Raw genomic sequence first — 57671 nt, 5'->3', positions numbered from 1 at the left:
GCGGAGACGACCGAGCCACCGTGGGGTGGTCACGAGCGGAGTCGTGCATGAGGCGCTCCAGCGCGTAGAGCCCGCCCAGGCGCACGTCCTCGGAGTCCGAGCCCAGGTTGCTGATGGCAGCGTTGAACCTGCTGGTGACCTGGCCCTGCTCGCCGAGCCGGAGTTCCTTGTTCGCCTGCCCGACCTGCATCCAGGTGAAGAGAAGCGCCGCCAGCGCCGCGAACCCCGGAAGGCTGAGCAGCAGCAGCGAGATCCAGGCGATCCGGTCACGGCCCGCGGGACCCTCCATACCGGCGAGGCGGCGGCGCCGCTTTCCGCGTCGCCCGGCGGCCCGCCGCCGGTGCGCGATCCGGGCGAGCCTTCCATGGGCCGGTCTTCTCTGCACCGGCCCATGCCACACCCCACCGCCTCCCGGACGCGACGCGCCACACCGTGCGGCCCCCCGGCCGTTCCCCCCTCAGGCCACCGGGGACTCACCCAGGGAGCCGAACGCGCCGTGCGCGAGGCGGCGCAGCAGGGACTCCATGGCCGTGCGGCCGAGGAGGCCGATGTGCGGGGTGGAGTTGAGCAGGCCGAACACGGCGTGGACGGTGGCCCGGGCCTCCGCCTCCGGCGGGGCCGGGTACAGCTCGCGGACCACCGTGACCCACAGCTCCAGGTACTGCCGCTGGAGCTGGCGGACCCTCTTGCGGTCGCTCTCCCGGAGGCGGTCCAGCTCGCGGTCGTGCAGGGTGATCAGGGGGCGGTCGTCGAGCGCGAAGTCGATGTGCCCGTCGATGAGCGAACCGAGCAGCGTCCCGGGATCGCCCGCCGCCTCCTGGACGCGTCGCCGGCCGCCGTCGAGGAGGCGCTCGCTGATGCCGACCAGCAGCTCGGCGAGCATGGCGTCCTTGCCGGGGAAGTGCCGGTAGAGGCCGGGGCCGCTGATGCCGACGGCGGCGCCTATCTCGTCGACGCCCACGCCGTGGAAGCCGCGCTCGGCGAAGAGGCGGGCGGCCTCCTTGAGGATCTGTTCGCGGCGCGTCGGGGCGTCGGTCCTGGTGCTCATGGATCGATTCTAGACAAGCCGGTTAGCGGTCGTTAACCTGATGGACACACGTTAACGGTCATTAACTGGGGGCATGATGCAGCAGGCGCCCGTGCTGAGCAGCACGGCAGATCCGGCCTCCGCCGCCTGGCAGGCCAACGAGGCGGCGCACCACGAGCTCGCCGACGGGCTGCGGGCCCGGCTGGCCGCCGCCCGGCTCGGCGGCGGTGAGAAGGCCCGCGCCCGGCACACCGCGCGCGGCAAGCTGCTGCCGCGCGACCGGGTGGACACCCTCCTGGACCCCGGCTCGCCGTTCCTGGAGCTGGCCCCACTGGCGGCCGAGGGGATGTACGACGGACAGGCGCCCGCCGCCGGGGTGATCGCCGGCATCGGCCGGGTCGCCGGGCGCGAGGTCGTCGTCGTGGCGAACGACGCGACGGTCAAGGGCGGCACGTACTACCCGATGACGGTCAAGAAGCACCTGCGCGCCCAGGAGGTGGCCCTGGAGAACCGCCTCCCGTGCGTCTACCTGGTCGACTCGGGCGGTGCGTTCCTGCCGAAGCAGGACGAGGTGTTCCCCGACCGGGAGCACTTCGGGCGGATCTTCTACAACCAGGCCCGCATGTCGGGCGCCGGCATCCCGCAGATCGCCGCGGTGCTGGGGTCCTGCACGGCGGGCGGCGCCTACGTGCCCGCGATGAGCGACGAGGCCGTGATCGTGCGCAACCAGGGCACGATCTTCCTCGGCGGCCCGCCGCTGGTGAAGGCCGCCACCGGCGAGGTCGTCACGGCCGAGGAGCTGGGCGGCGGCGAGGTCCACTCCCGTACGTCCGGGGTCACCGACCACCTCGCCGAGGACGACGCCCACGCGCTGCGCATCGTGCGGAACATCGTCTCCACGCTCCCCGCCCGGGGCCCGCTGCCCTGGGCGGTGGAGCCGGCCGAGGAGCCCAAGGTCGACCCGGCGGGGCTCTACGGCGCGGTGCCGGTCGACTCGCGCACGCCGTACGACGCGCGGGAGATCATCGCGCGGATCGTGGACGGGTCGCGGTTCCAGGAGTTCAAGTCCGAGTTCGGGCAGACGCTGGTCACCGGCTTCGCCCGGATCCACGGCCACCCGGTCGGGATCGTCGCCAACAACGGCATCCTGTTCGCCGAGTCCGCCCAGAAGGGCGCCCACTTCATCGAGCTGTGCGACCAGCGCGGCATCCCGCTGCTGTTCCTCCAGAACATCTCCGGCTTCATGGTGGGCCGGGACTACGAGGCGGGCGGCATCGCCAAGCACGGCGCCAAGATGGTCACCGCGGTCGCCTGCACGCGCGTGCCGAAGCTGACGGTCGTCGTCGGCGGTTCGTACGGCGCCGGCAACTACTCGATGTGCGGCCGGGCCTACAGCCCCCGCTTCCTGTGGATGTGGCCCAACGCCAAGATCTCCGTCATGGGCGGCGAGCAGGCCGCCTCCGTCCTCGCCACCGTCAAGCGCGACCAGATCGAGGCGCGCGGGGAGTCCTGGTCCGCCGGCGAGGAGGAGGCGTTCAAGGACCCGATCCGCGCTCAGTACGAACAGCAGGGGAACGCCTACTACGCCACGGCCCGCCTCTGGGACGACGGCGTGATCGACCCGCTGGAGACCCGCCAGGTGCTGGGTCTGGCCCTGACCGCGTGCGCCAACGCCCCGCTGGGAGACCCCCAGTTCGGCGTCTTCCGGATGTGAGGGACTGATGTTCACGACTGTTCTTGTCGCCAACCGGGGCGAGATCGCGGTCCGCGTCATCCGTACGCTGCGGGCCCTCGGCATCCGCTCCGTCGCCGTCTTCAGCGACGCGGACGCCGACGCCCGGCACGTACGGGAGGCGGACACGGCGGTACGGATCGGCCCGCCCGCCGCCGCGGAGAGCTATCTGCGGGTGGACCGGCTGCTGGAGGCGGCGGAGCGGACCGGCGCCCAGGCGGTCCACCCCGGGTACGGCTTCCTGGCGGAGAACGCCGTCTTCGCGCGGGCCTGCGAGGACGCCGGCCTGGTCTTCATCGGACCGCCGGCCTCCGCGATCGCCCTCATGGGCGACAAGATCCGCGCCAAGGAGACGGTGAAGGCCGCCGGTGTGCCGGTCGTGCCCGGCTCCTCGGGCAGCGGGCTGAGCGACGACGAACTGGCCGCGGCCGCGCGGGAGATCGGCATGCCGGTGCTGCTGAAGCCCTCGGCGGGCGGCGGCGGCAAGGGCATGCGGCTCACCCGCGTCGAGTCGGCCCTGATGGACGAGATCGCCGCCGCGCGGCGTGAGGCCCGGGCGTCGTTCGGCGACGACACGCTGCTGGTGGAGCGGTGGATCGACCGGCCCCGGCACATCGAGATCCAGGTCCTGGCGGACGGCCACGGCAACGTGGTGCACCTGGGCGAGCGCGAGTGCTCCCTCCAGCGCCGCCACCAGAAGATCATCGAGGAGGCCCCGTCCGTCCTGCTGGACGAGAAGATCCGTGCGGCGATGGGCGAGGCGGCCGTGCAGGCGGCCCGCTCGTGCGGCTACCGGGGCGCGGGCACGGTGGAGTTCATCGTCCCGGGCGGCGACCCCTCGGCCTACTACTTCATGGAGATGAACACCCGGCTCCAGGTCGAGCACCCGGTCACCGAACTGGTCACGGGCGTGGACCTGGTGGAGTGGCAGCTGCGGGTGGCGGCCGGTGAGCCCCTCGGGTTCACCCAGGACGACATCGCGCTCACCGGCCACTCCATCGAGGCCCGCATCTGCGCGGAGGACCCCTCCCGGGGCTTCCTGCCGTCCGGCGGCACGGTCCTCGCGCTGGAGGAGCCGGCGGGCGACGGGGTGCGCACCGACTCGGGCCTGAGCGAGGGCACCGAGGTCTCCAGCCTGTACGACCCGATGCTCGCCAAGGTCATCGTGCACGGCCCCGACCGCCCCACCGCGCTGCGCAGGCTGCGGGCGGCCCTCGCCGGCACCGTCACGCTCGGCGTCCCGACCAACGCGGGCTTCCTGCGCCGCCTGCTCGCCCACCCGGACGTCGTCTCGGGCGACCTGGACACGGGCCTGGTGGAGCGGGACGTGGACGGCCTGGTCCCCGAGGGCGTTCCGGAGGAGGTGTACGAGGCGGCCGCCGCGGTGCGCGAGGACGCCCTGCGGCCCCGGCCGGACGCCGGCGGCTGGACGGACCCGTTCTCGGTCCCCAGCGGATGGCGGCTCGGCGGCGAACCGGCTCCCCTGACGCACTGGTTGCGGGTACCGGGTCACGAGCCCGTCGCCCACCGGACCCGGGGCCGCGCGCGCGTGACCGGCGACCGGGTGACGGTCACCGTGGACGGCGTCACGCACACCTTCCACCGCGCCGGGACGTGGCTGGGCCGGGACGGGGACAGCTGGAACGTCCTGGACCACGACCCCGTGGAGGCGTCGCTCGGCGGCTCCGCGCACGGCGGGGCGGACTCGCTGACCGCCCCCATGCCGGGCACGGTCACGGTCGTGAAGGTGGCCGTCGGGGACGAGGTGACGGCCGGACAGGGCCTGGTCGTCGTGGAGGCCATGAAGATGGAGCACGTCATCTCCGCCCCGCACGACGGCACCGTGACCGAGCTGGACGTCACGCCGGGCACCACCGTCGCCATGGACCAGGTGCTGGCCGTCGTGGCCCCCAAGGAGGAGCGATGACCACCGCGCCCGGCGGACTGCCCATGACCGTGCCGGCCGACGGCCTGCCCGCCCGCGTGCGGATCCACGAGGTCGGCGCGCGCGACGGCCTCCAGAACGAGCAGGGCGTCGTCCCCACCGAGGTGAAGGCCGAGTTCGTCCGCCGCCTGGCGGACGCGGGCCTGACCACGATCGAGGCGACCAGCTTCGTCCACCCCAAGTGGGTGCCCCAGCTCGCCGACGCCGAGCGGCTGTTCCCGCTCGTCAGGGACCTGGAAGGGGTGCGCCTGCCGGTCCTCGTGCCGAACGAGCGGGGGCTGGACCGGGCGCTGGCGCTCGGGGCGCGCGAGGTGGCCGTGTTCGCCAGCGCCACCGAGTCGTTCGCCAGGGCCAACCTGAACCGCACGGTCGACGAGGCGCTCGCCATGTTCGCCCCGGTCGTCACCCGGGCCGTCGAGCACGGCCTGACCGTGCGCGGCTATCTGTCCATGTGCTTCGGCGACCCCTGGGAGGGCCCCGTCCCGGTCGACCGGGTCGTCGCCGTCTGCCGGCGCCTGAGGGACATGGGCTGCGACGAGCTGAGCCTCGGCGACACCATCGGCGTGGCCACCCCCGGCCACGTACGGCGCCTGCTCACCGAGTTGAACGAGGCGGGCGTCCCGACCGGCACGCTGGCCGTGCACTTCCACGACACCTACGGCCAGGCGCTCGCCAACACGCTCGCCGCGCTCCAGCACGGCGTCACCACCGTCGACGCCTCGGCCGGCGGGCTGGGCGGCTGCCCGTACGCCAAGTCCGCCACCGGGAACCTCGCCACCGAAGACCTCGTGTGGATGCTCCACGGCCTCGGCATCGAGACCGGGGTCGACCTCGGCCGGCTCACCGCCACGAGCGTGTGGCTGGCCGGAGAACTGGGCCGTCCCAGCCCGTCCCGCACCGTCCGCGCCCTCGGCGGCGCGGCCTCCCACAAGGAGTCCTGAGTCATGCCCCTGGACCACCGGCTCTCACCGGAGCACGAGGACCTGCGCCGCACCGTGGAGGAGTTCGCCCACGAGGTCGTCGCCCCGAAGATCGGCGACTTCTACGAGCGCCACGAGTTCCCGTACGAGATCGTCCGCGAGATGGGCCGGATGGGCCTGTTCGGCCTGCCCTTCCCGGAGGAGTACGGCGGCATGGGCGGCGACTACCTCGCCCTCGGCATCGCCCTGGAGGAACTGGCCCGGGTCGACTCGTCCGTGGCCATCACCCTGGAGGCGGGCGTCTCCCTCGGCGCGATGCCGCTCCACCGCTTCGGCACCGAGGAGCAGAAGCGCGAGTGGCTGCCGCGCATGTGCAGCGGCGAGATCCTGGGCGCGTTCGGGCTGACGGAGCCGGGCGCGGGCTCGGACGCGGGCGGCACCCGCACCACCGCCGTCCGCGACGGCGACGAGTGGGTCATCAACGGCTCCAAGTGCTTCATCACCAACTCCGGTACGGACATCACGGGTCTGGTGACGGTCACCGCCGTCACCGGCCGCACCCCCGAGGGCAAGCCGCTGATCTCGTCGATCATCGTGCCGTCCGGCACCCCCGGCTTCACGGTCGCGGCGCCCTACTCGAAGGTCGGCTGGAACGCCTCGGACACCCGCGAGCTGTCCTTCTCCGACGTCCGCGTCCCGGTGTCGAACCTGCTGGGCGAGGAGGGCCGCGGGTACGCCCAGTTCCTGCGCATCCTCGACGAGGGCCGGATCGCCATCTCGGCGCTCGCCACGGGCCTGGCGCAGGGGTGCGTGGACGAGTCGGTGAAGTACGCCAAGGAACGGCACGCCTTCGGGCGGCCGATCGGCGACAACCAGGCCATCCAGTTCAAGATCGCCGACATGGAGATGCGGGCGCACATGGCCCGGATCGGCTGGCGCGACGCGGCGTCCCGTCTGGTGAGCGGTGAGCCCTTCAAGAAGGAGGCGGCGCTGGCGAAGCTGTACTCGTCGACGGTCGCCGTCGACAACGCGCGTGAGGCGACGCAGATCCACGGCGGTTACGGCTTCATGAACGAGTACCCGGTGGCCCGGATGTGGCGCGACTCGAAGATCCTGGAGATCGGCGAGGGCACCAGCGAGGTCCAGCGCATGCTGATCGCACGGGAGTTGGGCCTCTCCGCCTGACCTGGGACGCACACCCGCCCCCGCCGCCGCGCACCGGTGGCGGCGGTGGCGTGCCCGCGTACCGTCCGGCCCCCCGGTGCACCGTGGCCCATCGCACACCGGGGCACCCTCTGGACAAGGCGTGAGGTTAGGCTAACCTACCCTCGAACTTGCCCAGTGGCCGAATACGGCCGTACGAAAGCGACTCCGCCATGCCCAGCAACGCCCGAGCCACCCATCTCACCCGTCGCGGCCTGCTCGCCACGGGCGGCGCCCTCGGGCTGGGCGCCGCGCTCGTCGCGTGCGGAGGCGGAAAAGACGACAAGGGCTCCGCTTCCGGCAAGGCCGCGGAGAAGGCCGGTCCCTGGAAGTTCACCGACGACCGCAACAAGGCCGTCGAACTGAAGGCCACCCCCAAGAACATCGTCGCCTTCATCGGCACCGCCGCCGCCCTTCACGACTACGGCATCGAGGTCAAGGGCGTTTTCGGTCCGACGACCGTCAAGGACCCGAAGACGGGCAAGGAGAAGGCCGACATCCAGGCCGGCGACCTCGACGTCACCAAGGTGAAGAACCTGGGCAACGTCTGGGGCACCTTCAACATCGAGGAGTACCTGAAGCTCGAGCCCGAGCTGCTGGTCTCGGCGATGTGGGACAAGGACGTGCTGTGGTACCTGCCGCCGCAGTCCCACGACAAGATCGTCAAGCTGGCCCCGACCGTCGCGCTGTGGGCCGCCAACACCACGATGCCGAAGGCCCTGGCGCGCCACGCCGAGCTGGCCGAGTCGCTGGGCGCGGACCTGAAGGACAAGAAGACGGTCGCCGCCAAGGCCCGCTTCGAGAAGGCGGCCGGGCAGCTGCGCGCCGCCGCCAAGTCGCGGCCGGAGATCCGCGTCATGATCGGCTCGGCCAGCGCGGAGCTGTTCTACGTGTCGCTCGCCAAGATGTCCGCGGACACCGCGTACTTCGAGGAGCTGGGCGTGAACTTCGTCAAGCCGAAGGTGAACGCCCAGGGCTACTTCGAGGAGCTCAGCTGGGAGAACCTCGACAAGTACCCGGCCGACATCATCATGATGGACAACCGCAGCCAGGCCATCCAGCCGGCGGACCTGAAGTCCAAGCCGACCTGGGCCCAGCTGCCCGCCGTCAAGGCCGGCCAGGTCGTACCGCGCTTCACCGAGCCGATCTACTCCTACGACAAGTGCGCCGTCCTCCTGGAGGACCTCGCCAAGGCGATCGAGAACGCCAAGAAGGTGGCCTGACCCGATGACGACCGCCGAGACCGCCACGCCCGCCGTCCCGTTCGCGTTCTTCGCCCTGAAGGTGGCGCGGACGCGCCGGCTCGGCCCGTCGCTGGTCCGCGTCACCTTCACCGGGGCCACCGATGAGGGGCTGGAGGGCTTCGCCTCCGGCGGGCGCGACCAGAGCCTGTCGCTGTTCCTGCCGCACCCCGGCCAGCCCGAGCCGGTCATGCCGCCCGTGGTGGACGGGGACCTGTACGGCGCGCTCGGCGCGTGGCGGGCCATGCCGGAGGACGTGCGGGCGGTGATGCGCTCGTACACCGTGCGGGAGCAGCGCCGCGCCGGCGACGGTACGGCCGAGGTCGACATCGACTTCGCCCTGCACGAGGACGGCGGCCCGGCCTGCCGCTGGGCGGCGCAGGCCGGACCGGGCGACCGCGTGGCCGTCCTCGGCCCGGTCGTCGCCGACAACACCGGAGTGCGCTTCCGGCTGCCGGAGGACGCGGACGAGGTGCTGATCTGGGGCGACGAGACGGCGCTGCCCGCCGCCTCGGCGATCCTGGAGTCGCTGCCGGCCGGGACGCGGGCCCGTGTGTGGCTCGAAGTCCCGTACGCCGCGGACCGGCTGGAGCTGGAGACCCGGGCGGACGCGACCGTCACCTGGCTGGTCCGGGAGGAGGGCGCGCCCGCCGCCGTCGACGCGGTGCGCGCCGCCGAGCTGTCCGGCACGGCTCCGTACGCCTGGATCGCCGGCGAGGCCGGTTCGGTCAAGGCACTGCGCCGGCACCTGGTGAACGAGCGCGGCATCGACCGCCGGCGAGTGACGTTCGTCGGCTACTGGCGCAAGGGCCTGAGCGAGGACGCGCTCCGGGAGGTCCCGGACACGACCGAGGACGAGTCCTAGGGAGCGTCCGCACCGTATCGGCGCCCGCCCGGGGGCGGGCCGGGCGAGACTTCGCGGACATGACCCGGGGAGCGTCCGCGAGGTCTCGTCCGGGCCCACCGGTCAGGACCGCGCGACCGCGGTCACCTGTCCGGACGGCCCCGTGGCAACACGCCACGGGGCCGTCCGGGCGTGCCCGGGCGCGCGGCCGCGGGCCGGGCGGCCGTCGCGTCCGCCTGCGCCCGCGGGCAGGACGGGGGGCCGGGCCCGCCGTCGGCCACCCGCCGCCGGGCGCGGCAGCGCCCAGGCGCGGACCCGCGCCGGCGGGGCGGCCAACGGCCGTGCCGGGCGGGGCCGGTGGGGCCCGGGGGGCCGTTGCGGTTTCAATTTAGGTTAGGCTAACCTTACTTACGCCACGGCACCTCACCCCTTCTGTCCGCCGAGGGCCGTTCAAGTCCCCGTCCGGGAGGACAATCGCATGCGCTCGCACCTGCTCAATGACGTGACCGCCGAGCAGTACCGGCGTTCCGTCACCGAAGGAGTGGAGCGGGTGGCGAGCCGGCTCGCCTCCACCCGACAGCCGTTCACCGGCGTCACCCCCGATGAACTGGCGCCGCTCGTCGCGGCCGTGGACCTCGACAAGCCGCTCGGCGACGCGTCCGCCGCCCTCGACGAGCTGGAGCAGGTCTACCTGCGCGACGCCGTCTACTTCCACCACCCGCGCTACCTGGGCCACCTCAACTGCCCGGTGGTCATCCCCGCGGTCCTGGGAGAGGCGGTGCTCTCGGCCGTCAACTCCTCGCTGGACACCTGGGACCAGAGCGCCGGCGGCACCCTCATCGAGCGCAAACTGATCGACTGGACCACCGGCCGCATCGGCCTCGGCCCGGCCGCGGACGGCGTCTTCACCAGCGGCGGCACGCAGTCCAACCTCCAGGCGCTGCTCCTGGCGCGCGAGGAGGCCAAGACGGACGACCTGGCGAAACTGCGCATCTTCTCCTCCGAGTGCAGCCACTTCAGCGTCCAGAAGTCGGCCAAACTCCTCGGCCTGCCGCCCCAGTCGGTCGTCTCCGTCCCCACCGACCGCGACAAGCGCATGCAGTCCGTCGCCCTCGCCGCCGAGCTGGAGCTGTGCGCCGCCCAGGGCCTCACGCCCATGGCGATCGTCGCGACCGCCGGCACCACGGACTTCGGCTCCATCGACCCGCTCCCGGAGATCGCCGAGCTGGCCGCCCAGTACGGCGCCTGGATGCACGTCGACGCCGCCTACGGCTGCGGCCTGCTCGCCTCCCCCACCCGCCGCCACCTCCTCGACGGCATCGAGCGCGCCGACTCGGTCACGGTCGACTACCACAAGTCGTTCTTCCAGCCGGTCAGTTCCTCCGCCGTGCTGGTCCGCGACGGCGCCACGCTGCGCCACGCCACGTACCACGCGGACTACCTGAACCCGCGGCGCACCGTGGAGGAGCGGATCCCCAACCAGGTCGACAAGTCGCTCCAGACGACCCGCCGCTTCGACGCGCTCAAGCTGTGGATGACGCTGCGCGTCATGGGCGCCGACGGCGTGGGGCAGCTCTTCGACGAGGTGTGCGACCTGGCCGCGGGCGGCTGGGACGTGCTCGCCGCCGACCCCCGCTACGACGTGGTCGTGCGGCCCTCCCTGTCCACGCTGGTCTTCCGCTACATCCCCACCGCCGTCACCTCGCCCGCCGAGATCGACCGCGCCAACCTCTACGCCCGCAAGGCGCTCTTCGCGTCGGGCGAGGCCGTCGTCGCCGGGACGAAGGTCGACGGCCGCCAGTACCTCAAGTTCACCCTGCTCAACCCCGAGACGACCGTGCACGACATCACCGCCGTCCTCGACCTGATCGCCGGCCACGCCGAGCAGTACCTTGGAGAGAACCTTGTCCACGCCTCTTGATTTCATCGGTATCGGACTGGGTCCGTTCAACCTCGGCCTCGCCTGCCTCACCGAGCCGATCGACGAGCTCGACGGCGTCTTCCTGGAGTCCAAGCCCGGCTTCGAGTGGCACTCCGGCATGTTCCTGGAGGGCGCCCACCTCCAGACGCCGTTCCTGTCGGACCTCGTCACCCTCGCCGACCCGACGTCGCCGTACTCCTTCCTCCAGTACCTCAAGGAGAACGGCCGGCTCTACTCGTTCTACATCCGCGAGAACTTCTACCCGCTGCGGACCGAGTACAACGACTACTGCCGCTGGGCCGCCGGGAAGCTGAGCAGCATCCGCTTCTCCACCACCGTCGAGACCGTCGAGTACGACGCCGAGGAGGAGCTGTACGCGGTCCGCACCACCGCGGGAGAAACGTTCCGCGCCCGTCACCTCGTCCTGGGCACCGGCACCCCGCCCCACGTCCCGGACGCCTGCCGGGACCTGGAGGGCGACTTCATCCACAACTCGCGCTACCTGCCCAACAAGGAAGCGCTGCAGAAGAAGAAGTCGATCACCCTCGTGGGCAGCGGCCAGAGCGCCGCGGAGATCTACTACGACCTGCTCAGCGAGATCGACGTCCACGGCTACCGGCTGAACTGGGTCACCCGCTCCCCCCGGTTCTTCCCGCTGGAGTACACCAAGCTCACGCTGGAGATGACCTCCCCCGAGTACGTGGACTACTTCCACGCGCTCCCCGAGGCCACCCGCTACCGTCTGGAGTCGCAGCAGAAGGGCCTGTTCAAGGGCATCGACGGCGAGCTGATCGACGCCATCTTCGACCTGCTGTACCAGAAGAACCTCGGCGGCCCCGTCCCCACGCGCCTGCTCACCAACTCGTCGCTGAACTCCGCGGCGTACCGGGACGGCACGTACACCCTGGGCCTGCGCCAGGAGGAGCAGGGCAAGGACTACGAGATCGAGACCGAGGGCCTGATCCTCGCCACCGGCTACAAGTACGTCACGCCCGAGTTCCTGAACCCGGTGAAGGACCGCATCCGCTGGGACGGCCAGGGCCGCTTCGACGTGGCGCGCAACTACTCCATCGACACGACCGGCCGCGGCATCTTCCTTCAGAACGCCGGCGTGCACACCCACTCGATCACCAGCCCCGACCTGGGCATGGGCGCCTACCGCAACGCGTACATCATCGGCGAGCTGCTGGGCTCCGAGTACTACCCCGTCGAGAAGTCCATCGCGTTCCAGGAGTTCGCCGTATGAGCACCACCCGCACCACCCCCACCCTGGGGACGTTCACCTTCCGGCCGCTCGACCCGCTCGACGACGGCGAGCTGATCCACTCCTGGGTGACCCACCCCAAGGCCGCGTTCTGGCTGATGCAGAACCACACCGTCGCGGACGTCCAGCGCGAGTACATGGCGATCGCCGCGAACGAGCACCACGACGCCTTCATCGGCCTGCACGACGGCGAGCCGGCGTTCCTCATGGAGCGCTACGACCCCTCGAAGGTCGAGCTGGTCGGGCTGTACGGGGCCCGGCCCGGTGACGTCGGCATGCACTTCCTGGTCGCCCCGACCGACACGCCCGTCCACGGCTTCACCCGCGCCGTGATCACCGCCGTGATGCGGGAGCTGTTCCGCGACCCGGCGACCGAGCGGGTCGTCGTCGAGCCCGACGTGCGCAACGAGGCGGTCCACGCGCTGAACGCGGCCGTCGGCTTCTCGATAGCCGAGAAGATAGCCAAGCCGGAGAAGGACGCGTACCTGAGCTTCTGCACCCGGGAGCAGTTCCACGCGGCGATCGGGGCCGCCCGGTGAACCCCGTCGCACACCTCACCCCGGAACGCTGGGCGCACGCCAACCGCCTCCTGATCCGCAAGGGCCTGGCCGAGTTCGCCCACGAGCGGCTGCTCAGCCCCGAGCCCCTGGGCGACGACCGCTACCGCGTGCTCAGCGACGACGGCGGCACCGAGTACCGCTTCACCGCCACCCGGTTCGCCCTCGACCACTGGCAGGTCGACGCCGGTTCCATCAGCCGCCACCAGGGCGGCGAGGAGCTGCCGCTCGACGCGCTGCGGTTCGTCGTCGAGCTGCGCGGCTCCCTCGGCCTGAGCGACGAGATCCTGCCGGTGTACCTGGAGGAGATCTCCTCCACCCTCTCCGGCACGGCCTACAAGTCCACCAAGCCGCAGGTGCCCGCCGCCGAGCTGGCGAAGGCCGGCTTCCAGGACGTCGAGACCGGCATGACCGAGGGCCACCCCTGCTTCGTCGCCAACAACGGGCGCCTGGGCTTCGGCATCGACGAGTACCACGCCTACGCGCCGGAGGCCGCGAACCCGGTCCGGCTGATCTGGCTGGCCGCCCACCGCGACCGCACCACCTTCACGGCGGGCGAGGGCATCGATTACGAGACCTTCGTGCGCGCCGAGCTCGGTGACGCGGCCGTCGACGGCTTCGCCCGGACGCTCGCCGACCTGGGCCTGGACTTCGCCGACTACCTGCTCGTGCCCGTCCACCCCTGGCAGTGGTGGAACAAGCTGTCGGTCACCTTCGCCGCCGAGATCGCCCGGCAGCGCCTGGTGTTCCTCGGCGAGGGCGACGACCCGTACCTGGCCCAGCAGTCGATCCGTACGTTCTTCAACACGAACGACCCGGCCAAGCACTACGTCAAGACGGCCATCTCGGTCCTCAACATGGGCTTCATGCGCGGCCTGTCCGCCGCCTACATGGAGGCGACCCCGGCCATCAACGACTGGCTGGCCCACCTCATCGAGAGCGACGACGTCCTGAAGGCGGCCCGCTTCTCGATCATCCGCGAGCGCGCGGCGGTCGGCTACCGGCACCTGGAGTACGAGGCCGCGACGGACCGCTACTCCCCGTACCGCAAGATGCTCGCCGCGCTGTGGCGCGAGAGCCCGGTGCCCACCGTCGAGGACGGGCAGCGCCTCGCCACCATGGCGTCGCTGCTGCACACCGACCACGAGGGCGCGTCGTTCGCGGGCGCGCTGATCGCCGAGTCGGGCCTGGCGCCGACGGAGTGGCTGCGCCGCTACCTGGACGCGTACCTGCTCCCGATCCTGCACACCTTCTACGCCTACGACCTGGTGTGGATGCCGCACGGCGAGAACGTGATCCTGGTGATCGAGGACGGCGTCGTCGAGCGTGCGATCTTCAAGGACATCGCCGAGGAGATCGCGGTGATGGACCCCGACGCGGTGCTGCCGCCGGCGGTGGAGCGGATCCGGGTCGACGTGCCCGAGGACACCAAACTGCTGTCCGTCTTCACCGACGTCTTCGACTGCTTCTTCCGCTTCCTGGGCGCGACGCTCGCCGCCGAGGGCGTGCTGGGCGAGGACGACTTCTGGCGGACGGTCGCCGAGTGCGTGAAGGCGTACCAGGACTCGAAGCCGGAGCTGGCCGACAAGTTCAAGCAGTACGACATGTTCGCGGACGAGTTCGCGCTGTCGTGCCTCAACCGCCTCCAGCTGCGCAACAACAAGCAGATGGTGGACCTGGCGGACCCCTCCGGCGCGCTGCAGTTCGTGGGCACGCTGGTCAACCCGATCGCGCGCTTCGCGTAGCCACGGGCCGGCCGGGGCGCTGGACGGAGTACGGTCCTCCGTTCAGCGCCCCGGCTTTTTCACCGGGTCCGCCACGGCACCTGCGGCGACCGGTGGTAGTCGACGCCCAGCGCCTCCAGGCGCGGCCCCTGGCCCGCGAGCCGCTGCCGGTAGTCCTCCCAGTCGTGCGAGGCGGCCGGGGACCAGCCCAGCTCCGCCGCGCTGAGCAGCCGGGGGAAGGCCATCGTGTCGATGTGGGCGCTCGTCGAGACGGTCTCGCTCCACAGCGGCGCCTCCACGCCCCTGACGGCGCCCGCGGGGACGCCCGGCAGGTAGGCGCCCGGGTCCCAGTCGTAGGACCGCCGCACCTCGACGTACCCGGCCCACGACAGGCCGAGCGGGGTGTCCTTGGTGTACTTCATGTCCAGGTAGAGCCGGTCGGCGGGCGACAGGACCAGCCCGGTGCCGTTGCGCGCGGCGTCCGCCACCCGCGCCTTCTCCGCGTCGCCGGTGCGGTCCAGGCCCCAGTACTGGGCGAGCGCGCCGGGCGCCGGGCGGGCACCGGTGAGCTGGTGCCACCCGACGACCGTCTTGCCGTACTTCGCCACGGTGGCCTGCGCCCGGTCCATGAAGGCCACGTAGTCTCGGTGGCTGGTGGAGTGGGCCTCGTCGCCGCCGATGTGCAGGTACCGGCCGGGGGTGAGCGCGGCGAGCTCGCGGACGACGTCGTCGACGAAGTCGTACGTGACGTCCTTCGCCACGCACAGGCTGCTGAAGCCGACCTCGGTGCCCGTGTAGAGGGGCGGCGCGACGCCGTCGCAGTTCAGCTCGGCGTACGAGGCGAGGGCGGCGTTGGTGTGGCCGGGCATGTCGATCTCGGGCACGACCTCCAGGTGGCGGGAGGCGGCGTACGCGACGATGTCCTTGTACTGGGCCTTGGTGTAGTACCCGCCGGGCCCGCCGCCGACCTGGGTGGAGCCGCCGTGGGTGGCCAGGCGGGGCCAGGAGTCGACGGCGATGCGCCAGCCCTGGTCGTCGCTGAGGTGCAGGTGCAGCTTGTTGATCTTGTAGAGGGCCAGCTGGTCGATGTAGCGCTTGACCTGCCCGACGGTGAAGAAGTGCCGCGACACGTCGAGCATCGCGCCCCGGTAGCCGTAGCGGGGGGTGTCGGTGATGGTGCCGCCCGCGACCGTCCAGGGGCCGGGCTGCCGGGTGTCCTCCTCCATGGAGGCCGGCAGCTGCTGGCGGAGGGTCTGGACGCCGTGGAACAGGCCGGCGGGTTCGCGGGCGGTGACGGTGACGCCCGCCGGCCCCGACTCCAGCCGGTAGCCCTCCTCCCCGAGCGCCGTCTCGCGGCCGCTGAGCCGCAGCCGGATGCCGCCGGGGCCGTCGCCGCCGGTGACCGGCAGGGCGTATCCGGTGGAGGGCCGCAGCACCTGTGCGAGGTAGGTCCCGATGCGGCGGGCCTCACGCGCGTCGGCGCCGGCGCCGGGGACACGGTCCACCTGGATGCGGGTGCGGGCGGTCAGCGTGTACGGGGCGCCGCCGGGGCGCACGGAGGCGGGCACGGGCACGACGTCGCCGAGCGGCCGCACGGCGGGCGCGGGGGTCGTGGGGGCGGCCTCCGGGCCGGCGGGCGCGGCTCCGGTGCCGGCGGCCCCGGCCGCCACGACGAGCAGCAGCACGCCGAGGAGGCGGGTTCCGGGGCGGGTGGTGCGGGTGCGGGTGCGGGGGGACGTTCCGTGCTGTCTCACAAGCGGTCCCTTCGACGGGGCGTCGCGACTGTGGCGGGGCAACCGAACGGTCCATGCGTACCGTGCGCCTCAGGACCGGTCAAGGTATAGACCACTTCCGGACCGCCTCGGCCGACGGCGCCCACTCCCCCAATGCCAGAATCCTCGGCATGACGGAAATCATCCAGAAGGACGGGACCTGGAGTTTCGACGGGGACGTCATACGCATCGTGCCGGGTGGCGACAAGGGCGTGGGGCTGCTGCGCCAGACCCTCGGCGAGGTCGCCGTACCCCTGCGGGCGCTGGCCGGGATCTCGTTCGAGGCGGGCAGGAAGGCGGGGCGGCTGCGGCTGCGCCTGCGTGACGGGGCCGATCCACTGCTGCGGGTCACCGGGGGCAGGCTGGCGGACGGCTCCGACCCCTACCGGCTGGCGGTGGCGAACGACCGCAGCGGGGTGGCGGAGTACTTCGTGGACGAGGTGCGCCACGCGATGCTGCTGGAGCAGGTGGAGACCGGTCCGGTGGACCGGTACCTGCTCCCCGGCCCCGCCGTGCCGATCACCGTGGGGGCGGGGGACGGCACGGTGACGTTCGACGGGGAGCGCGTGCGCCTGGAGTGGAACTGGAAGACCGAGGAGTCCAAGGCGTCCGGCGGGGTCCGCACCCTGGCCCTGGCCGACATCGAGGCGGTGGAGTGGCTGCCGGCCGCCGGACTGGAGAACGGCTACCTGCGCTTCCGGGTGGGGGTCGGGGCGGCCGCCTCTCCCCCGGCGCCCAAGTACGACCCGTACGCCGTGGAGCTGTACGGCTTCCGCAAGGACCCGCTGATGGCGCTCGTCGGCGCGGCCGTGGTGGCCCGGCTGCCGCACCCGGACGCCCCGGCGCGGGCCGGGGCGCCGGTGGCGGAGGTGATGGCGGGCGCCGACCACGACGTCCTGCTGCGGCGGCTTCGGGAGCTGGGCGAGCTGCACCGGGCGGGCGTCCTCACCGACGACGAGTTCTCGACGGCAAAACAGGCAGTACTCAAGCAACTCTGACCAAAACGGACCCGACCCTGCCCGAAATCGGGCAGGATTGTTGCCATCCCTATGCCTGTCCTCCAATATCTACGAGTGCTCGAACACCGCCCGTCGCACGACGACCTCATCGACCACCTGGTCCGCAGCACCGCGCTCCAGCGCGGTGAGGCCGCCCGGGTGGTGCTCGACGTGCTGGCGTACTTCGACGAGACGACGGAGGAGTTCGTCCGCCGGCGCCACCGCGAGCTGCAGTCCGGCGGCGAGGTGAACGCCACCATCTTCGAGCGGATCGCGGCCGAGCTGCCGCACCGCGCGGTGGCGCCACCGGAGCTCTCGCTCCGGCAGCTGCGCCGCATCGTCTACGGCTGAGCACACACCACGAACCTGGAGGGGCAACACTTTATGTGCGGAATCGTCGGTTACATCGGCAAGCGTGACGTGGCTCCGCTGCTGCTGGAGGGTCTGGCGCGGCTGGAGTACCGGGGGTACGACTCGGCGGGCATGGTGATCACCAGCCCCAAGTCGGCCGGTCTGAAGATGGTCAAGGCCAAGGGCCGTGTCCGCGACCTGGAGGCCCGCGTCCCCAAGCGCTTCACCGGCACCACCGGCATCGCCCACACCCGCTGGGCCACGCACGGCGCCCCGAGCGACGTCAACTCCCACCCGCACATGGACCCCGACAACAAGGTCGCGGTCGTCCACAACGGCATCGTCGACAACGCCGCCGAGCTGCGCGCGAAGCTCGAGGCGGAGGGCGTGGTGTTCGCCTCCGAGACCGACACCGAGGTCCTCACCCACCTGATCGCCCGCTCCCAGGCCGAGACGCTGGAGGAGAAGGTCCGCGAGGCGCTGAAGGTCGTCGAGGGCACGTACGGCATCGCCGTCATGCACGCCGACTTCAACGACCGCATCGTCGTGGCCCGCAACGGCTCGCCGGTCGTCCTCGGCATCGGCGAGAAGGAGATGCTCGTCGCCTCCGACATCGCCGCGCTGATCGCCCACACCCGCCAGATCGTCACCCTCGACGACGGCGAGATGGCCACCCTGAAGGCCGACGAGTTCCGCACGTACACCACCTCGGGCACGCTCACCACCGCCACGCCCGAGACCGTGGAGTGGGAGGCCGCCTCCTACGACATGGGCGGCCACGACACGTACATGCACAAGGAGATCTCGGAGCAGGCCGACGCCGTGGACCGCGTGCTGCGCGGCCGCATCGACGAGAAGTTCTCCACCGTGCACCTCGGCGGTCTGAACCTGGACGCCCGCGAGGCGCGGGGCATCCGCCGCGTGAAGATCCTCGGCTGCGGCACCTCGTACCACGCCGGTCTGATCGGCGCCTCGCTGATCGAGGGCCTGGCCCGCATCCCGGCCGACTCCGAGCCGGCCTCCGAGTTCCGCTACCGCAACCCGGTCGTGGACCCCGACACCCTCTACATCGCCGTCTCCCAGTCCGGCGAGACCTACGACGTGCTGGCCGCCGTCCAGGAGCTCAAGCGCAAGGGCGCCCGCGTCCTCGGCGTCGTGAACGTGGTCGGCTCCGCCATCGCCCGCGAGGCGGACGGCGGCGTGTACGTGCACGCCGGCCCCGAGGTCTGCGTCGTCTCCACCAAGTGCTTCACCAACACCGTGGTCGCCTTCGCGCTGCTCGCGCTGCACCTGGGCCGCATCCGCGACCTGTCGGTCGCCGACGGCAAGCGGATCATCGAGGGCCTGCGCAAGCTGCCCGCCCAGATCCAGGAGATCCTCGAGGGCGAGGAGGACATCAAGAAGCTCGCCGCCGAGTACGCGGACGCCAAGTCGATGATGTTCATCGGCCGCGTCCGGGGCTACCCGGTGGCCCTGGAGGCCTCCCTGAAGCTGAAGGAGATCTCCTACATCCACGCCGAGGCGTACCCGGCCTCCGAGCTGAAGCACGGTCCGCTGGCGCTGATCGAGCCCGCCATGCCGACCGTCGCGATCGTCCCGAGCGACTCCCTGCTGGAGAAGAACCGGGCCGCCATGGAGGAGATCAAGGCCCGCAGCGGCAGGATCCTCGCGGTCGCCCACCAGGAGCAGGAGAAGGCCGACCACACGATCATCGTCCCGAAGAACGAGGACGAGCTGGACCCGATCCTCATGGGCATCCCGCTCCAGCTCCTCGCCTACCACACGGCCCTGGCCCTGGGCCGGGACATCGACAAGCCGCGCAACCTGGCGAAGTCCGTCACCGTGGAGTAGGTCCCGCGGAGAGCGGCCGGGCCGGCCCCCGCGTGTCGGGGGCGGCACCGGCCCGCAGGGCGGCCCCCGGCGCGTGCCACCGACGCGCCGGGGGCCGCCCTTTTCCCGTACGGCCGGTGCCGCCCTCGCACCGGCCCCGTGGCCGCTCGGCCGGTGGCCGTCACACCCCGGCGCGCGGCGCGCGGTCGTGCTGCTTCCCAGCCACCGGTACATACCCTTCACCAGCGCCCGACCCACCTGCCGGACGGCCTGAATCCGCCTGGGGCGTACGGAGTTGACGCTGCGTCACCGTGCGGGCGGTGGACGCCGGCGGGTTACGGGATGACGACGACCGGCCGCTGGGCGCGGCGCGCCAGCCGTCCGGCGACCGAGCCGAAGATGCGGCCGACGATGCCGTGCGTGGAGCCGACGACGATGGCGTCGGCCGAGTACTCCCGGCCGACCTCCTCCAGTTCGTGGCAGATGTCGCCGCCGCGCTCGACCAGGATCCACGGCACCTCGGAGAGGTAGTCCGCGCAGGCCAGCTCCAGTCCCAGGACCTCGGTGCGGTGGTCGGGGACGTCGACGAAGACGGGTGGCTCGCAGCCGGCCCAGACGGTGGTGGGCAGCCGGTTGGCCACGTGCACGATGATCAGCCCGGAGCCGGAGCGGCGGGCCATGCCGATGGCGTACGCGAGCGCCCGCTCGCTGGAGGTCGAGCCGTCGAAGCCGACGACCACCCCGTGCTGGAAGGCGGGATCGCAGGAGTGGCGCGTCTGGGCCGCCGCGAGGGGGTCGACCGGGGAGTCGGCGACCTGCCTGCGGTCCGCGGGTTCAGGGATTTCGTGACCGGCCATCGGTGTCTCGGCGCAAGAGTCCTCTTGGGAAGGAGCAGGGGTACAACGGTTGGCGGTGGAGCTCTGTCCGGGATTGGTCTTCCCCGGCCCATACCCCCAAGGGTACGGCGGCACTCCTCCACTGCCCAGTGTCCGCCACCCTGCCGCGGCGGTCACACGGCGTTCCAGGGAGCATGCACGAGCCCGTCCCGTATGGCAATGCCGGATGCCCCTTACAGCCGTCCGCGGCGCCCTCGCCGGGGCACCCCCGCTGCTCCGGAAACCCGTCTCCACCAGCGCTTACGCCCCGGCCCCGCGCCGCGCCTTCCGGCCACCGGCCGGAAGGCGCGGGGCCCGAGCGGTCCCGGGCCCCGCCCGCCGGGAGCCCCCGTGAGCCCGCTCCCGGGGCGGGTCGCCCGCGCGTCGGACCACCCGCGCCCACCCGCACCGGCATCGGCACCGGCCCCCGGCATGGGGCCCCGGGGCGCCCGCGCCGAGCCTCCGCCCGCCCGCGGGCCGCACCGCACCGCGCCGCACACAGCGGCCCGCCCCGGGCCCGCGTGGAGCCCCCGCGCTCCCCCGCCTGCCGCCCGCCCGGTGGCGACGCCACGACGAGCGGCCATCCCGCCGCCGCGCCGCCTCCGTGCCCCCGGCGCCGTACGGCACCCGCGCCGGGCCTCCGCACCCCCGGCCCGTCCCCGGCCACCCGCGCGGGAGCGTCCCGCGCGGGTGGCCGGGGCACGCCGTGCCAGGGGTCCGTACCGGCCGGTCGGGGCGGCCGGAGCGGCGCCCGCCCGCGTTTTCGTCACGCTCCGTAGCAATGGCCGGAACCATGCCGACCGACCGGTACTCTCGTCGGCACTCCGACCCGACCCGTGGCCGCCACGCGCGCGGGGGCTCGGGGTCCCGGGACGCTCCGCACGTCCGGGGGCGGAGGGCAGTGACCGGGGCGGCCGGCCGTCGTTGGCCACACGGTCCGACCGGTCATACCGCAGCCCCTCGTCCGCGGTCCACAGTCCAGGGAGCGTCCCGTGCCCTCACGCCCGCCCACGCCCGTCCCGTCGTCCGCCTCCGAGTCGGCGAGCGACGTGGTGCGCTGGGCCGCCTTCAGCTGTGCCCTGGTTCCCGTGGTCCTGCTGGTGTACGGCACGTCCTTCGGCGGGGCGGCCGGCACGGCGGTGGGGCTGGCCGCGGTGACCACCGCCTGCCGGGTCCTGCTGCGCCGCTCGGAGCGGGCGGCCGAGGCGGACCGGCGGCGGACGGTCCCGTACCGCGCGGGCCGGCACTCGCGGCCGGGGGGCGGTGCGCGCCGCGGGGGGCGTCACGGCGGGGGCTCTACACCCCGGGGCTGACATGTTCGTACAAGCGCACCCGTATGTTTTCGGCCAACTTCGGCCAGGTGGCCGTTCCTTGCCGAAATGGCCTGCCAACCCCCTTGTCACCAGGCGAGAAAGGACCGCGAGGGGCGCTCGCACCCTACGCGGATGGGCCATGCATGCGAGACGGCCTTCCCTGCGGGGCCCCGGAGTGGAACGCTTCGTGATCGAATGCTTCGCGCCAAGTTGCCTTGTCGACTTAGTGCCGGATGCGGAACTTGTCACTCCGGCGCGACGGGACGCAGTAGATTCGATCATGACTATCGAAGACTGGGGACTCGTGCAAAACCGAGGGGAAACGTGCAGGAGCGACAGGACCTAGGAGACGCGAACACCGAGGGGGGATTAGCGTCATGAGCCAGGACTCCGCCGCACCGGAGACCGGACGCAAACTGTCCGGACGGCGCCGCCGAGAGGTCGTCGCAGTACTGCTGTTCAGCGGCGGCCCCATCTTCGAGAGTTCCATCCCACTCTCGGTGTTCGGGATTGACCGCCAGGACGCCGGAGTTCCGCGCTACAGGCTGCTCGTCTGCGCGGGCGAGGACGGACCGCTGCGTACCACCGGCGGGCTCGAACTGAGCGCGCCGTACGGCCTGGAGGCCATCAGCCGGGCAGGCACCGTCGTCGTACCGGCCTGGCGGTCGATCACCTCGCCGCCACCGGCCGAGGCGCTCGACGCGCTGCGCCGCGCACACGAGGAGGGCGCCCGCATCGTCGGCCTGTGCACCGGCGCGTTCGTGCTGGCCGCCGCCGGATTACTGGACGGGCGGCCCGCCACCACGCACTGGATGTACGCGCCGACGCTCGCCAAGCGCTACCCGTCGGTCCACGTGGACCCGCGGGAGCTGTTCGTCGACGACGGCGACGTGCTGACGTCCGCCGGGACGGCGGCCGGGATCGACCTCTGCCTGCACATCGTGCGCACGGACCACGGCACCGAGGCGGCCGGGGCACTCGCCCGCCGGCTCGTGGTGCCGCCCCGGCGCAGCGGTGGACAGGAGCGGTACCTCGACCGGTCGCTGCCCGAGGAGATCGGCGCCGACCCGCTCGCCGAGGTGGTCGCCTGGGCACTGGAGCACCTCCACGAGCAGTTCGACGTGGAGACGCTCGCGGCCAGGGCGTACATGAGCCGGCGGACCTTCGACCGCCGCTTCCGCTCGCTGACGGGGTCCGCCCCGCTCCAGTGGCTGATCACCCAGCGGGTGCTCCAGGCCCAGCGGCTGCTGGAGACGTCCGACTACTCGGTCGACGAGGTGGCCGGCCGCTGCGGCTTCCGCTCGCCGGTCGCGCTGCGCGGGCACTTCCGCCGCCAGCTGGGCTCCTCGCCCGCCGCGTACCGGGCCGCCTACCGGGCCCGGCGCCCGCAGGGCGAGCCGTCGGGGCCGTCCGGACCACCGGCCATGGTGGACTCCGTGCTGCCGTCGCAGCTGCCGCCGGCCGCGCGCCGGGCGGGCGCGTCGTCCACCGCCGGACCGGCGGGGGCGGCGGGCGCGCCGGACCACGGGAGGCCGCACGCGGACGCCTTCAGCGGCGGCCGGGCGGCCCTCCCGGGCCAGCGCAGCGCGCCGTAGGAGGACGGGCGGGACCAGAGCATCGCCGAGGAGGGGCGGTCGTCGAGGGGGCGCGGAGGCGCGCCCCGCCGGCGGCCGCCCCTCTAAGGTAGGACGCATGAACGATCGCATGGTGTGGATCGACTGCGAGATGACCGGGCTCTCGTTGACGGACGACGCACTTATCGAGGTGGCCGCGCTGGTCACCGACTCGGAACTGAACGTACTCGGTCAAGGGGTGGACATCGTGATCCGCCCGCCGGACGCGGCGCTGGAGACCATGCCGGACGTGGTGCGCCAGATGCACACCGCCTCGGGCCTGCTCGACGAGCTCGCGAACGGCACCACCCTCGCCGACGCCGAGGAGCAGGTCCTCGCCTACGTGCGGGAGCACGTCAAGGAGCCCGGCAAGGCCCCGCTGTGCGGGAACTCGGTCTCCACCGACCGCGGCTTCCTGCTGCGTGACATGCCGACCCTGGAGGACTACCTCCACTACCGGATCGTCGATGTCTCCTCGGTCAAGGAGCTGGCTCGCCGCTGGTACCCGAGGGCGTACTTCAACAGTCCGGAGAAGGCCGGCAACCACCGGGCCCTGGCCGACATCCGCGAGTCCATCGCCGAGCTGCGCTACTACCGCGAGGCGATCTTCGTCCCGCAGCCCGGGCCCGACTCGGACACCGCGAAGCGCATCGCCGCGCGCCACGTCCTGCCCGAGTAACCGGGCCGCCCGAAAGGCGGGAGCGAGCACCCTCTCGGACCCTGTACACTTTTTCTCGGCCGGTCGGGAAAAAGACCGGTCGTGGTGGGTATAGCTCAGCTGGTAGAGCACCTGGTTGTGGTCCAGGATGTCGCGGGTTCGAGTCCCGTTACTCACCCTGATCGACGAAGGGCCGGTCCGCGAAAGCGGACCGGCCCTTCGTCGTACCCGGGGCGGGCGGACGGCGCCGGGCCCGACGTCGCCGTGGCGTACGCCACTCGCGCCGGTCCGGCGGGGGTGCAGGGCCGACGGCGACGAGCGGACCACGTGGCTCGCGCACCCGGACGGCTCCTGGGCACGGGCCACCAGTTACGGCGGGCAGCGGCCGCTCGTCCACCAGGCCGGCCCCCGAGGACTGTGGGACGTCCTCGACCGGATCCGGTCGTACTGGCAGCACGGCGAGCTGGAGTCCCGTTACTCACCCTGACCGGTGAACGGCCGGTGTGTGGAGGCGGATCGGCGCTTCGTCCGGTCCGGCAACCTTCGCCCGTCCGGTGGCGACTGTGAGGCATCCGGCACGCTCCCCTCACTCCAGGAGGCCCCCGTGGCCCACCCGTACGTGCGCCCGCGTGGACGAGGCCGCGCACGTGGGCGGTTCCGGCGCCGCCGTGGGGTGCCGGGGGCGCGGGGCGCGGGGCGGTGGGCCGGGCCTGGGGGTGCGGGCGCGCCCGGCGCCGTGTCCGTGTCGGTGGAGCACCGTGGAACGCGCTGCCGTCGGGGTGGGTCCACGGGTGGGTGTTCGCCCGGGCCGGCCGGGTCGAAGGGCGGGTTCCCGCCTATGCCGGTGCGGCGGACGTCGGGCCCGGTGCGCGCCGGGCCCGGCCGGGGCGCCGCCGTGGCGGGCGGGGCCGGTGGGCGGTGGCTGGCCGGCCGGCGGTGCGTGCCGGGCCGGAGTGCAGGTCTCGCGTGGTGCGCACGGGTGTTTCCTCTCGGACGTGGGGTGTCCGTGGCGGGCCATGAGGATCCCGGCCCGCCCGGGTCTGACGCTTCGTGCACAAGCCCTGAACCAGTGGGAGCGCTCCCACTATGGGGAGAGGGAAGCGAGGGGTCAAGATGCTTGAAGAGTCGAAGAAAATCGACAAAGAAAATTGACGGCCCCTCTGTTCCTTGACGGAACATGCCGCTACGGTCTGCTGCACCAGTGGGAGCGGTTCCATTCCAGTCGGCGCATGGTCGGACGGCGCCCGAGCTGCAAGGAGTCGCTCATGCGACACCCCCGCACGTACGCCCCGGGGACAGGGCGCCTGCACGCGGCACGGGCCGCCCGGCGTTCACCCCTCCCACCGCTCGCCACTCCTCTCCACCGTGGCGAGTGACACCGGAGCAGCCGTACGCGTGATCCCCGCGCCCCACCCCTGATCCGGTACGCCCGGGCATCCCGCTCCGCGATCAGCGACGACGGTACGACCCGCACATGTCCGTACACATCCGTCACCGGGCCGCGCGGCCATCCGCGCACGCCCACGACCGAGAGGTAGCACCGGAGATGAGCCGCACCAGAACCGCCGCACCGCCCTCCCGACGCCGTACCGCCCTCCTGGCCGCCTGCACCCTGATGGCCGCGACCGGCGCCACCGCCACCGCGCTGACCACCCAGGCCGGCGCCGCGGCGCCCGGCTGCCGGGTCGACTACCAGGTCACCAACCAGTGGAGCACCGGCTTCGGCGCCAACGTCACCGTCACCAACACCGGTGACCCGGTGAGTTCCTGGACGCTGGAGTGGAGCTACGCGGGCGACCAGCGCATCGGCCAGTCGTGGAACGCCACCACCACGCAGTCCGGCGCGGCGGTCACCGCCCGGAACGCGTCGTACAACGGCAGCCTGGCCACCGGCGGATCGACGTCCTTCGGCTTCAACGCCTCGTACAGCGGCACCAACGCCGTGCCCACGACGTTCAAGCTCAACGGCGTGACCTGCAACGGCGTCACCGACCCGACCGACCCGACGGACCCGACCGACCCGCCGCCGACCGGCAGCCGCGTCGACAACCCGTACGCGGGCGCCAAGGTGTACGTGAACCCCGAGTGGTCCGCGAAGGCCGCCGCCGAACCGGGCGGCACCCGGATCTCCCAGCAGCCGACCGGCGTGTGGCTGGACCGGATCGCCGCCATCAACGGCGTGAACGGCGGCATGGGCCTACGGGCCCACCTCGACGAGGCGCTGCGCCAGAAGGGCACCGGCGAACTCGCCGTCCAGCTGGTGATCTACAACCTGCCGGGCCGCGACTGCGCCGCGCTCGCCTCCAACGGCGAGCTGGGCCCGACGGAGATCGACAAGTACCGGACCCAGTACATCGACCCGATCGCCGCGATCCTCGCCGACCCCAAGTACGCGGGCCTGCGGATCGTCACCACCGTGGAGATCGACTCCCTGCCGAACCTGGTCACCAACGTGACCCCGCGCCCGACCGCCACGCCCAACTGCGACGTGATGAAGGCGAACGGCAACTACATCAAGGGCGTCGGGTACGCGCTGAAGAAGCTCGGCGCGATCGGCAACGTCTACAACTACGTGGACGCCGGCCACCACGGCTGGCTCGGCTGGGACGACAACTTCGGCGCCTCCGCCGACCTGTTCAAGCAGGCGGCGACCGCCGAGGGCTCGACGGTCTCCAACGTGCACGGCTTCATCGTCAACACGGCCAACTACAGCGCGCTGAAGGAGGACCACTTCAAGATCGAGGACTCCGTCAACGGCGTGTCGGTGCGCCAGTCGAAGTGGGTGGACTGGAACCGGTACACCGACGAGCTGTCGTACGCCCAGGCCATGCGCGCCAGGCTGGTCTCGCTCGGGTTCGACCAGAACCTGGGCATGCTGATCGACACCTCCCGCAACGGCTGGGGCGGCGCGGCCCGGCCGGCCGGTCCCGGCGCGACGAACAACGTCGACACGTACGTCAACGGCGGCCGCTACGACCGGCGCATCCACCTCGGCAACTGGTGCAACCAGGCGGGTGCCGGTCTCGGCGAACGTCCGAAGGCCGCACCGGCGGCGGGCATCGACGCGTACGTGTGGATGAAGCCCCCGGGCGAGTCGGACGGGTCGAGCAGCCAGATCCCGAACGACGAGGGCAAGGGCTTCGACCGGATGTGCGACCCGACGTACACGGGCAACCCGCGCAACGGCAACAGCATGTCCGGCGCGCTGCCGAACGCGCCGGTGTCGGGCCACTGGTTCCCGGCCCAGTTCCAGGAGCTGATGAGGAACGCCCACCCGGCGCTCTAGTCGCTCCGTGAGCTCCGCCCCCGGTGCCGCCAGTGGGCCGCCGGGGGCGGAGACGTCCCGGGACGCGGGCCGGGGCCGCGCCCCCTCACGTGGAGTCGCGGACCACCAGCTCGGTCGGCAGGACGACCCGGCAGGGCTCGGGATCCGCGCCGGTGATCTCCTGGAGCAGGGCACGGGCCATGCGGCGGCCCATCTCCTCGATCGGCTGGCGCACGCTCGTCAGCGGCGGGTCCATGAGGCGGGCCCCCGCCGAGTCGTCGACACCGATGAGCGCCACGTCGTCGGGGACCCGCCGGCCCGCCTCGCGCAGCACGCTCCGGGCGCCCGCCGCCATGACGTCCGAGGCGGCGAAGACGCCGTCGACGTCGGGGCAGCGCTCCAGCAGCTCCCGCATGGCGCGCCGGCCGCCCTCCTCGGTGAAGTCGGCGGCGGCGACCAGGCGGTCGTCGGCGGGCAGACCGGCCGCCTCCACGCCCTGCCGGTAGCCGTCGAGGCGGCAGCGCGCCACGTACATGTCGAGCGGGCCGGTGATCGTCGCGACCCGGCGCCGGCCGCGGCCGGTGAGGTGGTCGACGGCCGAGCGGCCGGCGCCCACGTTGTCGGAGTCCACGTACGCCACGCGCTCGCCCGCGGAGCGGCGGCCGTTCAGCACGGCGGGCACGCCCAGCTCCCGCGCCAGGTCGGGCAGCGGGTCGTCGCCGTGGACGGAGACCAGCAGGACGCCGTCCACCCGCTGGGCGGACAGGTACTGCTCGAACCGCTGCCGTTCCTTGCTGGACCGGATCAGCGTCAGCAGCAGCTGCATGTCCGCGTCCGCGAGTTCGGCGCTGACGCCCCGGATGATGTCGAGGAAGTACGGCTCCGCGAACAGCCGGGACTCGGTCTCGGGGATCACCAGGGCGATGGCGTCCGTACGGGCGCCGGCCAGCGCGCGGGCGGCGCGGTTGGGGACGTACCCCAGCTCGGCGATGGCCCGGCCGACCGCCTCCTTCGCCCGGTCGCTGACCCGCGGCGAGCCGTTGATGACGCGGGACACGGTGCCGCGCCCGACTCCCGCCCGGGCCGCGACCTCTTCCAGCGTGGGCCTGCCGGTCTGCCGTCCGCTCACCGCCATAGGTCTCCCATCGAACGCAACGAGGTGTGACGTGCGTGAAGTGCACCGTCAACCTAGAGGGTGCCCCCCTGACCGGCCCAGGGGGAATACCGGCGCCACATGCGTGGGAGCGCTCCCACCGTAGAGGAATTCACCCCGTGCCGCCACCTGCACCCCAAGGCTTCCGGCCGCACCGCGCTTGCCGACGATTTCCCACCCATGTCTTGACACCCGCCCCGCCAGGCAGCAACCTTCCGGGCATGGCGGTGTGGGAGCGCTCCCACCGCCCGCACCGCCGTCCGACCCGGCCGCCGCCGAGCCGCTGAAAGCCGACCCGGACCTCCCTTCGCGCGCACACCAGCACCACCTGGACGAGGAGAGTGGAATGCGCACTTCCAGAATGACGGGCGGACGCCGCCGCCCCGGATCCGCGACCGCCGCGGCGCTCTCGGCGCTCACGGCCGGAGCGGTCCTGCTGACCGGTTGCAGCACCGACGGCTCAGGGGCCGACGGGACCGGCGGCGACGGCACGATCACCCTGCGCATCGGCACGTTCGGTTCGTTCGGCTACGACAACAAGAACGGCGCCAAGCTCTACGCCGAGTACGAGAAGCTCAACCCCAACATCAAGATCGTCGAGTCGAACGTGGCCGACGGCCAGAAGTACTGGGACACGCTGAAGCTGCGCCTCTCGCGCAACAGCGGGCTGGCCGACATCCAGGCCATCGAGGTCGGGTACATCGCCGAGGCCATCGGCCCGGCCATGGCGAACAAGTGGGTGGACCTGTCGCAGACGGGCGGCGCCGACACCGCCGCTTTCCTCGACTGGAAGGTCAAGCAGGCGACCACGGGCGACGGCAAGGTCATCGGCCTCGGCACCGACATCGGCCCCATGGCCATCTGCTACAACAAGGACCTCTTCGCCAAGGCCGAGCTGCCCACCGACCGCGCCCAGGTGGCCAAGCTGTGGGCGGGCGACTGGGCCAAGTTCGTCGCCGCCGGCAAGACGTACCAGAAGAAGGCCCCGGCCGGGACCGCCTTCCACGACTCCGCCAGCGGCCTGTTCAACGCCGTGCTCTCCAGCCAGCCCCAGCAGTACGCCGACGAGAAGGGCGAGCTGGCCTACGAGAGCAGCCCCGGCGTCCGCAAGGCCTGGGGTCTCGCCGTCGAGGCCGCGCAGAGCGGCATCACCGCGAAGCTCCGGCAGTTCGACGAGAAGGGCACCTGGAACGCCGGGTTCAAGAACTCGAAGTTCGCCACCGTCGCCTGCCCGAGCTGGATGACCGGCATCATCAAGGACCAGGCCGGTCCGGCCAACAAGGGCAAGTGGGACATCGCGAGCCCGCCGGTCGCCGGCAACTGGGGCGGATCCTTCCTCGCCGTGCCGAAGTCCGGCAAGCACGCGCAGGAGGCCGCCAAGCTGGCCGCCTGGCTCACGGCGCCCGAGCAGCACGCCAAGGTGTTCGGGGTGAACGGCAACATCCCCTCCACCAAGGAGACGCTGGCCTCGCCCACCGTGCAGAACGCGAAGATCGCGTACTTCGGTGACACGCCGGTCGGGAAGATCTACTCGGAGGCCGCGGCCGGGATCACGCCCGCGCCGGTCAGCCGCTACGACGGCCAGGTGAAGACGTTCATCACCGACAACGGCATCCTCGACATCGAGCAGCGCGGCACCGCTCCGGACGCCGCATGGGAGAACGTCAAGAAGCTCATCGCCGACAAGATCGACCAGTGAGCGCCCGCTGAGCAGCAGGTGAGCGGCCGCCGAAGCCCCGGTCCGGCCCGCCCGGCGCTCCCCCGCCGGGCGGCCGCCGGGCCCCGCGCGGCCGCCGAGGGCGCCGGCGGACCGGTGGCGCGTGACGGTCACCGGACCGGACGGGCGGCCCGCACGCCACGAGGTCGCCGAGCCCCGGGGTGCCCGCCGCGACCCGCGTGCCGCGCCCGCCCCGTGCGCCCGCCCGGCCTCTCCCGCCCCGCCGCTCCCGCGTGCACAGCGGCGTACGCCGGCGGCGGCACCGCGACCGCCCGCGCGTACCCGCCCACCGCCGCCCCCACCCCGCCGCCGCACCACAACCGCCCGCGCACCCGCGCACCCGCGCGCACCCACGCAACACCCGCGCCCCCGCATCCACCAGCCACCGCCCGCCCCGCCCCGCCCGCCCACGCACCCGCCTGGAAGGACGCCCTCGTGGCCACCTCCGTCCGTGCGGCGAACGACGGCACGTCGCCGCCCGACCCGCCCGCACCTCCCTCTCCGCCTCCCGCGGCCGCCCGCCGCACCGGCGGCTGGCGCAGCCGCCTCTACCGCTGGGACCTGAAGGCGACCCCGTACGCCTTCGTCGCCCCCTTCTTCCTCTGCTTCGCGGCCTTCGGGCTCTTCCCGCTCATCTACACCGGCTGGCTCTCGCTGCACCGGGTGGAGCTGGGCGGTGAGGCGCAGTGGCGCGGGTTCGACAACTACACGGGCCTGTGGGACAGCGACTTCTTCTGGAACGCGCTGGCGAACACCTTCACCATCGGTGTCATCTCGACGGTTCCGCAGCTGCTCATGGCGCTGGGCCTGGCCCACCTGCTCAACTACAGGCTGCGCGGCCGGGGTTTCCTGCGGGTCGCCGTGCTGGCGCCGTACGCCACCTCGATCGCCGCGGCGACGCTCGTCTTCGCCCAGCTGTTCAACAGCGACTACGGGCTGATCAACACCGTCCTCGGCCTGGTCGGGTTCGACCCGGTGGACTGGGAGTCGTCGAAGTGGCCCGCGCAGATCGCGATCTCGGTGATCGTCATCTGGCGGTGGACCGGCTACAACGCGCTGATCTACCTCGCCGCCATGCAGGCCGTGCCGCAGGAGCTGTACGAGGCGGCGTCGCTGGACGGCGCCTCGCGCTGGCGCCAGTTCGTCAGCGTCACCATCCCCTCCATCCGTCCGACGATCCTGTTCACCGTCGTCGTCTCGACGATCGGCGCCACCCAGCTCTTCGGTGAGCCGATGCTGTACGGCGGCAGCCTCGGGGTCAGCGGGGGCAGCGGCAACCAGTTCCAGACGCTGAGCCTGCTGATGTACGAGAAGGGCTGGGTGACCGGTGCGCTGGGGCAGGCGTCCGCCATCGCCTGGGTGATGCTGCTGATCCTGCTGCTGATAGGCGGCGTCCGGCTGCTCGTCGCCCGCCTGAACAGGGAGACCACGTGAAGATCAAGCAGACGGCGGGGCGCCAGCACCACGCGGGCCCGCTGACGTACGTCCTGCTGGGCCTGGCCGCCCTGGTCTCGCTCTTCCCGCTGTACTGGAACCTGGTCGCCGCCTCGCACACCGGCGAGCGCGTCGTCGAGGCCCCGGCGCCGCTGCTGCCGGGCCCGCACCTGCTCGACAACCTCACCTTCGCCTGGAACCAGGTGGACATGGGCGAGGCGCTGGTGAACACCACGGTCGTCGCCGGCCTGGTGGCGGCCTCCACGGTGCTGTTCTCCACGCTCGCCGGCTTCGCCTTCGCCAAGCTGCCGTTCCGGGGCCGCAACGTGCTGCTGGCCCTCGTCGTGGCGACGATGACGATCCCGCCGCAGCTCAGCGTCATCCCGCTGTACCGGATCATCACCGACCTCGGATGGGTGGACCAGCTCCAGTCGGTCGTCCTGCCCTCCCTGGTGGCCGCCTTCGGGGTCTTCTTCATGCGGCAGTACCTGCTGGAGGCGCTGCCCGTGGAGCTGGTGGAGGCCGCGCGGGTGGACGGGGCGCACAGCCTGCGGGTGATCTGGCACGTCGTCTTCCCGGTCGCCCGGCCCGCCATGGCCGTGCTGGGCATGCTGGTCTTCGTACAGGCCTGGAACGACTTCTTCTGGCCCTTCATCGCGCTGACGCCGGACGGCAACCCGACCCTCCAGGTGGCGCTCGCCGGCCTCGGCTCGGGGAACCACACCATCAACCAGGCGATCGTGCTCACCGGCGCGCTGATCTCCACCGTGCCGCTGCTGCTGGTGTTCGCGCTGCTCGGCAAGCACATCGTGGGGGGCATCACCTCGGGCGCGGTCAAGAGCTGACCGCGCCGGGCGGGGCCGGCCCGGACGGCACCGGCCGGCCACCGGCCCCTCCCCCCCCCGACCGCACACACCCACGGTCGGCCGCATCCCGGTCAAGTACCGGCGCCGCGCCGCCGATTCCGTGGAGACGGCCCGTTCCGCCCCCACGGACGGTCCCGTCACGCCCGCCCGGCCCGTCACGACGTCCCGGCGTCACGGCGGCCGGCGCGACGCCCGAACACGCACCGGTCCTCCGTCCCGCTGCACCCTTACTCGCGTTGGGAGCGCTCCCGTATGACTGCGTCCGATTCCCTGCCGCTCACCGCCACCCGCCGGTTCCCGCCCGGGTTCCTGTGGGGCGCGGCCACCGCCGCCTACCAGATCGAGGGGGCGGCGGCCGAGGACGGCCGAACCCCGTCCATCTGGGACACCTTCTCCCACACGCCGGGGAAGGTCTTCGAGGGCCACACCGGCGACGTGGCGGTCGACCACTACCACCGGTTCCAGGACGACGTCCGGCTCATGGCGGACATGGGCCTGACCGCGTACCGGTTCTCCGTGTCCTGGTCGCGCGTGCAGCCGACCGGGCGCGGCCCGGCCGTCCAGAAGGGCCTGGACTTCTACCGCCGGCTGGTCGACGACCTGCTGGCGCACGGCATCGAGCCGGTGCTGACGCTGTACCACTGGGACCTGCCGCAGGACCTGGAGGACGCGGGCGGCTGGCCGCACCGGGCCACGGCCGAGCGGTTCGCCGAGTACGCCGGGATCGTCGCCGGTGCGCTGGGGGACCGCGTCGGGCGCTGGACCACGCTCAACGAGCCCTGGTGCAGCGCCTTCCTCGGGTACGGCTCCGGCGTCCACGCCCCGGGGCGCACCGACCCGGTCGCCGCCCTGCGCGCCGCCCACCACCTGAACCTGGGTCACGGGCTGGCCGTCCAGGCGCTGCGCGCCGCGCTCCCGCCCCGCGCGGAGACGTCCGTCTCGCTCAACCTGCACGAGCTGCGGCCGCTCACCTCGGCGCCCGGGGACCTGGACGCGGTGCGCCGGATCGACGCGGTGGGCAACCGGGTCTGGCTCGGTCCGATGCTGAAGGGCGCCTACCCGGACGACCTGCTGCGGGACACCGCCCACCTCACCGACTGGGGGTTCGTCCGGCCCGGCGACCTCGCCGACATCCACCAGCGGCTGGACACCCTGGGCATCAACTACTACACGCCCACGCTGGTGGCGGCGGCCCGCGAGGGCGACGACGCCCCGCGCAACGACGGGCACGGCGCCAGCGCCCACTCGCCCTGGCCCGGGTCCGAGGACGTCGCCTTCCACCAGCCGCCCGGCGAGCGCACGGCGATGGGCTGGGCGATCGACCCGACGGGCCTGTACGACCTGCTGCTGCGGGTGGCGGGCGAGCACCCGGGCCTGCCGCTGCTGATCACCGAGAACGGCGCGGCGTTCGAGGACGAGGTCGCCGCCGACGGCACCGTGCACGACCCGCGGCGCCTCGCGTACGTGCACGGCCACCTGGAGGCGGTGCACCGGGCGATCGCCGACGGGGCGGACGTGCGCGGGTACTTCCTGTGGTCGCTGCTGGACAACTTCGAGTGGGCCTACGGCTACGCGAAGCGGTTCGGCGCGGTGCACGTCGACTACGAGACCCAGGCGCGGACGCCGAAGTCGACCGCCCACTGGTACGCGCGCGTGGCCCGGTCGGGTGAACTGCCGGCCCTCGACGGGGCCTGACCGGCGGGGCCGGACAGGGCCGGGGCCCCGGGCGGCCGCCCGGGGCCCCGGCGCGTCGCGCGCCCGGGTGCGTACACAATCGCCTCATGCGCACACTCATCCGCAGGTTCCGGAGACGGGCCCTGGCCCTGGCGGCCGTCGTGGCGCTCGGCGCCGTACCGGCCGCCGGCTGCGGCCCGGGGGGTGAGGACCCGGCCGGCCGGACCGTCCTCACCGTGGGCCTGTTCGGGTCGTTCGGCTACCAGGAGGCCGGGCTCTACGACGCGTACATGAGGCTCCACAAGGACGTCGTGATCCGGCAGACGTCCATCCAGCGCAACGAGAACTACTACCCGCAGCTGCTCACCCACCTCGTCAGCGACAGCGGCCTCGCCGACGTCCAGGCCGTCGAGGCGATCAACATCGCGGAGGTCACCGCCACCCAGGCCGACCGGCTGGAGGACCTGGGCAGGGTCCCGGGGGTGCGCCGGGAGGACTTCCTGCCGTGGAAGTGGCGGCAGGCCACCACCCGGGACGGCCGCACCGTGGGCCTCGGGACCGACATCGGACCGCAGGCCGTCTGCTACCGCAAGGACCTCTTCGCCCGGGCCGGGCTCCCCACCGACCGGGACGCGGTCGGCCGGCTGTGGGCGGGCGACTGGCGCAAGTACCTGGAGACGGGCAAGCGGTACCGGGACCGCGCCCCGGCGGGCACCTCGTTCGTGGACTCGGCGTCCGGCGTCCTGTCGGCCATCACGGGCGGCAGCGCCCGCCGGTACTACGACGAGGACGGCACCGTCGTCTACCAGTCCAACCCGGCCGTGCGGGAGGCGTGGGACATCGCCGCCGCGTTCGCCACCGAGGGGCTGACGGCCCGGCTCCAGCAGTTCACCCCCTCCTGGGACCAGGCCTACGCCAACGGGACCTTCGCCACCGTCTCCTGCCCCGCCTGGATGCTCGGCTACATCGAGGACAAGGCGGGCCCGGCCGGTGCGGACCGGTGGGACGTGGCGGCCGCGCCCCGGCCCGCCAACTGGGGCGGTTCCTTCCTCGTCGTGCCGAAGTCGGGCCGGCACCGGGCGGAGGCGGCGCGGCTGGCGGCCTGGCTGACGGCGCCCGCCCAGCAGGCGACGCTCTTCCGGCGGCGCGGCAGCTTCCCCAGCGCGTCCGCCGCCCACGCCCTCCCGGCCGTCGCGGACGCCCGGCACCCGTACTTCGGTGACGCGCCGATCGGCCGCATCTACACCCGCGCCGCCCGGGGCGTCCCGGTGGCGGTCCTCGGGCCGAAGGACCTGGTCATCGCCCAGAACCTGGCCGACGTCGGCATGCTCCAGGTCGACCAGAAGGGCCGGCGGCCCGAGGACGCCTGGGACGCGGCGGTCAGGACCATCGACAACGCACTGGACCTGTGACCGCCATGGCGAGCGACACCACCACGACCACCGGCGCCCCCGCCGCACCGCCCCCGCCGCCGGCCCCGGCCGGTGCACCGCGCAGCGCGTGGCGCGGCCGCCGGCACCGGTGGGGCGTGCGGTGGGGACCGTACGCGCACATCGCGCCGTTCTTCGTCCTCTTCGCCGCCTTCGGGATCTTCCCGCTCCTCTACACGGGCTGGGCCTCGCTGCACCGCGTGGAGCTGACCGCCCCCACCGACATGGAGTGGGTGGGGCTGCGGAACTACGCGCGCCTGCTCGACGACGAGTTCTTCTGGAACGCGCTGCGCAACACGGTCACCATCGGTCTGCTGTCCACCGTGCCGCAGCTGCTGATGGCGCTGGGCATCGCGCACCTGCTGCACGGGCGGCTGCGCGGCTCGACGTTCTTCCGGGTCGTCGCCCTCACCCCGTACGCCACCTCCGTCGCCGCCGCGACGCTGGTGTTCGTGCTGCTCTTCGGCAGGGACTTCGGCCTGGTCAACTGGGTGCTCGGCCTGCTGGGCGCCGGTCCGGTCGACTGGCAGAACGGCAGGTGGACCTCGCAGTTCGCGGTGTCCACCATCGTCATCTGGCGGTGGACGGGCTACAACGCGCTGATCTACCTCGCCGCCCTCCAGGCGATCCCGGACGAGCTGTACGAGGCGGCGGCGCTGGACGGGGCCTCCCGGTGGCAGCAGTTCCGCCACGTCACCGTGCCGTCGCTGCGGCCGACGATCCTGTTCACGTGCGTCGTGTCGACGATCGGCGCCACCCAGCTGTTCGGCGAGCCGCTGCTGTTCAACGGCAGCGCGGGCGCGACGGGCGGCTCCGACCACCAGTTCCAGACGCTGGGGCTGTACCTGTACGAGCAGGGCTGGGTGAACCTGCACCTGGGCCGCGCCTCGGCGATCGCGTGGGCGATGCTGCTGATCCTGCTGCTCGCCGGGGCGGCCGTCGCGCTGGTGCGCGCCTGGCGGAGGAGGACGCGATGAGCACACCCCCGGGCCGTCGCGGGCCGCGCGCCGGGCTGCTGACGTACGCCGCGCTGCTGGTGTTCACCGTGGTGTCGCTGTTCCCGCTGGTGTGGACGGCCATCGCGGCGTCGAGCAGCAACGGCCGGCTGGCGCGGACGCCGCCGCCCTTCTGGTTCGGTGACGACCTGCTGAGGAACCTGGGCGTCGCCTGGACGGACGCCAACCTGGGCAGGGCGCTGCTCAACACCACCGTCGTGGCGGGCACGGTCGCGGCGGGCACGGTGCTGTTCTCCACCCTCGCCGGTTTCGCCTTCGCCAAGCTGCGCTTCCGGTTCAGGAACCTGCTCCTGCTGCTGGTGGTCGGCACGATGACGGTGCCTCCGCAGCTCAGCGTCGTGCCCCTGTTCATGCTGGTCGCCGAGGTGTCGTGGACGGACCGGCTCCAGTCGGTGATCCTGCCGGCCCTGGTGAGCGGCTTCGGCGTTTTCTTCATGCGCCAGTACCTGGTCACGGCGCTGCCCACCGAGCTGGTCGAGGCGGCCCGGGTGGACGGGGCGAACGGGTGGCGGGTGGTGTGGCACGTCGTCTTCCCGGCCGCCCGGCCCGCGATGGCGGTCCTGGCGATGCTGACGTTCGTGATGTCCTGGAACGACTTCTTCTGGCCGATCATCGCCCTCACCCAGGCCAATCCGACGGTCCAGGTGGCGCTGACGGGCCTCGGCCGCGGCTACATCCCCGACCAGTCGGTCATCATGGCGGGCGCCCTGCTGGGCACCCTGCCGCTGCTGCTGGTCCTGGTGGTCTTCGGGCGCCGGATCGTCGGCGGCATCATGCAGGGCGCCGTGAAGGGCTGAGCCGGGGCGTGTCTCCGGCCTGATCCGCAGGACACGCCCCGGGGCCGGGGGGAAGGGGGCGCGCCCCGGCCGGGTGGGGGGCATCCCGGCCGGAGCGCTGGAGGGGTGGTCACCGGTAGGCGGCGAACGCCTTCGTGAAGGCCAGCGGCTGCTGGAGGATCGAGCTGCACGTGGCGTCCGCGTGGTTCACGGCCCCGGCGGCGCACTGCTTGTCGCGGGTCGAGGACCACATCGACAGCCAGGCCAGGCCCTTGGACTTCGCGAAGTCCACGAGCTGGGTGGCGTCGTCGACCTTGAAGATCTCCGTGGTGACGTCGTTGACGCCGATCATCGGCGTGACGGCCACGGTCTTCCAGGCGGCCGCGTCCGACAGTCCGAGCACGCCCTTGAGCTGCGCCTGGGTGGCGGTCGCCGCCTGGACGGCGTACTCGCCCATGTCACCGCTGTACGCCGGGCCGTAGTCCATCGCCATGATGTTGACGGCGCCGATCCGCACGCCGTTCTTCCTGGCGTCGGCGAGCAGGTCCACGCCCGGCTGGGTCAGGCCCTCGGGCATGACGGGGAGCGTGAAGGAGACGTCCAGGCCCGGATGGGACTTCTGCAGCTGGGCGATGGCCTGGGCGCGGCGGGTGTTGGCGGCGGTGTCGGGGAGGGCGGCGCCCTCGACGTCGAAGTCGACCTTGGTCAGCTTGTACTGGTCGACGACCTTGCCGTACGCGGTGGCCAGGTCGCCGGCCGTGGCGCAGTTGAGGGCCAGTTCGCGCCCCGCCGCGCCGCCGAAGGACACGCGCACGTCACCGCCCTTGGCGCGCAGGGCGCCTATCTGGGCGGCGACCTTGTCGTCGGCCAGACCGGTGACGCCGCCCCAGAGCGGGGCGCAGGAGCCGCCGGAGGTGATGAAGGCGAGGTTGAACTCCTTGACGCCGGTCTTGGCGGCGGTGTCGAGCAGGTCGTACGCGGGGTACAGCGAGGTGTCGACGTACGGGGCGAAGCGGGCGCCGGCGCCCTGGGCGGGCGGCGGGGTGGGGGTGGGCGTGGTGGCCGTGGGGGTGGGGGTGGGGGTGGAGGCGGAGGGCGTGGGGGTGGAGGCCGTGGGGGTGGGCTTGGCGGACGCCGTGGGGGTGGGGGTGGGCTTCTCGGTGGGCCGTCCGCTGGGCTGCGGGGTGGCGCCGCCGCCGGCCGCGCACGCGGCCTCGTCGATCAGGCAGCCGGCCGGGTCGCCCGCCTTCCCCGCCGCGCTGGTGACGAATCCGACCGTGACGGAGGCGCCGGGCGCCAGCTCCTTGTTCCAGCTCGCGGGCTTCACGGTGACGTGCTGCCCCTCGACGGTGTGCTCGCCGTTCCACAGGGAGCCGAGCTTCGTGCCGGCGGGCAGGTCGAACTCCAGGGTCCACCCGGAGCGGGTCTCGTCCGACTCGTTGGTGACGACGTACTGGCCGGTGTAGCCGCCGTCCCAGGCGCTCGTCCTGGTGTACACGGCGCCCACGGCGGCGGCCTGCGCGGTACCGGCGAACGCGAACGCCGCACCGCCGGTGACCGCCGCGGCCACGACCGCGCCGACCGCCTTGCTCCTGCCGCTCGCCCTGCGCCGGTGCGTCGCCCTGCCGCCGGTGCCGTCCGTGCTGCGCGTGCTGCCCATCGCGTGCCTGCCTCTGTGTTACTGGGGGGTTGGTTCTGCGGCAGCACGCTAGCGAGCCCGAAACGGACAAATGTCCACTACGGGGCGGTGGTTGAGAACCTTAGGCTCCGCTTAAGGAAGGCATGGGAAGCGATTAATGCTGGGCGCGCCGCCGGCGCCTCATCCGGTGCCCGCGCCCCCGCCCGCGCCTCTCCGCCGGTCCGCGCCGCCCGTCCAGACCGATCCAGACGCGCACCTCCGTACCGCCGAGGACCGAGCGCCCGATCCTCACGTCCCCGCCGGTCGACTCGGCGACGCGGCGCACGATGTCCAGCCCGAGCCCCGTCGAGCCGTCCCGCGCCCCGCTGTTGCCGCGCGCCATGGCGGCCTCCGGGTCCGCGATGCCGGGTCCCGCGTCCGAGACGAGGACGATGACGGCGTCGTCCCCGTTGTGCACGTCCACCGAGAACGCGGTGCCCTCCGGGGTGTGGCGGAAGACGTTGCCGAGCAGCGCGTCCAGCGCGGCGACCAGCTCCGGGCGGGCGACCGGGATGCGCACGGGGCGCTCGACGCCCGCCAGGCGCACCTTGCGGCCCTCGTCCTCGGCGAGCGCCGACCAGAACTCCATCCGCTCCCGCACCACTTCGGAGGCGTCGCACCCGGCGCCGGGGCCGGTCGCCTGGGTCTGCGGCTTGGCCTCACGCGCCGTGCGGATGATGGTGTCGACCTCCCGTTCGAGCTGCTCCACCGCTGCCCGGGTCTGCTCGGCGGCGGGTCCGTCGCCGAGCGAGGCGGCGTTGAGGCGCAGCACCGTCAGGGGCGTGCGGAGCCGGTGGGAGAGGTCGGCGGCCAGCTCGCGCTCGTTGGCGAGGAGCCGCACGACCTGGTCGGCCATGGAGTTGAAGGCGACGGCGGCGGACTTGAGTTCGGCCGGACCGTCCTCGGGCACACGGGCTCCCAGCCTGCCCTCGCCCAGGTCGTGGGCCGCGTGGGCGAGGCGCTGGGCGGGCTGGACCATGCGGACGCCGAGCCGGTCGGCGACGGCGACCGAGCCGACGACCAGCGCGATGCCCACCCCGGCGAGGATCAGCCAGGCGGTGGCGAGGCCGTTGGTGACCTCGCCCTCGGGGACGTACACCTCGACGATCGCGATCTGGCCGGTGCTGATGGCAGTCGGCTGGAGCAGGGCGTAGCCGCCCGGCACCTCGGCGGTCGAGGCCCGCGGGACGCGCTGGACGGTGGCGAGGTCCTTGGCGGCGGCCCGGCCCGTGCCGATCTCCATGGGCGCGCCGCCCGCCGACGCCGGGATGTGCACGGCGAGGTGCCCGGCGGCGCCGGCCTGCGTGGAGGCGACGGCCCGGTCGAGCTGGGCGCGGTCGGTGGTGATGGACAGGGACGTGCCGATGGCCGCGGCCTGGCGTTCGGCGTTGGTGAACGCCCGGTCGCGGGCCATCTCCTTGATGACCAGCCCCAGCGGTACGGCGAAGGCGACGACGACCATCACCGTGACGGCCAGCGCCACCTTGACGAGTGCCCACCTCACCGCGCCGTGCCCGCCTTCCCGCCCGCCCGGCGGTGGCGGACGGTGTCACGTCCGGTGCTCACTGCGGCGGCTCCAGCTTCACGCCCACGCCCCGCAGGGTGTGCAGGTACCGGGGCCTGGCGGCGGTCTCGCCCAGTTTCCGCCGCAGCCAGGACAGATGGACGTCGATGGTCTGGTCGTCCCCGTACGACTGCTGCCACACCTCGGCGAGCAGTTCCTTGCGCGGGACGACCACGCCCGGCCGGCCCGCCAGGAAGGCGAGCAGGTCGAACTCCCGGCGCGTCAGGTCCAGTCGCACCCCGTCCAGTTCGGCCTGGCGCCGCAGCGGGTCGACGGTCAGCCCGCCGACCTGGAGGACGCTGCTGGGCGGCGCCTCGCCGGCGGTCGCGCGGGAGCGGCGCAGCACGGCGGCCATCCGCGCGGACAGGTGCTCCACCGAGAACGGCTTGGTGAGGTAGTCGTCGGCGCCGTCGTTGAGGAGCCGCACGATCTCGGCCTCGTCGTCCCGGGCGGTCGCGATGATCACGGGTACGTCGGTGATGCCGCGCAGCATCTTCAGCGCCTCGGACCCGTCCAGATCGGGCAGTCCGAGGTCCAGGATGACGACGTCGAACCGGAAATGGGCGACCTCGCGCAGCGCCTCCAGTGCCGTGCCGACGCTCCGTACGGTGTGGGAGGCCTCGGTCAGGTGCCGGATGAGGGCGGAGCGCACGAACTGGTCGTCCTCGACCACGAGCACACTTGCCATGGGCGGCACCGTACGCCATACGGCGGAATGAGGGGGACCGGTGTTGACCTCTGGGGCGTGTGGTGCAGGATGGCCCGGATGCGTAGAGGACTCGTACATGCCATGGCGTGGTCGCTCGCCACGGGCGCGGCGGTCACTCTGTCGTGGTGGGGCGTGCACACGGTGATGGCCGGGACGGCGTACGACCCGCCGCGCGCCCTGCCGATCACGGCCGACCGCCCGGCCGCGACCCCGAGCGTGTCGCCCCGGGTCTCGTCCACGCGGCGCCCGCAGGCCTCCCCCACCCCGAGCCCCCCGCCGCCGCCGGCGACGTCGCCCGCCCCCGGCAGCGCGCCGCCGGCAGCCCCGTCGCGCACTCCGTCCCGCCCGGCGCCGACCACGCCGAGCACACCGCCCGCGAGCACCGGCGAGGTGAAGAGCTACACCGTCGACGGCGGCCGGGTGGCCTTCGACATCGGCGCCTCGTCGGCCGAACTGGTGTCGGCCACCCCCGCGTCCGGCTGGCAGATGCAGGTGTGGAAGCAGCCGACGTACATCCGTGTGACGTTCAGCCGGGACGGCAAGGAGATCGACGTCTTCTGCACCTGGCACGACCACGCGCCGCTCGTCCAGATCGACGAGCGCTGAGCGCTGGGCGCTCCGCACGGTCGGCGCGGGTCACTCGAAGACGGAGGCGGGCGGTGCGGGCGAGTCCTTGGCGCTCGCGTCGGTGACGGGGGCCGCCCCGCCCGTGAAGTCGGCCAGCTCCCGCCCGTGCTCCACCCGCCCCGGATGCGGGTCGGTCGCGACCCGGCGGGTCAGTTCCGCGACGGGCAGGGGCGTGTCGGAGGCGAGGAGTACGGCGTTGCCGAAGCGGCGCCCGCGCAGTACGGCCGGGTCGGCGGCGAGCGCCAGCTCACCGAAGACGGCCGCGGCGGTGGCGATCTGCCCGCGCAGGTGGGCCAGCGGGGGCCCGTCGGCGAGGTTGGCGGCGTAGTGCCCGCCGGGCGTCAGGACGCGCCGCACCTCGGCGAGGAACTCGGTGCTGGTGAGGTGCGCGGGGGTGCGGGCGCCGCCGAAGACGTCCGCGACGACCAGGTCCGCCCAGCCGTCCGGGACCTTGCCCAGCCCGGCGCGGGCGTCGGCCGTGCGCACCCGGACGCGGGCGTTCGGGTCGAGCGGCAGCTCCCGGCGGACCAGCTGGACGAGCGCGCCGTCGACCTCGACGACCTGCTGCGTGGAGCGGGGCCGGGTGGCGGCGACGTACCGGGCGAGCGTGAAGGCGCCGCCGCCGAGGTGGACCACCCGCAGCGGCCGGCCCGGCGGCGCGACCAGATCGATCACGTGGCCGAGCCGCCGCTGGTACGCGAAGCCGAGCCGGGCGGGCTCGTCCAGGTCGACGTGCGACTGGGGCGCCCCGTCGACGAGCAGCGTCCAGGCCCGCGCCCGCTCCGGGTCGGGTATGAGTTCGGCGACCCCGCCGGCCACGGTCTCGACGACGGCCTCGGGCCCCGCCGCCCGCCCGCGCCGCTTGTTCCTTGCCATCCACCCATTATCGGCGCCCCCGACCGCGCCCCCGGCCACCCCGGCCCGAAGGCCCGCACCACCCGGCGGGTCCGGACCGCCCGGCGGTCCGCGCCGTCAGGCGGGTCCGGCCGCCCGGCGGGTGGGGGGCGGCGGGTCCGGGCCGCCAGGCGGGTCCAGGCCGCCCGGCGGGTCCGCACCGAACCGGCGGGTGGGCCGACCGGACACGACCTAGCGGCAGTTGTCGGCGGCCTCGATCAGCCGGGCGGCCTCGCCGAGGGCCTCGCGGAGCACCACCGGGTCGGTGACCGGGCCGGTGTCGTCCGGGGGGAGGAGCCAGCCGGTGCCGGAGACGGGGGGCTCCGGCCGGTCGCCGGGGAGCGGCGGGATCCGCAGGCCCCGCCCGGAGGTGCGGGTGCAGGCGCTGCCCGGCATGTCCCAGCCGGCGGCGGTGCCCGGCGGCACCAGGAAGCCGAGGGTGTCGCAGGAGCCGTCGTGCAGCACCGGGCCCACCACCGGGGCGCCGCCGCGCCGGAGGATGTCGACGGCCTCCAGGCCCTGCCGGGCCGGGACGGTCACCAGGTCGCAGGCCTCGCCCTCGCCGGGCGGGGCGCCGCCCCCCGGCGCCGGCCAGTGCGCGGCGGTGGTGCGTGACGCGCCACCGGGCTGCGGATTCGCCTGCATGCCGACCTCCAACAAGGGATCCCTCCTCGCTCGAGTCCCCGTGTGGAGACACATTGCGTCTCTCCACATGGTTCAACGCCGGTGCGCGTCAACGGCTACGGCGGCACGCCGCCGCAAAGGATGGCAGTTCATGGCGGATCACGCGCGAGATATCCGATTTGTAGCCAAACTCCGCGTGCCCGGTCCGTCACAGCGGGTACGTTCTAGCCCCGCCGGAACAACGGCGGTGCGGTACGCAGGAGAGGGCTCGGCCATGGCGACGTCACGGGCAGTTCCCAATCTCGCCTTCCGCCGCCTGCGCGGACAGCGTTCCCCCGGGGAGTTCGCGGCCGCCGTCCGCAGGGCCGCCCGGGAGATCGGCGAACAGGTCGCGTGCGACGCCCGCTACGTCGGACGTGTGGAGTCGGGTGAGATCCGGTGCCCCAACTACGCCTACGAACGGGTGTTCCTGCACATGTTCCCGGGGCTGTCCCTGACGGACCTGGGGTTCACCGCCCGGGAGCACGTGCGCGGCCGGCGGTCGCGCGCCGCGCCCGACGGCCGGGCACCGGCGCAACAGATCACCATCCGGAACGATGAGGAGAGCGACGTGCTGCGTCGCGCATTCATGACGAGCGGCACCGCCACCGTGGCGGCCGCCTCGCTCGGCCTCGGCGCCGTCCTCCCCGCGCCGCGCGCCGGGGGCAGGTTCGGCGAGACCGAGGTGCACGCCGTGGAGGAGGCCGTACGGCGGATCCGCCTGCTCGACGACCGGCACGGCGCGGACCGGCTGTACCGGATCGCCGCCGAGCCGCTGCGCACGGCGTACGCGCTGCTCGACGCCGGCACGGCGGTCCGCCGCTCGACGGCCGACCGGATGCAGGCGGGCGCCGGTGAACTGGCTCTCTCGGTGGGGTGGCTGGCGCACGACTCCGGCCGCCTGGACGACGCCCGGTCCCACTACGCCGAGGCGCTCGCCACCGCGCGCGTGGCGGGCGATCCGGCCCTGGAGGCGCACGCCTTCTCCAACACGTCGTTCCTGGCCAGGGACTCCGGCCGGTACCGCGAGGCGGTACGGGCCGCGCAGGCCGGACAGCGGGCCGGCAGGCACCTGCCCTCGCCCCGGCTGCTGGCCCTGCTGACCCTCCGCGAGGCGGGCGGCTGGGCGGGGCTGGGCGACCGGGCGGCGTGCGAGGAGGCCCTGGGCCGGGCGCACAAGCTGTTCGGGCGCGGGCCGGGCGACGCGGACCCGGAGTGGATGTCGTTCTTCGGCGAACCGGAGCTGGAGGCGCTGGAGGCGCAGTGCTGGTCCGTGCTGGGCGACCGGCCGCGCGCCACCCGGCACGCCCGCCGCGCGGTGGCCCTCCAGGACCCGCACTTCACCCGCAACCTGGCGCTGTACCGGGCCCAGCTCGCGGCCGACCTGGCACGCGGCGGCGCACCTGAGGAGGCCGCGGCGACCGGGGAACGGGTCCTGGACCTGCTGGACCAGGTCCAGTCGAGCCGCATCCACGCCCTGCTGGCCGGGACGGCCCGCCTGCTCGCCCCGCACGCGGGCGGCGCGGCGGTGGCGTCGTTCCTCGCCCGGCGCGCCGCCCCGGGGTCGTCCTGGCCGGCCGCCGCCGCCGGGGGCCCCGCGTCCGGGAGGGCTGCTGCCGCGCCGGCGCCGCGGCCGCGGTGACTTCCCGCGCCCGGGGTCGCCGGGAGGCTCAGCCCTCCAGGTGGCCCGTGTCGTTCCAGCGTTCGAGCGCCGGGGCGTCGTAGGCCCAGCCCAGGACGGACAGGCTCGTCGGGTCGAGGCGGACGCGGGCCGCGAAGGACACGGGCTCGCCCAGCCAGCGGGCGGCGATGGAGCGCAGGATGTGGCCGTGCGCGAAGACCAGCACGTCACGGTCGGCCGAGCGGGCCCAGTCGACGACCTGGTCCGCGCGGTCGGACAGCTGGGCCAGCGTCTCCCCCTCCGGGACGCCGTCGCGCCAGATGAACCAGTCCGGCCGGCCCGCCTTGATCTCGGCCGGCGTCATGCCCTCGTACGCGCCGTAGTCCCACTCCATCAGCGCGTCCCAGTTCTCCGCGCGGTCGCCGAAGCCGGCCAGTTCGCAGGTCTCGTGCGCGCGTGCCAGCGGACTCGTCCGGACCTCGACGCCCTCCAGGCCGTCCCAGGGGCCGCGGTGGAGCCGTTCGCCGAGCAGCTTGGCGCCGCGGCGGCCCTCCTCGAGCAGCGGTATGTCCGTCCTGCCGGTGTGCTTGCCCAGCAGCGACCATTCGGTCTGTCCGTGCCGGGCGAGGAGGATCCGCGGTGCCATGAGGGCTCTCCTGAAGTTCGCGCATGGGTGTCCGTCCATCATCGCGCACGGGAACACGGGGCCACCAAAGGGGGCGATCCGCACGCGGTCCGCAGCCTCCCCGGGCTGCCGCGGACACCGGCGAAGGGGATCCGGGCCCCGATTGTCAGTGCCGGATGCGAGACTTCCGCGGGTGAGCGAATCCCTGGGCAGCGGACCGGTTCGACGTCCGCAGACGACACTCCGGCACCGGCTCGCCGAGCTGCGCGGCCCGGCGTCCGCGCCGCATCCGCTGGACGCCCGGGCGCTGGCGGCGCTGGCCGCCAACCCCGGTTGCCGGCGGCGGGCGCTGCTGGACGGGGCCGGGGTGGACAAGGCGGCGCTGGCGTCCGCGCTCGGGGCGCCGTCGGGCTTCGGTCAGTCGCAGTTCGCCTTCATGCGCGGCAACGCCTTCGAGGCCAAGGTGAAGGCCGACGGCGGCGCGGAGCTGATGCGGCTGCTCGGCGTGGCCGAGCCGGAGGACGTCCGCGTCCCCGACCTGACCGCGGCGGGCCCCCAGGGGCGCGCGGCCCGCACGGCCCTGGCGCTGCGCGAGGCGACCGGGGCCGGGGCGTGGTCGCTGCTCGACCATCCGATGCTCGCCCTGGAGGTGGCCGGTCCGCCCGCCTACCTGGAGCCGGACGCGGTGGTGGTGCACCCCGACGGGCGGTGGACGGTCGTGGAGATCAAGTCGTTCCCCATGATCGACGGTTCGGCGGACGCGGCGAAGGTGGGCGCGGCGGCCCGGCAGGCCGCGGTGTACGTACTGGCGCTGGAGCGGGTCGCGGCGGTCACCGAGGGGGCGTCGGTGGCGCACTCGGTCCTGCTGGTGTGCCCGAAGGACTTCTCCAACCAGCCGACCGGCTCGGTGGTCGACGTGCGCAAGCAGTTGTCGGTGACGCGGCGGCAGCTGGCCCGGCTGACCCGCGTCGAGGACATCGCGGCGGCGCTGCCGGAGGGGGTGTCCTTCGATGTGGAGGCGTGTTCTCCGGAGCAGCTGACGGCCTCCGTGGAGGCGGTTCCGCACGCGTACGCGCCGGAGTGCCTGGCCGCGTGCGAGCTGGCGTTCCACTGCCGGGACCGGGCCCGGGAGGCGGGCGCCGTGGAGGCGCTGGGCCGTTCGGTCCGCGGTGAGCTGGGCGGGCTGACGACGGTCGGCGCGGTGCTGGCCGCCGCGCGCGGCGAGGCCGGGGATCCGGACGATCCGGCGGTGGCGGCGCTGCGGCGGGCGGCGGCCCTGCGGGCCGAGTCCCTTCAGGAGGCGGCCGCATGTCGCTGATCTCCACGCTCGCGCGCCTGGAGGCCGTCGAGTCGGGGCGCGCCCAGCCGCTGGCCACCGTGCGGCACCGGCACGTGGCGGAGCGGCCGCTCGTCCTCGTACCGCTGACGACCGCCGGTGAGGCCGGTGCTCCGCTGGGCGCCCTGGTCGGGACGGACCGGGAGGAGCCCCGGCTGCTGGTCGTCCCGCAGCCCCGGGACCGGGACCTGCGGTTCGCGTTCCTCGCGGACCTCGCGGAGGCGGTCCTGCCGTACGTCGAGGACTTCGCGGACGACGTCGAGGCCGCCGAGCGCAGCGAGACCGACCCGGAGACCGGCAAGAAGGTCAAGGTCGAGGTGGAGCTGTGCGCGGACGCGCCGCAGCTGGTGGTGCCGGGCCGCGCCGGCGTCGAGTACGTCCGGCTGCTGGGCCGGTCGATGCGGTTCCGCCGCACGGCCGAGCAGGACCCGGAGACGCCCTTCCCGGCGCCGCCGCGCGTCCCGCTGCTGGGGCGGTGGCTGACGCACTACGGGGAGCGGGCGCGCGTGCCGGGCTCGTCGCTGCTGCTGGCGGCGACCGACCTGCTGAACCGGCACTGGGCCACCGGCCAGTCGTCCCTGGAGGACCAGCATCTGGGGGCGCTGCTGGCCTGGATCGACCCGCCGGAGGGCGCCTCGGGCGCGGAGGCGGCGCTCCGGGCGGAGCTGGGCCGCGACCGGGACGGGCAGCTGCTGTGCCCGCCGGCCGGACCGGCGACCGACCCGGCGTTCGACAACCGGCTGCTGGCGCCCGCCGTGGAGCGGTACGACCGGGCCCGGCACGCCCTGGCCTCGGCCGAGGACGGGGAGGCCGCCGACGAGCGGCTGGGCGACCTGCACCGGGCGGAGCGGGAGATCCGGCGGCTGGTCCTCACCCAGCTGCGGCCGACGTGGCACGCCGTGTGGCGGGCGCTCGACCTGGTGCGCGCGCTGCCGCCGGGCCCGCGGGTGGCGGACCGGTGGACCCGCGACCGCTGGTCGTTCACCGGCCACCGGGACCGGGTGCGGGCGGGCGAGCCGCCGCAGCCGCGCCGGGACGACGCCGTGACGGCGGCGAACAAGCTGGCCGCCCGGGAGAGCGCGCAGACGCAGCTGGAGGCGCAGGAGGCGCTGGACGACCCGCTGGTGATGGCCGGGCGCCGGCTGACGGGCGAGGCGTTCGTCGGCGAGGTGGTGGAGGTGACGATGGCGTGGTCGGAGTCGAAGCGGCCCGCGCCGCGCCCGCTGCTGACCGTCCGCACGGACGACCTGCCGCACCTGGCCGAGGGGGTGAAGGCGTACCGCTCGCTGGAGGGCAAGCCGCAGACCGCCCAGTTCGTGCGGTACGAGGACGACGGGTCCCTGGTGCTGCGCGTCCTGGACCGGATGGGGCGCGGCAGGGAGCCGGCGGAGGGCTCGGTGCCGGAGAAGGGCGACCGCCTGGTGTGGACGCTGTTCGAGCACGACCAGCGGGTGGGTCCCAAGCTGCCCGATCCCGAGGAGACGCCCTGGACGCACGGCGGCCCCCCGCGCGCCGACGCGACCGAGAGCCCCGACCCCGTGACCCCGGAGGACCTGCTGTGACGTCCGTCGCCTTCGACCCTTCCGCCGAGGCCGCGCGGGCCACCCGGGAGATCCTCGACGACACCCTGCGGGGCGACGCGCGGGGCGTCGTCGTGGACTCGCCGCCCGGTGCGGGCAAGTCCACGCTCGTGGTGCGCGCCGCGCTGGAACTGGCGGCGGCCGGCCGGCCCCTGATGGTGGTCGCGCAGACGAACGCGCAGGTCGACGACCTGGTGCTGCGGCTCGCCGAGAAGGAGCCCGAGCTGCCGGTGGGGCGGCTGCACAGCAACGACCCGGACCCGTACGACAAGGCGCTCGACGACCTCGGGAACGTACGGAAGTCGGCCCGGGCGGCGGACCTGGCCGGGCTGGACGTGGTGATCTCGACGGCGGCGAAGTGGGCGCACGTGAAGGGCGTCGAGCCGTGGGGGCACGCCATCGTCGACGAGGCGTACCAGATGCGGTCGGACGCGCTGCTGGCGGTGGCCGGGCTGTTCGAGCGGGCGCTGTTCGTGGGCGACCCGGGGCAGCTGGACCCGTTCAGCGTGGTCGGCTCCGACCAGTGGGCGGGGCTGTCGTACGACCCGTCCGCGAGCGCGGTGTCGACGCTGCTGGCCCACAACCCGGAGCTGCCGCAGCACCGGCTGCCGGTCTCCTGGCGGCTCCCGGCGTCCGCCGCGCCGCTGGTGTCCCACGCCTTCTACCCGTACACGCCGTTCCGCAGCGGGACGGGGCCCGGTGACCGGCGGCTGTCCTTCGGGGTGCCGTCGGACGGTTCGGGGCCGGACCGGGTGCTGGACGAGGCGGCCGAGTCGGGCTGGGGCCTGCTGGAGCTGCCCGCCCGGCACACCCCGCGCACGGATCCGGAGGCGGTGCGGGCGGTGGCGCTGGTGGTGCGCCGGCTGCTGGACCGGGGCGGGGCGGCGGTGTCGGAGCGGTCGGCCGACCCGGTGCCCCTCACCCCGGACCGGATCGCCGTCGGCACGGCCCACCGCGACCAGGCGGCGGCGGTCCGGGCGGCGCTGGCGGAGCTGGGCGTCGGGGGCGTGACCGTCGACACGGCCAACCGCCTCCAGGGGCGGGAGTACGACGTGACGGTCGTCCTGCACCCCCTGTCGGGCCGCCCGGACGCGACGGCGTTCCACCTGGAGACGGGGCGCCTGTGCGTGCTGGCCTCCCGGCACCGGCACGCGTGCGTCGTGGTGTGCCGGGCGGGCGTGGCGGAGCTGCTGGACGAGCACCCGTCGACGGAGCCGGTCCAGCTGGGCGTGACGGTGAAGTTCCCGGACGGCTGGGAGGCCAACCACGCGGTGCTCTCCCACCTCTCGGAACACCGCGTCACGTGGTCGCCGTAGGGCGTACTTGCGCCGGGCGGGAGAATGGAAGGTGGTCCATCGCGACGGGGGGCGTCCCCGCGGGTGGGGGAAGCTCGTCGTGCGAAGAGGAGACGTTCATGGCGGAAACCGAGCGGAGCGAGCGGCGGCTGCGACCCGCGCCCCTGCTCTTCGAGCCGGCTGAGGCCGCGTCCGACCCGGAGCACTTCTTCGACCTTGAGTCGATGGAGGACCCCCGGGAACTGCTCGCCCGGTCCACCGAGCTGGCGCTCGCGTTCCGGGCGGCCACCGACCGGGCGGTGGAGTTCCAGGCGGTGGCGGCCGCGCAGCTGGCCGATCCGCGGCGGTTCGACCGGCTGACGGCGGTGGACATCGCCGCGCGCGCGGACTGGACCGAGGACTACGCCAAGAAGATGATCGAGTTCGGCCGCGACCTCCTGCGCACCGGCGGCCCGGCGAAGGACGAGTAGCCGCCCGCCGCCCCGGGGCCCCATCGGCACGGCCGGCGGCACGTCCTCGGGCCGGCACCTCTCGGGCGTCGGGAGCCGCGGCTGGGGCGTGGCCGGTGAGCGGTGGGCGAGCCAGGCCTCTGTCGGCCCGGCACGGGGTCCCCGGCGATCTCGCGCCGGCGCCGTACGGCCCCGGCGGGCGAGTCAGCCCCGCGGTGGCGGACGAACGGCCCGCCCTCTGACACGCCCGCTTCCCGGGGCTGCCCGGGGCCAGTCGACATGGCATATGCCGGGCGGCAAGATACTCCTGCCCGCCCCTCCCCGTCCCGGTTTCCCGCAACTCCCCGCAGCGGTGCCGTGACCGCCGGTAGATGTGTTCGGTATGAGTACCTGGCTGCGAGACGAGACCCCCCTGAGCCCGGCTCCCCGCGTCGCCGACGAGAGCCGCTCCGACGTCTTCCGCCTCCTGCGCGACGAGGGACGTCATCACACCGCGCAGGTCACCGCGGACGGGGCCGACTGGCTCGCGTCGGCCGCCGCGTACCCCCGGTCCACCCTCGCCCTGTGGGAATCGCGGCCAGCCGCGCCCGCGGTGCTGCCGTGCGGCTCGGCCTTCGACGTCGTGAGCGTCGAGTCGGTCTTCGGGCGCCGCATGCTCGACCGGCTGTGGGACGAGGGCCCCGGGTCGGGCCCGGTCGCCGTCCACCGCGGGCGGCTGCTGCTGTTCACCGCCCCCGGCACGGCCCACCGGCTGCCGTCCCTGCTGCGCTGGGAGGAGTGGGGGCAGGCCGTGCCGCCCCTGCTCTGCCACGGCACGGGGGACGCGGTCACGGTGCCCCCGCTCACGTCCGGGTCCGCGGACGGCTCGGCGCCGCGCTGGCTGGTGGCCCCGGACACCCGGCACCCCTGGCTGCCGGGGCCCGAGGTCGTCCTCTGGGCCTGTGTCCGGGCGGCCCGCACCGGGGCGTCCACGGGCGTTAAGGTTTCGATTTTTCCTCCCGCCGACCAGGGTGCTAATGTCTACGACGTCAGCAGGCGCCGCTAGCTCAGTTGGTTAGAGCAGCTGACTCTTAATCAGCGGGTCCGGGGTTCGAGTCCCTGGCGGCGCACGGACGGGAAAAGCCCCTCGCGGAAGCGGGGGGCTTTTTCGTACGCCCACGGAATCACGGGGCGCCGCCCATGCCCGGTGCCGTGCCGCCGGGCATGGCGTCACGGCACGGTCACCCGCACCGTCCAGGTGCCGGTCCGCGTCCGGTCGGCGACCTCGACCCGGACGTTCTCGCCGGGGACGGTGAACGTCTCCCCCACGCCCAGGGGCGCGTCCGCCAGCGGCGGGTAGACCGACCGGTCCCAGCAGGCACCGGTCGAGGGGTGGGTGTCGATCACCTCGACGGGGCCGGCCCCCGACACCGCGTCGTTGCGGACCCGGTAGATCAGCACGCCCTCGGTGCAGGTCCCGTGGTCGTTGCCGGCCGCCCCGCGCGCCTCGATCGCCAGCGCGCTGGAGCCGCTCGTCCTGACGACCGCCAGCCGGGTGCCGACGGAGGTGCCCCGTTCGGGCGCCGCGGCCAAGGGCTCCAGGGTGAAGCGGCTGCCGCCCGGCTCGCCGACGCAGCGCACCTCGCGCCGGTTCAGCCAGCCCAGCTTCCACTTGTGCCACCCGAAGAGCTCCGGCGCCAGGGCGAACTGGCTGCCCATGACGTCCCAGTCACCCACATGGGTGTCCCAGTCGCCCTTGCCGTCCATGGGGCGGTGGTACAGGTCCGGCAGGTCGAAGACGTGACCGGTCTCGTGGGCGAGGACGTTGCGGTCCGGGGGGTGCCGCTCGAACACGGTGACGATCCGCTTGATCTCGGCACCGTCGGCGTACAGCGGGGTGCTGAAGTTGACCACCTTGGTGGCGTCGGAGTCGACGCCGGGCGCGTCCGGATCGGCGACCAGGTAGACGATGTCGTACCGCGAGAAGTCGACCACCGGGTCGGCCGCGGCGAGCGCGTCGCGGAGGTAGGCGGCGCGCCGCTCCGGCTCCCAGTCCCGCCGTATGGCGTACGAGGTCGAGGGGCGCGGCATCCGGATCCACTCGCGCCGCGGATGCGGGCGCAGGGTGAACTTCCCGTAGGAGGCACGCCGGAAGAAGTGGCTGGTGGCGGGGAAGTAGTCGGCGGCCAGCGCGTCGGGGGCGGCCAGCGGCCGGGAGTCGGGGAACGACAGGAAGACCATGAGTGCGTCGAGCTCGCGGACGGGTCGCGGATAGGCGGCGTTCCAGGTGTCCAGTCCGAGCGAGTGGTGGGCGTCGGTGCGGGGCAGGGCGCACGGGCCCGCGGCGGGAGCGGCGCTCGCGGGGCCGGCGACGAGACCGGTGGCGGCGAGCGAGCAGAGGGCGAAGAGGGCCGCGGCGGTGGAACGCAGACTGCGGCGTTCCACTCCGTCGGGTGTCTGCTGACGCTCCACGTCGACCTCCGGTACGACATACGGGACGTCTCACCACCCTGGAGCGTTTTGTGGTGATACGCCCTGTTCCGCTGCCCCACTCGGGTGAGTGGGCGACCCGCCGCGGTGGTCCGGGAAGTTCACGGAAAGTCACAACCGGTCATGGCAGAACGGGGCCCCGCCACACCCGTGCAGAAACGATCGGCCGCCCGGCGGCGGCGGATTCCCCACAGCAACCCCATGCGCCTCATGCGGCGTCGGCGCTGGAACGGCCGCCGCGAGAGCCTCTATGATCGGCACACTTTCCTGGCCGACCCATCCCGACCACATCTGTGCGTCACAACTGCCTTGCGGGAGCGAGCCGTGAACGGAACCTCCGAAGGACCGGGAGCTGCGGCAGTCTCATCGACCGGAACCGCCTCACGACCGGTCACAGAGAGTAATGAAACTGTCGGTGAACCACGCCACTCGCCCGTCGTCGCCCGCCTCCCGGCGAAGACGCCCGGCGCACCCGGCGCACACGCCCCGGCCGACTACCGCGCGGCCTTCAACGCCGCCCACATCGCCATGGCGGTGGTGGACCCCGACGGGCTCGTGGTGACCGCGAACGAAGCCCTCGCCGCTCTGCTCGGCACCGACACCGCGTCCCTGCGCGAGCAGGCCGCCGCCGACCTCGTGGACCTGGCGTCCGACAGCCGCACCTGGCACGCCTACCACGAGGTGCTGCGCGGCCGGCGCTCCAGATTCCGCTGCACCCGCCGGCTCAAACACCCCGACGGGCGGTCCCTGTGGGCCGAGGTGACCGTCGCGCCGGTCACGCCCAGCCGGGGCGTGCTGCTCTCGATCGCGGACATCAGCGACCGGCGCCAGCTCCAGGCGCGGCTGCGCCACCTCCAGATGCACGACCCGGTCACCCGGCTCCCCAACCGCACCCTGTTCTTCGAGCGGCTCACCTCCGCGCTGGAGAACTCCTCGTACGACGACGGCGGCACCGGCCGCATCGGCCTGTGCTACCTGGACCTGGACGGGTTCAAGGCGGTCAACGACACCCTCGGGCACCGCGTCGGCGACCGGCTGCTGGCGGCCGTGGCGACCCGGCTCACCGAGTGCGCCGACGGCGACGGCCACACCCGCCACGGGGGTCACCTGGTGGCCCGCCTGGGCGGTGACGAGTTCGCCATCCTGGTCGAGGACTCCACCGGCACCGAGCAGCTCGCCGACCTCGCCCGGTCCGTACTCGCCTCCGTACAGCAGCCGTTCGACCTGGCGGGGCAGCGGCTCTCGGTCTCGGCGTCCATCGGCGTCGTCGAGCGGGCCGCCGCCGGCACCACCGTCAACGGCCTGATGCAGGCGGCCGACACCACGCTGTACTGGGCCAAGGCCGACGGGAAGGCCCGCTGGACGCTGTTCGACCCGGAGCGCAACGCGCACCGGATGACGCGGCAGTCGCTCTCCTCCACCCTCCGCCCGGCCGTCGAGCGGGGCGAGTTCGCGCTGGAGTACCAGCCGCTGGTGGGCATGGCGGACGGGACCGTACGGGGGGTGGAGGCGCTGGTCCGGTGGAACCACCCGCAGTTCGGCCCCCTGGCGCCGAATCGGTTCATCGGAATTGCTGAAGAGGACGGGTCGATCGTCCAGCTGGGCCGCTGGGTCCTGCGCACGGCGTGCCGGCAGGCCCGGCAGTGGCAGCTGGACCACCCGGGCGAGCGGCCGCTGTTCGTGAGCGTCAACGTCGCCGTGCGCCAGGTGTGGGACTCCGACCTGGTCGCGGACGTCGCCGAGATCCTGGCCGAGACCGGCCTCGCCCCGCATCTGCTGCAGCTGGAGCTGACCGAGTCGGCGGTGATGGGCTCGGCGGGACGACCGCTGCAGGCCCTCCAGGCGCTCAGCGACATGGGCGTGCGGATCGCCATCGACGACTTCGGCACCGGTTACTCCAACCTCGCCTACCTCAGCCGCCTCCCCGTCTCCGTCCTCAAGCTGGACGGGTCGTTCGTCCGGGGGTTCCAGGACGAGGAGCACCCGAACCCGGCCGACGAGGTGATCGTCGAGGCGCTGGTGCAGCTGGCGCACCGGCTCGGGCTCACCGTCACCGCCGAGTGCGTGGAGACCTCGGGGCAGGCGGCCCGGCTGCGCCGCATCGGCTGCGACACGGGACAGGGCTGGCTGTACTCCCGGGCGGTCACCGCAGAGCGCATCGCGGCGCTGATCGGCGTCGGCCCGGACTGACGCGCGGCACCCCCGCCGCCCCTCGCGTCAGCCCGGACCGCCGCGCGCGGCATCCCCGTCGCCGCTCACCAGCAGCGCGCTGCGCACGAAGTCCCGTACGACCTCGGGCACTTCGCCAGTACGGGGCCAGGCGACGCCGACCCGGCTGCGGCTCACCCCGCGCACCGGCCGGTAGACCACGTCGGGGCGCCGGTAGAAGCGGGCGGTGGCCTCCGGAGTGAGGCTGATGCCGTAGCCGTTCGCGATGGCGTTCAGCCACTCGTCGGGGTTGCTCGCCACCGCGCCGACCGTCACCGGGTGCCCGCCCCGCTCCTCGACGGCCAGCCAGTGGTCGCGCCACCAGCCGGAGGCCTCGGGCGTGGCGACGAACGGCTCGTCGAGGACGTCGGAGAAGTCGATGACCTCGCGGCCGGCCAGCCGGTGGGTGGCCGGCAGCGCGAGCCAGCGGTCCTCGGTGAGGAGCACCTCCACCCCCAGGTCCTCCTGGCCGGGGAACGGCAGCCGCAGCAGCGCCACGTCCGCCTCGCCGCCGGCCAGCCCGGCGGTCGGGTCCTCCCAGCCGGTCTGGAGCATCCGCACCCGCCAGCCGGGGCGGCGGCGGGCGAACTCCGCGATGATCCGCTGGGTCAGCTCGTTGGCGGCGGACGCCACGAACCCCACCCGCAGCACCCGCGCCGCCCGCTCGGCGGCGGCCGTGGTGGTGCGCAGCGCGGTGTCCCAGGCCCCGAGCACGCCGGGGACGGCGGCGGCGAGCGCGGCGCCCGCCTCGGTGAGGGCCATGCCGTTGCGGGAGCGCACGAACAGCTCGGTGCCCAGCAGCGCTTCGAGCTGTCTGATCTGCTTGGTCAGCGCGGGCTGCGAGATGAACAACCGTTCCGCGGCACGGGTGAGGTGGCCCTCCTCCGCGACGGCGGCGAAGTAGCGCAGCAGCCGGGTGTCGACGTCCATGCCACAAGGTTATGGATCCACGTATTGGACCGGCGGCGCCGGGCAGCAGGATGCTCGATGGCACAAGGAGCCGCTAGCCGGGAAGAGTTGAGATGACCAACCCCAACATCGAGTTGATCAGGCGTTTCTGGGCCGGCTACGCCACCGGGGACCTGGAGGGCCTGCGCGAGGCGGTGCTGGCGCCGGACGCGGTGTGGCACGTGCCGGGCGACCACCCGCTGGCCGGCAGCCACCGGGGCCCGGAGGGGATCACGACGTACCTCGAAGGCCTGGCGACCGGGGACTTCTCGGCCGACGTCTGGTACGCGGGGGCCGACGAGAACCACGTGGTGGAGGTCCACCACTGTGTGAGCCACCGGGGGGACGGCAGCGACATCGACATGGACTGGGTGCTGGTCTTCCGCATCGAGGAGGGGCGGATAGCCGAGATCCGGCACTTCCCGGCCGACCAGGCGGCCGTGGACGAGTTCTTCCACGTGCTCGTGGACAACGGCTGAGACGCCGCCCGCCCCTGTCCGGGGGAGGCCGGACAGGGGCGGGCGGGTGGGGGGTCGGGGGATCAGCAGGAACCGAGGTCCTGCCAGACGCCCCACTCACCGGTGGTTCCGGGCTCCTCGCCCTTCGTCCACCACTTGGCCTTCCAGGTGTGCCCCTTGTGGGAGACCTGCGCACCGCCGGTGTACTCCGCGGCCGGCGACCAGGCGGCCGCGGCGCACCCGGCCGGCGGGTCCGTCGGGGTCGGCGTGGGAGTCGGGGTCGGGGTCGGCGTGGGGGTCGGGTCGGGGTCCACCGGGGACGAGCCGACGGCCGCCACGATGTCGTTCAGCAGCGTGGTCCGCTCGTCCAGCCCGAGCAGGGAGTACATCATCGCGCCGGCCAGGCCCCGGTCGTGGGCGTAGTCCGCGCGGGCCTGGATCGCCCGCTTGTCGAGGCCGGTGAAGAACTCGCCGTCCTTGTAGAAGTACGCGGCCTTCGCCTCGTCGTCCCAGAAGGTGGTCGCCGGGTTGTCGACGATGCCGCCGAGCTCCTTGTAGTGCGCGATGCCGGCCTGCTGGCTGACGGGCCGGGCGGCGGAGGCCCCGGTCGCGCTCTGCGCCAGGCCGTTCTTCGCGCCGGCCGGGACGCCCTTCCAGCCCCGGTAGTAGAACTCGTAGCCGAGCGTCAGCTTGTTCGCCGGGAAGCCGCCCGCGATGCCGTACGCCGGCTTGCCGTCGATCCAGGCGTCGATGGCGTTGTCGACCGAGTACTTCTCGGTGCCCGGCTTGATCGGGTCGGTGGGGTCGCCCGCGCCGGAGTACAGCGGCGACTGGTGGTACGTGGGCCCGTCGCCGTCCCAGGCGCCGTGCATGTCGTACGTCATGATGTTCGCGTAGTCGAGGTACGCGCCGATCTTGTCGGTCTCGATGTGCTTGATCTTGTCCTGCCCGGCCGGCAGCGCGGCGGTCAGCAGGTACTTCTTCCCGCCGTGCGCGGCCCCGTACGCGTCGAGCTGCTTGCGGAACTCGGCGAGCAGCAGCGTGAAGTTCTGCTTGTCCTCGGGCCCGTAGTGGTTGCCCAGGTGCCCGTCGGGCGAGCCGGGGTACTCCCAGTCGATGTCGATGCCGTCGAAGATGCCCGCGGCCGTGCCGGGTCCGCCGTAGCCGCCCTCGACCGGCAGGTCGCCCGCGATGTACTGCTTGACGCACGAGGCGACGAACTTCTTGCGGCTCGCGTCGGTCTTCGCCGCGTCGTGGAAGTACTTGGAGTACGTCCACCCGCCCAGCGAAATGTTGATCTTGAGCTTGGGGTACTTCGCCTTCAGCTCCTTGAACTGGTTGAAGACGCCCACGATCGGCTGGTCCCACTTGTCGGCGACCCCGTCGACGCTGTCGGCCGCCGAGAAGGACCGCTGGTAGTCGGCGTAC

At 73.2% G+C, this 57671-nt stretch carries 48 protein-coding genes and 2 tRNA genes (2 of these 50 cut by a window edge); 36 read left to right on the top strand and 14 right to left on the bottom strand.

Annotation, left to right across the window (positions count from 1 at the left end):
• Together A4V12_RS12610 and A4V12_RS12605 are read right to left on the bottom strand one after the other, a co-directional pair.
• Positions 1-289, bottom strand: the 5' portion of a protein-coding gene (locus A4V12_RS12610) for a hypothetical protein (RefSeq protein ID WP_064069393.1). It extends 26 nt beyond the left edge of the window; 289 of the gene's 315 nt are visible here — the first part of the coding sequence; the start codon lies at positions 287-289; the stop codon falls past the left edge of the window.
• A 168-nt stretch (positions 290-457) separates the two neighbouring features.
• Complete coding sequence (locus A4V12_RS12605) at positions 458-1048, bottom strand: SACE_7040 family transcriptional regulator (RefSeq protein WP_064069392.1); 591 nt, start codon at positions 1046-1048, stop codon at positions 458-460.
• 76 nt (positions 1049-1124) lie between these two features.
• On the opposite strand from A4V12_RS12605, the gene A4V12_RS12600 reads away from it, so the two are divergent.
• The 10 genes from A4V12_RS12600 (at position 1125) to A4V12_RS12555 (ending at position 14399) form a co-directional block, all read left to right on the top strand.
• On the top strand, positions 1125-2741 hold the full coding sequence (locus A4V12_RS12600; protein WP_064069579.1) for a carboxyl transferase domain-containing protein: 1617 nt from the start codon (positions 1125-1127) through the stop codon (positions 2739-2741).
• Between the two features lie 7 nt (positions 2742-2748).
• A complete protein-coding gene (locus A4V12_RS12595) occupies positions 2749-4686 on the top strand; it encodes an acetyl-CoA carboxylase biotin carboxylase subunit (RefSeq protein ID WP_064069391.1) in 1938 nt (645 codons plus the stop codon).
• A complete protein-coding gene (locus tag A4V12_RS12590; RefSeq protein ID WP_064069390.1) occupies positions 4683-5645 on the top strand; it encodes a hydroxymethylglutaryl-CoA lyase in 963 nt (320 codons plus the stop codon). Before A4V12_RS12595 ends, A4V12_RS12590 begins: the two co-directional genes overlap by 4 nt.
• Before the next feature lie 3 nt (positions 5646-5648).
• Positions 5649-6809, top strand: a complete 1161-nt coding sequence (locus A4V12_RS12585; protein WP_064069389.1) for an acyl-CoA dehydrogenase family protein — start codon at positions 5649-5651, stop codon at positions 6807-6809.
• 191 nt (positions 6810-7000) lie between these two features.
• Positions 7001-8050 (top strand): ABC transporter substrate-binding protein, encoded by a 1050-nt coding sequence (locus A4V12_RS12580; protein WP_064069388.1) that lies wholly within the window; start codon positions 7001-7003, stop codon positions 8048-8050.
• A 4-nt stretch (positions 8051-8054) separates the two neighbouring features.
• Positions 8055-8933 carry a siderophore-interacting protein gene (locus A4V12_RS12575; protein WP_064069387.1) on the top strand — a complete coding sequence of 293 codons (879 nt, stop codon included), beginning with the start codon at positions 8055-8057 and terminating at the stop codon, positions 8931-8933.
• 457 nt (positions 8934-9390) lie between these two features.
• Positions 9391-10833 (top strand): pyridoxal phosphate-dependent decarboxylase family protein, encoded by a 1443-nt coding sequence (locus A4V12_RS12570; protein WP_064069386.1) that lies wholly within the window; start codon positions 9391-9393, stop codon positions 10831-10833.
• Positions 10817-12079 carry a lysine N(6)-hydroxylase/L-ornithine N(5)-oxygenase family protein gene (locus tag A4V12_RS12565; RefSeq protein ID WP_064069385.1) on the top strand — a complete coding sequence of 421 codons (1263 nt, stop codon included), beginning with the start codon at positions 10817-10819 and terminating at the stop codon, positions 12077-12079. Before A4V12_RS12570 ends, A4V12_RS12565 begins: the two co-directional genes overlap by 17 nt.
• Positions 12076-12636 (top strand): GNAT family N-acetyltransferase, encoded by a 561-nt coding sequence (locus A4V12_RS12560; RefSeq protein WP_064069384.1) that lies wholly within the window; start codon positions 12076-12078, stop codon positions 12634-12636. The genes A4V12_RS12565 and A4V12_RS12560 overlap by 4 nt, the downstream gene beginning before the upstream one ends.
• Positions 12633-14399: an IucA/IucC family protein gene (locus A4V12_RS12555; RefSeq protein WP_064069383.1), complete on the top strand. Its 1767-nt coding sequence runs from the start codon at positions 12633-12635 to the stop codon at positions 14397-14399. The genes A4V12_RS12560 and A4V12_RS12555 overlap by 4 nt, the downstream gene beginning before the upstream one ends.
• Positions 14400-14458: 59 nt before the next feature.
• Here the strand turns inward: A4V12_RS12555 and A4V12_RS12550 are convergent, their stop codons facing one another.
• Positions 14459-16132, bottom strand: coding sequence for a beta-N-acetylhexosaminidase (locus tag A4V12_RS12550; RefSeq protein ID WP_064069382.1), 1674 nt, complete (start codon positions 16130-16132; stop codon positions 14459-14461).
• Between the two features lie 149 nt (positions 16133-16281).
• Here A4V12_RS12550 and A4V12_RS12545 point away from each other — a divergent pair, with 149 nt between their 5' ends.
• The 3 genes from A4V12_RS12545 (at position 16282) to glmS (ending at position 19350) form a co-directional block, all read left to right on the top strand.
• Positions 16282-17148: a DUF4429 domain-containing protein gene (locus A4V12_RS12545; protein WP_064069381.1), complete on the top strand. Its 867-nt coding sequence runs from the start codon at positions 16282-16284 to the stop codon at positions 17146-17148.
• A 75-nt stretch (positions 17149-17223) separates the two neighbouring features.
• Positions 17224-17499 (top strand): hypothetical protein, encoded by a 276-nt coding sequence (locus tag A4V12_RS12540; protein ID WP_064069380.1) that lies wholly within the window; start codon positions 17224-17226, stop codon positions 17497-17499.
• A 33-nt stretch (positions 17500-17532) separates the two neighbouring features.
• Positions 17533-19350, top strand: coding sequence for a glutamine--fructose-6-phosphate transaminase (isomerizing) (gene glmS, locus A4V12_RS12535; RefSeq protein WP_064069379.1), 1818 nt, complete (start codon positions 17533-17535; stop codon positions 19348-19350).
• Positions 19351-19664: 314 nt separating this feature from the next.
• Here glmS and A4V12_RS12530 read toward each other — a convergent pair whose 3' ends face one another.
• Positions 19665-20186, bottom strand: coding sequence for a universal stress protein (locus A4V12_RS12530; RefSeq protein ID WP_064069378.1), 522 nt, complete (start codon positions 20184-20186; stop codon positions 19665-19667).
• Between the two features lie 1010 nt (positions 20187-21196).
• Here A4V12_RS12530 and A4V12_RS12525 point away from each other — a divergent pair.
• The 6 genes from A4V12_RS12525 to A4V12_RS12505 all read left to right on the top strand — a co-directional run bounded on the left by A4V12_RS12525 (position 21197) and on the right by A4V12_RS12505 (position 27074).
• Positions 21197-21517 carry a hypothetical protein gene (locus A4V12_RS12525; RefSeq protein ID WP_064069377.1) on the top strand — a complete coding sequence of 107 codons (321 nt, stop codon included), beginning with the start codon at positions 21197-21199 and terminating at the stop codon, positions 21515-21517.
• A 377-nt stretch (positions 21518-21894) separates the two neighbouring features.
• A complete protein-coding gene (locus A4V12_RS12520; RefSeq protein ID WP_064069376.1) occupies positions 21895-23112 on the top strand; it encodes a helix-turn-helix domain-containing protein in 1218 nt (405 codons plus the stop codon).
• 97 nt (positions 23113-23209) lie between these two features.
• Complete coding sequence (gene orn / locus A4V12_RS12515; RefSeq protein ID WP_064069375.1) at positions 23210-23809, top strand: oligoribonuclease; 600 nt, start codon at positions 23210-23212, stop codon at positions 23807-23809.
• Positions 23810-23893: 84 nt separating this feature from the next.
• Positions 23894-23966, top strand: a tRNA-His gene (locus A4V12_RS12510).
• Positions 23937-24275 carry a hypothetical protein gene (locus A4V12_RS39740; protein WP_079137006.1) on the top strand — a complete coding sequence of 113 codons (339 nt, stop codon included), beginning with the start codon at positions 23937-23939 and terminating at the stop codon, positions 24273-24275. Before A4V12_RS12510 ends, A4V12_RS39740 begins: the two co-directional genes overlap by 30 nt.
• 1059 nt (positions 24276-25334) lie before the next feature.
• Entirely contained in the window at positions 25335-27074 is a 1740-nt protein-coding gene (locus A4V12_RS12505; protein WP_064069374.1) for a glycoside hydrolase family 6 protein, read from the top strand.
• A gap of 85 nt (positions 27075-27159) precedes the next feature.
• Here the strand turns inward: A4V12_RS12505 and A4V12_RS12500 are convergent, their stop codons facing one another.
• Complete coding sequence (locus A4V12_RS12500; RefSeq protein ID WP_064069373.1) at positions 27160-28188, bottom strand: LacI family DNA-binding transcriptional regulator; 1029 nt, start codon at positions 28186-28188, stop codon at positions 27160-27162.
• A gap of 364 nt (positions 28189-28552) precedes the next feature.
• Here A4V12_RS12500 and A4V12_RS12495 point away from each other — a divergent pair, with 364 nt between their 5' ends.
• The 7 genes from A4V12_RS12495 to A4V12_RS12465 all read left to right on the top strand — a co-directional run bounded on the left by A4V12_RS12495 (position 28553) and on the right by A4V12_RS12465 (position 37140).
• Positions 28553-29905: an ABC transporter substrate-binding protein gene (locus tag A4V12_RS12495; protein WP_064069372.1), complete on the top strand. Its 1353-nt coding sequence runs from the start codon at positions 28553-28555 to the stop codon at positions 29903-29905.
• Positions 29906-30358: 453 nt separating this feature from the next.
• Positions 30359-31357, top strand: coding sequence for a carbohydrate ABC transporter permease (locus tag A4V12_RS12490; RefSeq protein WP_064069371.1), 999 nt, complete (start codon positions 30359-30361; stop codon positions 31355-31357).
• On the top strand, positions 31354-32202 hold the full coding sequence (locus A4V12_RS12485) for a carbohydrate ABC transporter permease (RefSeq protein ID WP_064069370.1): 849 nt from the start codon (positions 31354-31356) through the stop codon (positions 32200-32202). Before A4V12_RS12490 ends, A4V12_RS12485 begins: the two co-directional genes overlap by 4 nt.
• Before the next feature lie 273 nt (positions 32203-32475).
• Positions 32476-33918 carry a GH1 family beta-glucosidase gene (locus A4V12_RS12480; RefSeq protein WP_064069369.1) on the top strand — a complete coding sequence of 481 codons (1443 nt, stop codon included), beginning with the start codon at positions 32476-32478 and terminating at the stop codon, positions 33916-33918.
• An 86-nt stretch (positions 33919-34004) separates the two neighbouring features.
• Entirely contained in the window at positions 34005-35309 is a 1305-nt protein-coding gene (locus A4V12_RS12475; protein WP_064069368.1) for an ABC transporter substrate-binding protein, read from the top strand.
• A 5-nt stretch (positions 35310-35314) separates the two neighbouring features.
• The gene (locus A4V12_RS12470; RefSeq protein WP_064069578.1) at positions 35315-36304 is read left to right on the top strand and encodes a carbohydrate ABC transporter permease; all 990 of its coding nucleotides are present in this window, start codon (positions 35315-35317) and stop codon (positions 36302-36304) included.
• A complete protein-coding gene (locus A4V12_RS12465; RefSeq protein WP_079137004.1) occupies positions 36301-37140 on the top strand; it encodes a carbohydrate ABC transporter permease in 840 nt (279 codons plus the stop codon). Before A4V12_RS12470 ends, A4V12_RS12465 begins: the two co-directional genes overlap by 4 nt.
• Positions 37141-37249: 109 nt before the next feature.
• Here the strand turns inward: A4V12_RS12465 and A4V12_RS12460 are convergent, their stop codons facing one another.
• The 3 genes from A4V12_RS12460 to A4V12_RS12450 form a co-directional block, all read right to left on the bottom strand.
• On the bottom strand, positions 37250-38779 hold the full coding sequence (locus tag A4V12_RS12460; RefSeq protein WP_064069367.1) for a glycoside hydrolase family 18 protein: 1530 nt from the start codon (positions 38777-38779) through the stop codon (positions 37250-37252).
• A 133-nt stretch (positions 38780-38912) separates the two neighbouring features.
• Entirely contained in the window at positions 38913-40301 is a 1389-nt protein-coding gene (locus A4V12_RS12455) for a sensor histidine kinase (RefSeq protein WP_064069366.1), read from the bottom strand.
• Positions 40302-40359: 58 nt separating this feature from the next.
• Positions 40360-41049, bottom strand: coding sequence for a response regulator (locus A4V12_RS12450; RefSeq protein ID WP_079137003.1), 690 nt, complete (start codon positions 41047-41049; stop codon positions 40360-40362).
• A 69-nt stretch (positions 41050-41118) separates the two neighbouring features.
• Here A4V12_RS12450 and A4V12_RS12445 point away from each other — a divergent pair, with 69 nt between their 5' ends.
• Positions 41119-41676, top strand: coding sequence for a hypothetical protein (locus tag A4V12_RS12445; protein ID WP_064069364.1), 558 nt, complete (start codon positions 41119-41121; stop codon positions 41674-41676).
• A gap of 30 nt (positions 41677-41706) precedes the next feature.
• On the opposite strand, the gene A4V12_RS12440 is transcribed toward A4V12_RS12445, so the two are convergent.
• Together A4V12_RS12440 and A4V12_RS12435 are read right to left on the bottom strand one after the other, a co-directional pair.
• Positions 41707-42573, bottom strand: coding sequence for a spermidine synthase (locus tag A4V12_RS12440; RefSeq protein WP_064069363.1), 867 nt, complete (start codon positions 42571-42573; stop codon positions 41707-41709).
• Between the two features lie 210 nt (positions 42574-42783).
• Positions 42784-43236 carry a hypothetical protein gene (locus A4V12_RS12435; protein WP_079137027.1) on the bottom strand — a complete coding sequence of 151 codons (453 nt, stop codon included), beginning with the start codon at positions 43234-43236 and terminating at the stop codon, positions 42784-42786.
• 253 nt (positions 43237-43489) lie between these two features.
• On the opposite strand from A4V12_RS12435, the gene A4V12_RS12430 reads away from it, so the two are divergent.
• Entirely contained in the window at positions 43490-44896 is a 1407-nt protein-coding gene (locus A4V12_RS12430; protein WP_064069362.1) for a hypothetical protein, read from the top strand.
• A 28-nt stretch (positions 44897-44924) separates the two neighbouring features.
• On the opposite strand, the gene A4V12_RS12425 is transcribed toward A4V12_RS12430, so the two are convergent.
• Positions 44925-45521: a histidine phosphatase family protein gene (locus A4V12_RS12425; RefSeq protein ID WP_064069361.1), complete on the bottom strand. Its 597-nt coding sequence runs from the start codon at positions 45519-45521 to the stop codon at positions 44925-44927.
• A 172-nt stretch (positions 45522-45693) separates the two neighbouring features.
• Between A4V12_RS12425 and A4V12_RS12420 the strand changes: the two genes are divergently transcribed.
• The 6 genes from A4V12_RS12420 to A4V12_RS12395 all read left to right on the top strand — a co-directional run bounded on the left by A4V12_RS12420 (position 45694) and on the right by A4V12_RS12395 (position 51269).
• A complete protein-coding gene (locus A4V12_RS12420) occupies positions 45694-46818 on the top strand; it encodes a hypothetical protein (protein ID WP_064069360.1) in 1125 nt (374 codons plus the stop codon).
• On the top strand, positions 46809-48398 hold the full coding sequence (locus A4V12_RS12415; protein ID WP_064069359.1) for a hypothetical protein: 1590 nt from the start codon (positions 46809-46811) through the stop codon (positions 48396-48398). The genes A4V12_RS12420 and A4V12_RS12415 overlap by 10 nt, the downstream gene beginning before the upstream one ends.
• Positions 48395-49732 carry an AAA domain-containing protein gene (locus A4V12_RS12410; protein ID WP_064069358.1) on the top strand — a complete coding sequence of 446 codons (1338 nt, stop codon included), beginning with the start codon at positions 48395-48397 and terminating at the stop codon, positions 49730-49732. Before A4V12_RS12415 ends, A4V12_RS12410 begins: the two co-directional genes overlap by 4 nt.
• A 98-nt stretch (positions 49733-49830) precedes the next feature.
• Positions 49831-50181: a hypothetical protein gene (locus A4V12_RS12405; RefSeq protein ID WP_064069357.1), complete on the top strand. Its 351-nt coding sequence runs from the start codon at positions 49831-49833 to the stop codon at positions 50179-50181.
• Positions 50182-50542: 361 nt separating this feature from the next.
• Complete coding sequence (locus A4V12_RS12400; protein ID WP_064069356.1) at positions 50543-51205, top strand: bifunctional DNA primase/polymerase; 663 nt, start codon at positions 50543-50545, stop codon at positions 51203-51205.
• A tRNA-Lys gene (locus A4V12_RS12395) sits at positions 51196-51269 on the top strand. The genes A4V12_RS12400 and A4V12_RS12395 overlap by 10 nt, the downstream gene beginning before the upstream one ends.
• Positions 51270-51369: 100 nt before the next feature.
• Here A4V12_RS12395 and A4V12_RS12390 read toward each other — a convergent pair.
• A complete protein-coding gene (locus tag A4V12_RS12390; protein WP_079137001.1) occupies positions 51370-52611 on the bottom strand; it encodes a M6 family metalloprotease domain-containing protein in 1242 nt (413 codons plus the stop codon).
• 342 nt (positions 52612-52953) lie between these two features.
• On the opposite strand from A4V12_RS12390, the gene A4V12_RS12385 reads away from it, so the two are divergent.
• Positions 52954-54819: a putative bifunctional diguanylate cyclase/phosphodiesterase gene (locus A4V12_RS12385; protein WP_064069354.1), complete on the top strand. Its 1866-nt coding sequence runs from the start codon at positions 52954-52956 to the stop codon at positions 54817-54819.
• Positions 54820-54846: 27 nt separating this feature from the next.
• On the opposite strand, the gene A4V12_RS12380 is transcribed toward A4V12_RS12385, so the two are convergent.
• Positions 54847-55767 (bottom strand): LysR family transcriptional regulator, encoded by a 921-nt coding sequence (locus A4V12_RS12380; RefSeq protein ID WP_064069353.1) that lies wholly within the window; start codon positions 55765-55767, stop codon positions 54847-54849.
• Positions 55768-55859: 92 nt separating this feature from the next.
• Here A4V12_RS12380 and A4V12_RS12375 point away from each other — a divergent pair, with 92 nt between their 5' ends.
• On the top strand, positions 55860-56264 hold the full coding sequence (locus tag A4V12_RS12375) for a nuclear transport factor 2 family protein (RefSeq protein WP_064069352.1): 405 nt from the start codon (positions 55860-55862) through the stop codon (positions 56262-56264).
• 62 nt (positions 56265-56326) lie between these two features.
• On the opposite strand, the gene A4V12_RS12370 is transcribed toward A4V12_RS12375, so the two are convergent.
• A protein-coding gene (locus A4V12_RS12370) for a glycosyl hydrolase family 18 protein (protein ID WP_064069351.1) crosses the window boundary here: on the bottom strand, positions 56327-57671 show its 3' portion. Its footprint extends 323 nt past the window's final position; the window shows 1345 of its 1668 coding nt (coding positions 324-1668); the start codon falls outside the window, past its right edge; its stop codon occupies positions 56327-56329.

It is taken from the genome of Streptomyces noursei, assembly GCF_001646665.1.
In the GTDB taxonomy this organism is placed as follows: domain Bacteria; phylum Actinomycetota; class Actinomycetes; order Streptomycetales; family Streptomycetaceae; genus Streptomyces; species Streptomyces lavendulocolor.
Note: the sequence above shows the minus strand (reverse complement) of the source record. Positions and strands in the feature narration are given on the sequence as shown.

Coding starts and splice junctions, on each gene's coding strand:
- A4V12_RS12435 (WP_079137027.1), bottom strand. CDS start 43,236: ATGCAGGCGAATCCGCAGCCCGGTGGCGCGTCACGCACCACCGCCGCG.
- A4V12_RS12530 (WP_064069378.1), bottom strand. CDS start 20,186: ATGGCCGGTCACGAAATCCCTGAACCCGCGGACCGCAGGCAGGTCGCC.
- A4V12_RS12600 (WP_064069579.1), top strand. CDS start 1,125: ATGCAGCAGGCGCCCGTGCTGAGCAGCACGGCAGATCCGGCCTCCGCC.
- glmS (WP_064069379.1), top strand. CDS start 17,533: ATGTGCGGAATCGTCGGTTACATCGGCAAGCGTGACGTGGCTCCGCTG.
- A4V12_RS12445 (WP_064069364.1), top strand. CDS start 41,119: ATGGCCCGGATGCGTAGAGGACTCGTACATGCCATGGCGTGGTCGCTC.
- A4V12_RS12375 (WP_064069352.1), top strand. CDS start 55,860: ATGACCAACCCCAACATCGAGTTGATCAGGCGTTTCTGGGCCGGCTAC.
- A4V12_RS12545 (WP_064069381.1), top strand. CDS start 16,282: ATGACGGAAATCATCCAGAAGGACGGGACCTGGAGTTTCGACGGGGAC.
- A4V12_RS12400 (WP_064069356.1), top strand. CDS start 50,543: ATGAGTACCTGGCTGCGAGACGAGACCCCCCTGAGCCCGGCTCCCCGC.
- A4V12_RS12405 (WP_064069357.1), top strand. CDS start 49,831: ATGGCGGAAACCGAGCGGAGCGAGCGGCGGCTGCGACCCGCGCCCCTG.
- A4V12_RS12450 (WP_079137003.1), bottom strand. CDS start 41,049: ATGGCAAGTGTGCTCGTGGTCGAGGACGACCAGTTCGTGCGCTCCGCC.
- A4V12_RS12605 (WP_064069392.1), bottom strand. CDS start 1,048: ATGAGCACCAGGACCGACGCCCCGACGCGCCGCGAACAGATCCTCAAG.
- A4V12_RS12480 (WP_064069369.1), top strand. CDS start 32,476: ATGACTGCGTCCGATTCCCTGCCGCTCACCGCCACCCGCCGGTTCCCG.
- A4V12_RS12570 (WP_064069386.1), top strand. CDS start 9,391: ATGCGCTCGCACCTGCTCAATGACGTGACCGCCGAGCAGTACCGGCGT.
- A4V12_RS12380 (WP_064069353.1), bottom strand. CDS start 55,767: ATGGACGTCGACACCCGGCTGCTGCGCTACTTCGCCGCCGTCGCGGAG.
- A4V12_RS12575 (WP_064069387.1), top strand. CDS start 8,055: ATGACGACCGCCGAGACCGCCACGCCCGCCGTCCCGTTCGCGTTCTTC.
- A4V12_RS12580 (WP_064069388.1), top strand. CDS start 7,001: ATGCCCAGCAACGCCCGAGCCACCCATCTCACCCGTCGCGGCCTGCTC.
- A4V12_RS12500 (WP_064069373.1), bottom strand. CDS start 28,188: ATGGCGGTGAGCGGACGGCAGACCGGCAGGCCCACGCTGGAAGAGGTC.
- A4V12_RS12590 (WP_064069390.1), top strand. CDS start 4,683: ATGACCACCGCGCCCGGCGGACTGCCCATGACCGTGCCGGCCGACGGC.
- A4V12_RS12505 (WP_064069374.1), top strand. CDS start 25,335: ATGAGCCGCACCAGAACCGCCGCACCGCCCTCCCGACGCCGTACCGCC.
- A4V12_RS12560 (WP_064069384.1), top strand. CDS start 12,076: ATGAGCACCACCCGCACCACCCCCACCCTGGGGACGTTCACCTTCCGG.
- A4V12_RS12415 (WP_064069359.1), top strand. CDS start 46,809: ATGTCGCTGATCTCCACGCTCGCGCGCCTGGAGGCCGTCGAGTCGGGG.
- A4V12_RS12585 (WP_064069389.1), top strand. CDS start 5,649: ATGCCCCTGGACCACCGGCTCTCACCGGAGCACGAGGACCTGCGCCGC.
- A4V12_RS12520 (WP_064069376.1), top strand. CDS start 21,895: ATGAGCCAGGACTCCGCCGCACCGGAGACCGGACGCAAACTGTCCGGA.
- A4V12_RS12425 (WP_064069361.1), bottom strand. CDS start 45,521: ATGGCACCGCGGATCCTCCTCGCCCGGCACGGACAGACCGAATGGTCG.
- A4V12_RS12470 (WP_064069578.1), top strand. CDS start 35,315: ATGGCGAGCGACACCACCACGACCACCGGCGCCCCCGCCGCACCGCCC.
- A4V12_RS12595 (WP_064069391.1), top strand. CDS start 2,749: ATGTTCACGACTGTTCTTGTCGCCAACCGGGGCGAGATCGCGGTCCGC.
- A4V12_RS12495 (WP_064069372.1), top strand. CDS start 28,553: ATGCGCACTTCCAGAATGACGGGCGGACGCCGCCGCCCCGGATCCGCG.
- A4V12_RS12460 (WP_064069367.1), bottom strand. CDS start 38,779: ATGGGCAGCACGCGCAGCACGGACGGCACCGGCGGCAGGGCGACGCAC.
- A4V12_RS12430 (WP_064069362.1), top strand. CDS start 43,490: ATGGCGACGTCACGGGCAGTTCCCAATCTCGCCTTCCGCCGCCTGCGC.
- A4V12_RS12465 (WP_079137004.1), top strand. CDS start 36,301: ATGAGCACACCCCCGGGCCGTCGCGGGCCGCGCGCCGGGCTGCTGACG.
- A4V12_RS12440 (WP_064069363.1), bottom strand. CDS start 42,573: ATGGCAAGGAACAAGCGGCGCGGGCGGGCGGCGGGGCCCGAGGCCGTC.
- A4V12_RS12475 (WP_064069368.1), top strand. CDS start 34,005: ATGCGCACACTCATCCGCAGGTTCCGGAGACGGGCCCTGGCCCTGGCG.
- orn (WP_064069375.1), top strand. CDS start 23,210: ATGAACGATCGCATGGTGTGGATCGACTGCGAGATGACCGGGCTCTCG.
- A4V12_RS39740 (WP_079137006.1), top strand. CDS start 23,937: ATGTCGCGGGTTCGAGTCCCGTTACTCACCCTGATCGACGAAGGGCCG.